The 57,671-nt window shown below is 43.4% G+C and carries 38 protein-coding genes and 1 pseudogene (1 of these 39 running past the window's edge); 14 read left to right on the forward strand and 25 right to left on the reverse strand.

The features are described 5' to 3' along the window. A pseudogene (locus tag ACYPWY_RS08235) lies at nt 1–279 on the reverse strand (hypothetical protein); the annotation flags it as partial. Nucleotides 280–390: 111 nt separating this feature from the next. Between ACYPWY_RS08235 and ACYPWY_RS08240 the strand changes: the two are divergent. Next, nucleotides 391–645, forward strand: a complete 255-nt coding sequence (locus ACYPWY_RS08240; RefSeq protein ID WP_459685022.1) for a hypothetical protein — start codon at nt 391–393, stop codon at nt 643–645. 131 nt (nt 646–776) lie between these two features. On the opposite strand, the gene ACYPWY_RS08245 is transcribed toward ACYPWY_RS08240, so the two are convergent. Next, a complete protein-coding gene (locus ACYPWY_RS08245; RefSeq protein WP_459685023.1) occupies nt 777–2,519 on the reverse strand; it encodes a hypothetical protein in 1,743 nt (580 codons plus the stop codon). A gap of 105 nt (nt 2,520–2,624) precedes the next feature. Here ACYPWY_RS08245 and ACYPWY_RS08250 point away from each other — a divergent pair, with 105 nt between their 5' ends. Then, nucleotides 2,625–4,184, forward strand: a complete 1,560-nt coding sequence (locus ACYPWY_RS08250; protein ID WP_459685024.1) for a glycosyltransferase family 39 protein — start codon at nt 2,625–2,627, stop codon at nt 4,182–4,184. A gap of 182 nt (nt 4,185–4,366) precedes the next feature. Here ACYPWY_RS08250 and ACYPWY_RS08255 read toward each other — a convergent pair whose 3' ends face one another. From ACYPWY_RS08255 to ACYPWY_RS08280, 6 genes are all read right to left on the reverse strand, one after another. Then, a complete protein-coding gene (locus tag ACYPWY_RS08255) occupies nt 4,367–5,716 on the reverse strand; it encodes a DUF5723 family protein (protein WP_459685025.1) in 1,350 nt (449 codons plus the stop codon). Nucleotides 5,717–5,822: 106 nt separating this feature from the next. Further along, a complete protein-coding gene (locus ACYPWY_RS08260) occupies nt 5,823–6,503 on the reverse strand; it encodes a hypothetical protein (RefSeq protein WP_459685026.1) in 681 nt (226 codons plus the stop codon). A 505-nt stretch (nt 6,504–7,008) separates the two neighbouring features. Next, nucleotides 7,009–7,650, reverse strand: a complete 642-nt coding sequence (locus ACYPWY_RS08265; protein WP_459685027.1) for a rhomboid family intramembrane serine protease — start codon at nt 7,648–7,650, stop codon at nt 7,009–7,011. A gap of 78 nt (nt 7,651–7,728) precedes the next feature. Further along, complete coding sequence (gene gldD, locus ACYPWY_RS08270; protein WP_459685029.1) at nt 7,729–8,295, reverse strand: gliding motility lipoprotein GldD; 567 nt, start codon at nt 8,293–8,295, stop codon at nt 7,729–7,731. A gap of 88 nt (nt 8,296–8,383) precedes the next feature. After that, nucleotides 8,384–8,860: a single-stranded DNA-binding protein gene (locus ACYPWY_RS08275; protein ID WP_459685031.1), complete on the reverse strand. Its 477-nt coding sequence runs from the start codon at nt 8,858–8,860 to the stop codon at nt 8,384–8,386. Between the two features lie 19 nt (nt 8,861–8,879). Further along, entirely contained in the window at nt 8,880–9,200 is a 321-nt protein-coding gene (locus tag ACYPWY_RS08280) for a hypothetical protein (RefSeq protein WP_459685032.1), read from the reverse strand. A gap of 122 nt (nt 9,201–9,322) precedes the next feature. On the opposite strand from ACYPWY_RS08280, the gene ACYPWY_RS08285 reads away from it, so the two are divergent. The 3 genes from ACYPWY_RS08285 to ACYPWY_RS08295 all read left to right on the forward strand — a co-directional run bounded on the left by ACYPWY_RS08285 (nt 9,323) and on the right by ACYPWY_RS08295 (nt 14,803). Further along, nucleotides 9,323–12,127, forward strand: coding sequence for a TonB-dependent receptor domain-containing protein (locus ACYPWY_RS08285; protein ID WP_459685034.1), 2,805 nt, complete (start codon nt 9,323–9,325; stop codon nt 12,125–12,127). Nucleotides 12,128–12,163: 36 nt separating this feature from the next. Then, nucleotides 12,164–13,777, forward strand: a complete 1,614-nt coding sequence (locus ACYPWY_RS08290) for an Ig-like domain-containing protein (RefSeq protein ID WP_459685035.1) — start codon at nt 12,164–12,166, stop codon at nt 13,775–13,777. A gap of 72 nt (nt 13,778–13,849) precedes the next feature. Next, nucleotides 13,850–14,803, forward strand: a complete 954-nt coding sequence (locus ACYPWY_RS08295; protein ID WP_459685037.1) for a metallophosphoesterase — start codon at nt 13,850–13,852, stop codon at nt 14,801–14,803. A gap of 223 nt (nt 14,804–15,026) precedes the next feature. On the opposite strand, the gene ACYPWY_RS08300 is transcribed toward ACYPWY_RS08295, so the two are convergent. The 5 genes from ACYPWY_RS08300 to hisD all read right to left on the reverse strand — a co-directional run bounded on the left by ACYPWY_RS08300 (nt 15,027) and on the right by hisD (nt 22,254). Then, a complete protein-coding gene (locus ACYPWY_RS08300; protein WP_459685038.1) occupies nt 15,027–16,223 on the reverse strand; it encodes a pyridoxal phosphate-dependent aminotransferase in 1,197 nt (398 codons plus the stop codon). Nucleotides 16,224–16,438: 215 nt separating this feature from the next. Beyond that, nucleotides 16,439–18,250 (reverse strand): 30S ribosomal protein S1, encoded by a 1,812-nt coding sequence (gene rpsA, locus ACYPWY_RS08305; RefSeq protein ID WP_459685040.1) that lies wholly within the window; start codon nt 18,248–18,250, stop codon nt 16,439–16,441. 351 nt (nt 18,251–18,601) lie between these two features. After that, on the reverse strand, nt 18,602–19,516 hold the full coding sequence (locus ACYPWY_RS08310; RefSeq protein WP_459685042.1) for a hypothetical protein: 915 nt from the start codon (nt 19,514–19,516) through the stop codon (nt 18,602–18,604). Nucleotides 19,517–19,521: 5 nt separating this feature from the next. Continuing rightward, nucleotides 19,522–20,958 carry an MBOAT family O-acyltransferase gene (locus ACYPWY_RS08315; RefSeq protein WP_459685044.1) on the reverse strand — a complete coding sequence of 479 codons (1,437 nt, stop codon included), beginning with the start codon at nt 20,956–20,958 and terminating at the stop codon, nt 19,522–19,524. 12 nt (nt 20,959–20,970) lie between these two features. Beyond that, nucleotides 20,971–22,254 (reverse strand): histidinol dehydrogenase, encoded by a 1,284-nt coding sequence (gene hisD, locus ACYPWY_RS08320; protein WP_459685112.1) that lies wholly within the window; start codon nt 22,252–22,254, stop codon nt 20,971–20,973. Nucleotides 22,255–22,464: 210 nt separating this feature from the next. Between hisD and ACYPWY_RS08325 the strand changes: the two genes are divergently transcribed. Together ACYPWY_RS08325 and ACYPWY_RS08330 are read left to right on the forward strand one after the other, a co-directional pair. Then, entirely contained in the window at nt 22,465–23,304 is an 840-nt protein-coding gene (locus ACYPWY_RS08325) for a sugar phosphate isomerase/epimerase family protein (RefSeq protein ID WP_459685046.1), read from the forward strand. A gap of 47 nt (nt 23,305–23,351) precedes the next feature. After that, nucleotides 23,352–23,480: a hypothetical protein gene (locus tag ACYPWY_RS08330; RefSeq protein WP_459685048.1), complete on the forward strand. Its 129-nt coding sequence runs from the start codon at nt 23,352–23,354 to the stop codon at nt 23,478–23,480. Between the two features lie 663 nt (nt 23,481–24,143). On the opposite strand, the gene ACYPWY_RS08335 is transcribed toward ACYPWY_RS08330, so the two are convergent. Together ACYPWY_RS08335 and ACYPWY_RS08340 are read right to left on the reverse strand one after the other, a co-directional pair. Continuing rightward, entirely contained in the window at nt 24,144–26,024 is a 1,881-nt protein-coding gene (locus tag ACYPWY_RS08335; protein ID WP_459685050.1) for a CotH family protein, read from the reverse strand. A 59-nt stretch (nt 26,025–26,083) separates the two neighbouring features. Next, a complete protein-coding gene (locus ACYPWY_RS08340; RefSeq protein WP_459685051.1) occupies nt 26,084–27,952 on the reverse strand; it encodes a CotH kinase family protein in 1,869 nt (622 codons plus the stop codon). Nucleotides 27,953–28,318: 366 nt separating this feature from the next. Here ACYPWY_RS08340 and mfd point away from each other — a divergent pair, with 366 nt between their 5' ends. From mfd to ACYPWY_RS08355, 3 genes are all read left to right on the forward strand, one after another. After that, the gene (gene mfd, locus ACYPWY_RS08345) at nt 28,319–31,648 is read left to right on the forward strand and encodes a transcription-repair coupling factor (protein ID WP_459685052.1); all 3,330 of its coding nucleotides are present in this window, start codon (nt 28,319–28,321) and stop codon (nt 31,646–31,648) included. A gap of 71 nt (nt 31,649–31,719) precedes the next feature. Beyond that, a complete protein-coding gene (locus ACYPWY_RS08350; RefSeq protein WP_459685053.1) occupies nt 31,720–32,067 on the forward strand; it encodes a YegP family protein in 348 nt (115 codons plus the stop codon). Between the two features lie 209 nt (nt 32,068–32,276). Next, complete coding sequence (locus tag ACYPWY_RS08355) at nt 32,277–33,956, forward strand: S1 family peptidase (protein ID WP_459685054.1); 1,680 nt, start codon at nt 32,277–32,279, stop codon at nt 33,954–33,956. Between the two features lie 120 nt (nt 33,957–34,076). Here ACYPWY_RS08355 and ACYPWY_RS08360 read toward each other — a convergent pair whose 3' ends face one another. From ACYPWY_RS08360 to gltB, 6 genes are all read right to left on the reverse strand, one after another. Continuing rightward, nucleotides 34,077–35,723, reverse strand: coding sequence for a diphosphate--fructose-6-phosphate 1-phosphotransferase (locus ACYPWY_RS08360; RefSeq protein ID WP_459685055.1), 1,647 nt, complete (start codon nt 35,721–35,723; stop codon nt 34,077–34,079). A 21-nt stretch (nt 35,724–35,744) separates the two neighbouring features. Continuing rightward, nucleotides 35,745–36,065 carry a type II toxin-antitoxin system RelE/ParE family toxin gene (locus tag ACYPWY_RS08365; protein WP_459685057.1) on the reverse strand — a complete coding sequence of 107 codons (321 nt, stop codon included), beginning with the start codon at nt 36,063–36,065 and terminating at the stop codon, nt 35,745–35,747. Then, the gene (locus ACYPWY_RS08370; protein WP_459685059.1) at nt 36,056–36,334 is read right to left on the reverse strand and encodes a hypothetical protein; all 279 of its coding nucleotides are present in this window, start codon (nt 36,332–36,334) and stop codon (nt 36,056–36,058) included. Before ACYPWY_RS08370 ends, ACYPWY_RS08365 begins: the two co-directional genes overlap by 10 nt. A 400-nt stretch (nt 36,335–36,734) precedes the next feature. Continuing rightward, nucleotides 36,735–40,442: a phosphoribosylformylglycinamidine synthase gene (gene purL, locus ACYPWY_RS08375; RefSeq protein WP_459685060.1), complete on the reverse strand. Its 3,708-nt coding sequence runs from the start codon at nt 40,440–40,442 to the stop codon at nt 36,735–36,737. 404 nt (nt 40,443–40,846) lie between these two features. Next, nucleotides 40,847–42,277, reverse strand: a complete 1,431-nt coding sequence (locus ACYPWY_RS08380) for a glutamate synthase subunit beta (RefSeq protein ID WP_459685062.1) — start codon at nt 42,275–42,277, stop codon at nt 40,847–40,849. 75 nt (nt 42,278–42,352) lie between these two features. Beyond that, entirely contained in the window at nt 42,353–46,858 is a 4,506-nt protein-coding gene (gltB, locus tag ACYPWY_RS08385) for a glutamate synthase large subunit (RefSeq protein ID WP_459685064.1), read from the reverse strand. A gap of 615 nt (nt 46,859–47,473) precedes the next feature. On the opposite strand from gltB, the gene asnB reads away from it, so the two are divergent. The 3 genes from asnB to ACYPWY_RS08400 all read left to right on the forward strand — a co-directional run bounded on the left by asnB (nt 47,474) and on the right by ACYPWY_RS08400 (nt 51,708). Beyond that, a complete protein-coding gene (asnB, locus tag ACYPWY_RS08390; protein ID WP_459685113.1) occupies nt 47,474–49,144 on the forward strand; it encodes an asparagine synthase B in 1,671 nt (556 codons plus the stop codon). Nucleotides 49,145–49,458: 314 nt separating this feature from the next. Further along, nucleotides 49,459–50,013: a helix-turn-helix domain-containing protein gene (locus ACYPWY_RS08395; protein ID WP_459685114.1), complete on the forward strand. Its 555-nt coding sequence runs from the start codon at nt 49,459–49,461 to the stop codon at nt 50,011–50,013. A 45-nt stretch (nt 50,014–50,058) separates the two neighbouring features. Beyond that, nucleotides 50,059–51,708 (forward strand): AMP-binding protein, encoded by a 1,650-nt coding sequence (locus ACYPWY_RS08400; protein ID WP_459685066.1) that lies wholly within the window; start codon nt 50,059–50,061, stop codon nt 51,706–51,708. Nucleotides 51,709–51,768: 60 nt separating this feature from the next. Here the strand turns inward: ACYPWY_RS08400 and ACYPWY_RS08405 are convergent, their stop codons facing one another. The 3 genes from ACYPWY_RS08405 to ACYPWY_RS08415 all read right to left on the reverse strand — a co-directional run bounded on the left by ACYPWY_RS08405 (nt 51,769) and on the right by ACYPWY_RS08415 (nt 56,417). Beyond that, on the reverse strand, nt 51,769–52,377 hold the full coding sequence (locus tag ACYPWY_RS08405) for a NanQ anomerase/TabA/YiaL family protein (RefSeq protein WP_459685067.1): 609 nt from the start codon (nt 52,375–52,377) through the stop codon (nt 51,769–51,771). Nucleotides 52,378–52,558: 181 nt separating this feature from the next. Continuing rightward, nucleotides 52,559–54,910: a sodium-translocating pyrophosphatase gene (locus tag ACYPWY_RS08410; protein ID WP_459685069.1), complete on the reverse strand. Its 2,352-nt coding sequence runs from the start codon at nt 54,908–54,910 to the stop codon at nt 52,559–52,561. A gap of 265 nt (nt 54,911–55,175) precedes the next feature. Next, complete coding sequence (locus tag ACYPWY_RS08415) at nt 55,176–56,417, reverse strand: type IX secretion system plug protein (RefSeq protein ID WP_459685070.1); 1,242 nt, start codon at nt 56,415–56,417, stop codon at nt 55,176–55,178. Between the two features lie 161 nt (nt 56,418–56,578). On the opposite strand from ACYPWY_RS08415, the gene ACYPWY_RS08420 reads away from it, so the two are divergent. After that, a complete protein-coding gene (locus ACYPWY_RS08420; RefSeq protein ID WP_459685072.1) occupies nt 56,579–56,794 on the forward strand; it encodes a hypothetical protein in 216 nt (71 codons plus the stop codon). 146 nt (nt 56,795–56,940) lie between these two features. On the opposite strand, the gene ACYPWY_RS08425 is transcribed toward ACYPWY_RS08420, so the two are convergent. Continuing rightward, nucleotides 56,941–57,671, reverse strand: partial view of an ABC-F family ATP-binding cassette domain-containing protein gene (locus ACYPWY_RS08425; RefSeq protein WP_459685073.1) — the 3' end only. 907 nt of this gene lie beyond the right edge of the window; the window shows 731 of its 1,638 coding nt (coding positions 908–1,638); its start codon lies beyond the right edge, outside the window; the stop codon is at nt 56,941–56,943.

Raw genomic sequence — 57,671 nt, forward strand, 5'->3', positions numbered from 1 at the left:
ACCATTATTCTTAAATACTATCGGATAACTATTTTGCATAACTGCTCCGCTAGAATCTATTTGCGCATATCCTTGCGTCCCATAAACATTGATTATCTTTGATCGAAGAGTTCCACTTACATCCAACGCTGTTTGCGGATTAGTAGTGCCAATACCGATTTTTCCTCCTACCGTCAAATTCCCCGTAGTTGAGTTATTTGCGGTGTTGTTCCATTGTGCGAATGTGCAAACACTCGTTGCATACGCAATTGCTAATAAAATAAACTTTCTTGTTTTCATAACGCCAAGTTTTAGAGATTAAAATGCCGAAATATACGAAGTATTTTCTAAATAAACAACTATTTTTGATATATTCTTTTACGAAATTCTATTTTATTTCAGGGCAAACGCATGAAAAAATTTAGTACTACTGTTACGGATGAGATTCCTCCCTTTGGTCGGAATGACTCGCCTGTTAGTGATTTAAGGGATGAGGAAGCGGCGGCTTCGCCGCCGCTTCCTCATAAAGGAGACCCCGTCATTTCGAAAAAGGAGACCGTCATTGGTAGCGTAGCGAGAAATCCCTGCTCATATCAGCAATTTTACCGAAAGGGCGCAAGCAATAATCGTCCTCAAAAGGCTCACGCCCTTTCAGGGCTTAACTAACCGATTTACAACTATATAGAGCGTGCCCTATGCTATTGCTAAAAGGCTTTCAGCCTTAGCCTTACGGCTATGACCTACGAGCAGGATCTAACTTTTTTCATGCGTTTGCCCTGGGTTAAATTTTGAGATTTTCAGTAATTTTTCCCATAAATATTAACTGGATTCCAAAAGAACCCTGGATAGTGAAAAACTGCAACGGGTTTCTTTTTCTGTGTTTGGTCTAAATTAGCCTGAATAAATATATAGTTGTATCCTTTAATTGAATCGGCGCCTATTAACTTATTCGTATCGCACATTAGCGTTATGTCGAATTGTTTTCTTGCCGCTTCAAACTTCAGATTCGGAACCATAAAAAATAGCTCGGTTCCTGTTCCTATGTAGTACGATTGTCCGTCTTCCAATATTGGGTCGATAAGTTCAGCAAATTCTCCCCCCTCCTTGTTAATAGATGTGGCATTTATTTTGTACTGGGCAAACAAGCCTGTTTGTATAAACAAAAGCGCTATAATCAACGATTTCACCGGTATTTTTTCGAGGTAGTTACGCAACGAAACAACGGCCAGAAACACGAACATAAAACCGTAATAGACAAAAGTCAGGGAGAAAGGCATCACAGCCTGTGCCAATATTACGATTAGCGGGCTGAGGCACAACAGCCACAAAAGGAGTATTTCCTTATCCTTTTTTAGCAGCGAGAAAACAATCAGGAGAGCAAAAAGAGGCAAAAGAATATAAGTCGATAATCCGAAAAGATTTTCAAGGGTCTCCGTTATAAACTCCGGCAACCTGTATTCCAAAATAATCCGGCGGGAAATCAATGCGCTAACAAACGGATTGTTTGTCAGGGATTCTAAACCCGTACCCAATAAAACAGGCATGTAGAGCAAATAGACAAGCACAACGATAATGATGCCATAAAACAGCTGTGTAAAGATTTTTCTATGCCTGAAGAGCAAGAATAAATTCAGCATCAGGGAAGGGTACAAAAATGTTGCCATGGTATAGAAACCCAATGCGTTAGCCATAACAAACACAATCCAGTATTTTGTATTGTCTTTTTCCCTGACAATGTAAAACACCGCATACAGGCAGACAACAAAAAAGAATAAAACCAGGCTATATCCCCTGATAAGAAAACTGTATTGAATGACCATCAGCCCCATCGAAGCTATTGCAGAGACAATCAATCCCATTTTTTCCGAATAAAACTTCTTTACAAAACAAAAAGAAATAATCCATGTGAAAATAGAAGTTAAAATAACAGAAATGCGCAACCGAAATAGCAGGTCGATAAAAGATAATTGTACAAAAAACCGTTCGATCAACGAAAATAAAATATGGTTGTTCGGAAGTGTGTATCCTGCGATTGTTTTCGTAAACGAGCAATTTATGTATTCATTAAAAGTTGTCGCTTCATCATGCGTTATGGGCTGTGTTGCCGCAAAGTATATATAAGAAATAAGGGGTATAAGCAGAAAATATTTGATATTGGAAGAATATGCCTCTTTAATAATCCGAACAGCAGATTGATACAACCAACTGAAAAACGATTTAGCGCCGGAAATGCATATCTTGCTCCAAGTAAAAATTGAAGCGTTTATCAGTATTGTTAAAAGCAGAGCTATCGAAAGAAAAACATCCTTTTGAAACAGCGTAGCAGTGTTGTCCTCGTAGCCAATAATATCGCCGGTAATATATTTTAAATATTTAATATTGAAGGATTCATAATTATCGACAATTAAAAGTGCAAGAATTAACGTCAAAAGCAGGACAAGTCCGCCACTGATAATTTTAACACCAATTTCTAATTTACGATATTCAAAATATAAAATTTTCCGTTTCTGCTTACTTGCCAGCTGCCTGTTGCCTGTCATAATACATATTTATATATTGCTGAACAAAATTAATAAAAATAATTCAGAATTAGCCTATTCATTATTTTTATACTAATTTTGCAGTCAACATAAAAAAACGCGACTATGAGTTTTGCCGATAAAATCGTGCTGTACAAAATACTATCCGAGAAAACGACTGTTCTGTTAGTTGTTGTTTATTGTTTTGTACTGTTGTTTTTTTGTTCTCAAATGTCGCCTCTCTACCCGCTGAACGGAGCCCCTGATGTGAATACATATTTCAATATCGGCAAATTGGTCTTTGAAGGCAGGACGCTATACACAGAGGCTTTCGACCATAAGGGGCCATTGATATTTTTTATATATGGTTTTGCCTGGCTGCTTTCATCCGATTCATTCACCGGACTGTTTTTTATCGAATTCTTTGCCTGGTCGGTTATGTTATTGGCCATTTATTTTATGGCCAGACTGTACCTGAACAAATCTTTTTCGTTTTTGGCCACTATCGCATTTCCTCTAATCCTGCTCAAGCATACCCTGACCGGAGGAACGGCTGAAGAGTTTATCGTGGTTTTAGCATCTGTAAGCCTCTACTTTTTTATACGCTATTTCAAGCAGCCGGAATCGGTAAAGCATAACACGAAGTATATGCTGGTGCACGGCATTATGGTAGCGGGCGCCCTGTTAATTAAAATCAACCTGACGATATTCTGGATTTTTCCATTGCTGTTGATTTTTTTAAGGCTTCTGTATTACAGGGAATTTAAAAACTTTCTTCGCAATATATTTGCCCTTTTCATCGGAATATTTACCCTTTCGCTGCCAATCGTTGTTTACTTTTGTTGGAATAACGCTTTAGCAGAAGCTTTTGATGTATATATAGTTCTGAATAGCCGATATGCCAGTGTGCCTCCGGGTTTACAAGATATAATTTCGCTGATAATAGCTCATGTGTTGGGGCTGATAAATGATGCTCCGGTGGGAATATTGCTAAGCACAATCGGCGTATTTCTTTTCCCGTTATTATTCTTGAAGAACAAAACCGGGAAACTGGCTATTATACTGGGCGCTGCATCATCCTACCTGCTGATAACATTCACTTATGTTTTTCTGCCGTATTATTGTTTACCCTTATTTATATTCAGCGCTTTAGGGATTATTGCTATTTGTTCTTTTTTACAAAAGTTCGTTTCCAAAAGCTGTACCAAGGTGTTATTGCCGGTATTGACATGCCTCCTTTTGATATATGGAATCAGTATCAAATCGTTTTTTTATTTTAGCAAACAGGAATTGTGGGGAAGAGAAAGGGAAAACAATGTAATTTACCAATTTGCAAAAATTGTTCAAAAAGAAAAAGAACCTACTCTTTTAACCCTTGGCAACGATTTCGGGAATGCTATATTCACCAAATGCAACATTATACCAAACGTAAAGTATTTTATAAGTCCCAACCTCAATTACAAACAATATCCCGAAATGAGGGATGAACAGGAAGAATATATAAAATATAAAACTGTGCGGTTTGTTATAGTAACGAATGAAATACACAATAACTCTTTCTATTTCAATAATCTTCCGGCCTTCCACGCAAATTATGCATTGCTCGATAGCTGCATTGATTATAGCAATCCTTATCCCTACGCGCCCCAAGGGTTTAAGGTGTATTATTTGTACAGGAGTAAATAGTAGAATGTATTTAGCTAATTCAATATAGCAATTAATGTAAAGCCTAAACATAGAAAGGTTTTACTGGTGAGCCTATTTTTCCACCCTTAAAAATAACAGATTCGCTCCGGTAAAAAAACAATTCCCCCGATTCTAAGAGTTTCTCTCAAAATCGGGGGAAGTATATTCATGCACAAAAAATCCTACATCGGAATACTTAATCCGAATTGAAGATTCAGGGCTTTACTGGTTGAGGGTACAAATTGGGGCGAAACATTATAGATGATGTAATCGCCTGCAACAAACAGGTTGAAGACTTTCAACGGGGTGAGGTAAATAGCTCCGCCAAAGGTATTGAAATTGCTGTGCAGAAAAGAATAGCTCAACGAAGCGGCCACCCAGTTTTTTGGCCGGTAGTTACCCGAAAGGGTTAGCTCCTGCATGTTGAAATAATTACCAAACCGGTTGGAATACAACAATCCTGCCGATAATGTGTTATTAAGAAAAGCATATTCCAAGCCCACATTCATGGTTGTTCTCAACGAAGTAGAACGTCCGCCGACTTTGTCTTCCTTCAAGTCAATGGCTTGCTCCAGGTCATCTGTTACATCGTCGAAAATATCTTCCAAAGAGGTCGTTCCATTGGTATGAATGTTGTAATCGTTGGGCGATATTTCAATATCGCCGTCGGGCGATGCCAAATGAACGGAATTGGCTTTCGACCACGAAATAAAGCCAATGTCGGTAAAAGATAGCGATGCTTTAAGATTATTGAAAACAGGGGGCAAGGCAGCCAAATCTTTAAAATCGTAAACGGCTCCTATGTCAAAACCAAGTCCGTAGCCCGACAGGCCGCTCCAGTTACCGATATCAAAACCGTCCAGTTTTTCTTGTGTTTCTCCGTTTTCTTTTTCCTTTTCTTTGTATTTAGGCTTTAAACCGGGCGCCGATGCAGCTAATGTTACCCTCGATTGGGCGATCCATCTATCGGGACCGGCCTCTATACTTAACTTTTTGGCTTCCAAATCGAAGTTAGCGATACCGCCCAACAGTTTAAGCTTTGTTCCCACTATCAGGTTGTTGTTGAGGAAAGGGCGGGAATAGGATACGCCCAATTCAACGTAGGAATTGGCTGTGGCATTAATACCTTTCAAATCGTACGAAGTCGGAATATTCTGGTCGAAGCCTTCCTTTAGCAAACTGAAGAATCCTTTCGGCAGGTTTATATCGGTATGCGTTTTAACTCCCAGATTAATATTCCAGAAAGCATCATTTTTGTAAAAACCTACAGCCAGCACATCGTAAGAAAAATCGGTTGACAGGTAATTATCGTCCGAAATATTCGACAAAAAATCGGAGGCGCTTACAGCCGAATTCATAAACGTTACGCGTTCATTTCCTATCTTTCGTGTGAAATTGTCCAAATTAAACGTGTTGGTTTTATACTCGGCTCCCATTCCGGTTAAAAGAGGAAAGCCAATGTAACTGCTATTAGGCCTGAGCGCCGGATTCAGGGCCGTTCTGTTGTACGCCGATTCAATAAAATAGCTCACCTGTGGGGTTTGAGCATATATCGTATTTACCGTTAACAAACAAATAAAAACGAAAGCAAATAAAAAATTTGTATGTTGAGATTTCATTGTGTTACAGTATTAAAGATTAAAATGTAAAGTGTAATCCTCCCGATTTAAGAACAATCTTTCTTATAAAGATATAGTCCTCCTTATCGTCATCTTTTGTGATTATATTAAGCAAATCCTGAGCTGTTGCCCTTATGATAAACACAAACCTCAGGCCCGAGGCATCTTTCATGTATCCGAATTGCTGGTGAGGAAAACGTATTTTAAAGGGCTGGTTATCTTTTGAAACCAACTTGTCCGGCATTGGAATCCGAAATTCATTGATTACCTGACCTCTGCTGTCCGTAATTTCTAATACGGCATCAATTGCTATATTTTCATTGGCGGCATTGTTGACCCCTCGCAATACATGAACATCGGCCACCGCTTCCAATATCACATCACTTGTCGCACTTTCGTGAAAAAACTGATCAATAATATCTTTTGAAAAAATATTATCAATAATTTGTTCCTTGGCTATTGTATCGGGTTCCGACAAATAGGGATTGTCGATTATGGGTGGTAATTCTACCCAGTCGGGAATATCCACTCCAAGCAATCCTTGTACAAAAAATGTGTCGATACTGCCAAACGGCACAGGAGGGACATTGAATAGCGCATCTTTATTCAGATCGTCAATGTCATACTCTTTCTCTACACACGACGGCATAAACAGCGCCAGCGCCATCAAACCGAAAGCATACTTTAACACTCTTAGCATAATTAGTTAAGTTTAAAATAATTACTACAGTATAATAAAATTACAAGCCAGGTTCCCGGAACCAAAACACAAAAATTGTTTCCAACTTTATACAAAGTAATCACAAACTTTATTAATATTAGTAGAACAAGCTTTCTATTTTTCAACAGTTAGTGTTTTTTAACTAGCTAGTTTGATTTAAACACGGAGTTTATTTCACGGAGGAAAATCTTTAACGCAAAGACAACACAATTCTATGTTTCTCAAAGTCCCCCTGCGGGCAGAGCTGTCAAGTTCTATTGGATTATTATAAACGCTCTTTTTTGTGCCATCAGGCACAATATGTTGGTAGAAATATTGTTCTCTTCCTTTTTTCGTGCCGTAGGTACGAAATGTGCATATTGCGTACCTAACGGCACACTGTTATGCTTGGGAATCGGTTTTCTACCAACATCGAATCCCTAACGGGATTTAGAACTTAATTGGGGGAGGCTAAGAAGTCCCCCTAGGGGGATTTAGGGGGCTACTACTTTTCCCGATAAATATAGTAGCCAAGCGCAATAAGCGGTACTACCATTATTCCTATATACAAGCCGTTCGCTTGAAGAACCTGGGGCATAAACACAACCGCCAGCGCCATGCCGATAATTGCGCCGCCCAAATGTGCCGCATGACCAATATTCCCCAGTTGCGATTTCATTCCGTAAACCGAATATGCCAAGTACAGAATACCAAAAATCCAGCCGTCAATGGGTATCGGTACCGGAAAAATAATGAGTTTGGAGAATGGTTCGATAGCAATGGCCGCAAACAAAATTCCCGAAACACCGCCCGAAGCGCCTATGGCCGTATAATACAAATTGTGCCGGTAGATCCACAAACTCAATAAACCGCCACCGATAATCGCCCCGAAATAGATTATAAGGTAGTCCCCCACCCCCAGGTATTCGATAATCACATCCGAGAAAAAGTACAAGGTGAACATATTGAAGAAGAGGTGCAGGAAACCGGCATGTAAAAAAGCCGATGAAATCAGCCTGTCCCACTGCCGCCCGTTAAGTATGGCGTCCACATTAAACTTTCCCCGGTCGAAAAAATCGCCATTGTTGAAGCCTATAAAACTCGTAATGCATGTCAGGGCTATGATAATAACAACAATTGTATCCATTATTTATCTGTTTTAAGCGCAAAAATACTATTTTTATCCCTTTTCACCGGATATTTTTTGTTTTCATTAGTAGAATTCCTACCTTTTCACCGAATATTCCCATCTGAAGGATTCCAGCATTTTAACTATATCGGTACGAATAAGCTCCGTAACGGGCGAAACCGAATCCTGATTGACCTGTGCATCGTAATAAAACGAGGCGCGAAAGAAGTTGGACAGGCTATCCGTCAAAAAAAACTGGATGGGCGTTGCTACATTTCCGTCAATATCGAAAATAATACCCGATACACGGTTCTCCTTGTTTGTATAAAGCGTTTGCCGTATGCCGTCGGCCATCAGCACATGCCCATAAGCCAACCGGTGGCTATCTTCCATGGCTTTCTTCAGTTCGGGTTGAGTAACAGAAAAATACGAACAATAGATGCGCGCCTTGTAATCGGGGTAAACAATATTCAGCCACAAACCGGTGGCATCGCTGCTCTTACCGGCGCTAAGCGTATCAATACAGGCCAAATCGGAATAAAGGAACGAAAAGTTCGTATTATCATACGTCTTATACGCCGGTTCTTTTATATCTATCCGATTATATCCCAGCGGCTTGGGCGTATATTCGGTACACGCCAACAGGAAAAATGAGGCTAACAAAAACAAGATTTTATATCCGCCCCCTCCAAGCTCCCCCGAAGGAGGAGGCTTTAAGCCCCCCCTCCTTCGGAGGGCTTGGGGGAGGCTGTTAAAACGGTAAATCGTCCGCTTCATCTGTCGATGCAAAAGGCGCTGCCGATGGTTGTTGCTGTGGTTGCGCTTGCTGTGGTTGTTGAACAGCTTGAGGCGCTGCCTGATAAGCCGGAGCGTTGTCTGCTCCCTGCTCTCCGCCTCTTCGTCCCAGAAGTTCGAAATTATCCACAAATATTTCGTAAACGTATCTTTTTATGCCGTTCTGGTCATCGTAGGTACGCGAGCGGATTTTTCCTTCTATATACATCTGACTTCCTTTTTTCACAAATTGCTCGGCTACTTTTGCCAAACCTTTCCAGCATACAATGTTATGCCATTCGGTTTTATCGGGAATTTGAGTGCCGTTGGCCGCTGTATATCCTCTTTCGGTGGTAGCTAATGTAAAATTCGCTACTGCACTGCCATTATCAAAATACCTGACATCGGGGTCTTTCCCCACATTTCCTATTAAAATTACTTTATTCACCGACATAGTTACTTATTTTTTTTGATTAGTACATCATGCCGACAAAAGTAGTGTTTTTTATGGAAATGCCAATGTTTGAAGTGAAAATTGTAGGGGGCAAACCATGAAAAATTTTACGGCTTATGCCTTTCAGTAAAGTTGCCGATATGAGCAGGAGATTCCTCCCTTTGGTCGGAATGACAGTCTCCTCTCCCCTTAAACCACCAACAGGCAAGTCATTCCGACCAAAGGGAGGAATCTCATCCGTAACAGTGGCGCTAACATTTTTTAAGGTTTGCTCTGGTGTGGGGAGAGACTGTTTTCTATTGATATGTAAGCCCGGTGGGCTATGATTTAGAGATTTCAACCCTTAATTCGCATAATTCGGGAAGTTTAAACATTAAACGTTACTTATTTTTTTCGTAACCGTTGTGTAATATATTGCGAGGAACTTTGCAACATAAAACAACGAGGAATAAATTGATGAAAATGAAAAAAATAATTGTGTTTGTTATACTGGTTTTAAGCACACTGCCGACAAATGCGGAAAATCTAAGCGCTATTTCCATAAAAGGATTTATTCAGGATGCCGAAACCGGTGAAAATTTAGTCGGCGCACCTGTTTATTTAAAAGAAGAACCCTCAAAAGGAACCATGTCGGGGTTGGATGGAAGCTTTACAATCACCTCATCAGATAATTCATGCACATTAGTCTGTAGATACGTTGGCTATAAAACGGCAGAATATTCCGTCAAAAACAACGAAACCGGCATTAGAATCGTTATGCAGCCTGCATCTCATGAGATTGAAACTGCAATAGTGTATGGGCATACCGCCAACAATACGGACATTGGCGTCCGCAATATCGAAAAAATGTCGATGAACGTAATGAATGCGGTAAGTGCAAGAGCCATAGAAATGTCTCCCGACATGACAGTCGCGAATGTTGTACAGCGAATTTCCGGTGTTACGGTTGAACGCAACAGCAGTGGCGACGGACAATATGCTATCTTGCGCGGAATGGACAAGCGCTATAACTACACTTTGGTGAACGGCGTCAAAATTCCGAGTCCCGATAATAAAAACAGGTTTGTTCCATTGGATATTTTCCCCTCGGAATTATTAGACCGTCTGGAAGTAACCAAAGCATTGACCGCCGACATGGAAAGCGACGCGGTGGGTGGTGCGGTGAATCTTGTAATGAAAGATGCGCCAAACAACCGGCAACTGACGGCTAATTTATCCACCGGATACAATGCATTGTTTTGGAATAGGGATTTTTATTCGTTCGATGCCAAAACGGTTGCCAAACAATCACCCTACGAAATTTACGGTGAAGATTACCCTGCTAAAACGCGCGATTTCAACGAAAAAGTAATAAAATTGCAATCGGGCAGCGCGCCGGTCAATTTTTTCGGCGGCTTTTCGTACGGCGACCGCCTGTTTAGCGGTAAATTGGGAATTATGCTTGCCGGAAGTTTCCAAAACAGTTATCGCGGCAGCAATAGCGTGTATTTCGGCAATGCAACCGCTACGAGCGATGCATCCAATTTGCCTGTTTTGACGAGTAAAAACGACCGTACATACTCCGAACAGCAAACGCGTTACGGATTTCACGCAAAATTGGATTACCGTTTTTCAACGCAGCACAAACTACAATGGTACAATGCCTACATGGATTTTTCGAATGTGCAGGTGCGCGACAATACAAAAACAGAATTGAATATCGGCTACGACCCCGAACGCGGCGATTACAATTTGGGATTCGATACACGCTTCCGTCTTACTCACCAGCAAATTATGAACAGCACATTAAATGGAACGCATTATTTTTTATCGAACGATGCCCTGAAAATAGACTGGTCGGCGGTTTACTCCAAAGCATTCAACGAAATCCCCGACAACAGCTCGGTTTATACCAGCGCAAAAGTCAGGGATGAGAAAATAAACTCCATATCCGTCGTAACTACTCCATACGGCGCAGAACGCCGCTGGGAACATAACGATGACAGGGATTTGTCGGGATACTTCAATTTGCTATACGCCGCTTCGCTCAACGGAACAAAAGTCGATTTTTCGGCAGGAGGAATGTACCGCGACAAGCAACGCAGCAATTTTTACAATAATTATCTATTCCTGCCTTACGATGAGGACAAGCCATCCATGAACAATAACTTAATTAAAGGGACGGATTGGAACGAATACAGCGAAATCAAATTCCGTGTGCATAATCCGCATGGCTCGACAGGAAATCAGTTAAATTACAATGCTTCGGAAAAAATTACCGCCGGTTACGGACAAGCTAAACTGCAACTGAACCGGTTGCAGGTGATTTTCGGGTTACGCATCGAAACTACCGACCAAGGTTACCATTTGAAACATCCGATTGATGGCGTAAAGAACGAAGGCAGCCAGCAATATACGGATTATTTGCCGAGCCTGCACCTCAAATATTCACCTTGGGAAAACAATAATATCCGTACTTCATATTACAAATCGCTCAATCGCCCCGGATTTTTTGAAATTGTTCCGTATCAGATTCTGAATGAAGAATATACGGAAAGAGGTAATCCCGAATTAAAACACACGATTGCTCATAATATAGATTTCCGCTACGAATATTTTCCGCAGCCTTCAGAACAATTCATGGTCGGATTGTTTTACAAACGCTTGCAAAATCCCATCGAATACGGCATTTTGGCCGAGGGGCAAGGCACATTTTATTCACCTACCAATTTTGGCGATGCCGACAACTATGGCGTGGAAATTGATTTGACAAAATATTTTCATTCGTTTGGAATTAAGGGCAATTACACATTCACACAATCGCAGATAACGACCAGCAAGTTGTTCAATTACGATAATTCCGACCCTGCTTCGTCCGAGAAAATACTGGTGAAAAATGTAGATCAAACCCGCCCATTGAACGGACAGGCGAAACATGTAGCTAATCTTTCGCTGCTGTATAAGGACGCAAAAAACGGATGGGACGGACAGTTGGCGTTTTCTTATACCGGCGACCGCCTGTACGCCGTTTCCCGCTATTTGGACAACGACATCTGGCAAGGGAGCTATCTGCAAATGGATGCTTCGATCGAAAAGAAATTCAAAACAGGAATCGTTTTTTTTGCGAAAGCTGCCAATTTGTTGAATACGCCGATGGTTCTTTATTTGAAAAAACAAAATCCGGCTAACGACAAAATAAAAAATTATAAAAACTACCGTAGCGGAACGCTGGTTCGCCGCGATTATTACGGACAAAATCTGCAAATCGGATTACGATATAAATTCTAAGATTAAAACATCATACAAATTTTAAATTAAAACAAAATGAAAAGAAATCCTATTGTATCAGGCTTGTTTTTATTACTTGCAAGCTGTTTTGTACTTACAAGTTGTGAAGAAAAGGACGAAAACCTTTCGGTAAAAGCGATTACCGTATCGCCCAGCTCATTAATGCTCAAACCAGGTGAATCGAAAGCGCTTACAGCAACAATTTTTCCCGAAAACGCTGCAAACAAAAAAGTTCACTGGACAACTTCCGATACTGAAATCGCAAGCGTTAGTGAAGCCGGAGAAGTAACCGGCGTCAAGCTGGGCAATGCCACCATTACAGCTACAACCGAAGACGGCGGCGAAAAAGCGACTGTTGCTGTAACTGTAACGGCTAACGACCCTGTAACCGTTGGTGCAAAAGGCGCTCCGGCAAGCGCCGTAGAAGGCGTTTGGCGTAAATATACGACTGTGAGTGTGAATGGCCAGATTTACGTTCCTGCGGGAAAATCCCTGACTATCGAAGAAGGCGTTGATATTATCATAAACGCAGATGCGCAGGACGCGAGCAACACAAAAATCGAATTAATCGTGGAAGGTAGCTTGTATTGCTATGGTACGGCAGAATCTCCCATTACCTTTACCGTTCCTGCCTCAAATCGCGACAAACAAACATCGGGACGTTACTGGGGCGGTATTATCGGAAGTACGACTTGCGACCAGGTTGTGCTCAACCATGTATTGATTGAATATACCGGTGCAATCACAACAACGGCTTCTCCTTCCGTAACCAAAGGACTCTTCAAAGCCGGAGGCGGAGAAGGCATGGTGGCTTTTAACACCAACAACCCGCAAGGAAAATATGTGATTACCAATTCAACTTTCCGCTATACGGGCGAAGATGCGATTTATCTGCAAGGCGGTGAATGTATTTTTAGCTATAATTTATTCTATGCCGTAGGTAACGAAGGCGGCGAGGCCATCAACGTGAAAGCCGGCTGCAAGGTGGACGCCGCTTTCAATGTAATGTACAGTCCCAACAGCAATGCGTTCAAGTTGTCGAACTCAGGCGTAGGCGGCAACCGTTTCCAAGCGCAAATCAATGCTTACAACAACACTATTATCAATGCCGGCTGGCGCCGCGACCCGGGCAAGCCCAAAGGCGGATCGGTGTGGGCCGAAGGCGGTTTGGTAAATATATTCAACAATCTGATTGTAAACAGCATGTTCGGGGCAAAAGCGCCTAATTTCGGAAAAGGCGGCGAGGAAGGTGTTGTACTCGAAAGCGTGATTGATTATAACTTCTATGCTTCGGGAACAAGCGAAAGCAATGTTCCGCAACATCAGGAAAACGGTACGAAAACGGCTTTTGACGGTTTCAAGCCCGGTGTGAAAGATGTTATCTACGGCGAACATGATATTCGTGGAAATGCCGCAGGCGCTAACGACCCGAAATTTGCAAATTTCCCATTCCTGACCAATCCGCCGTTGGATTTCAACTACAACGAAACATGGAATCTCCATTTGCAAGCCGGTTCTCCAGCATTGGATGCAAGCAAGGTAAGAACCGGATTCACTCCGTATTTCAGTGCAAGCGGTCTTACATTGGATAATAAAACCTATAAATCGCCGGTTCCGGCCAGCTATTTTGGTGCACTTGGGCAAAATTAATCACTTTATATTATAAACATAACCAAACAGGTTTTTGAAACCTGTTTGGTTTTACATATAAATATCAAAAACATGAAACGAATTATTTTTTTAATACTTGTCGTATTTGGCGTAACCCTTTCGTATGCGCAAAACAATGTTTCCACAGCGCTTCCCGAAATATCCGAATCGGCTGTTAATTTCATTGTTGCCAACGATTTGGGGCGTAATGGCTACTACGAACAAAAACCGATTGCACAGCTTATGGGACATGCAGCCGAAAACATGAGCATCGAAATGGTTGCCGCTGCCGGCGATATACATCATTTCGGAGGAGTAGCGAGCGTTAATGACCCTTTATGGATGACAAATTACGAATTGATTTACGACCATCCGGAATTAATGATAGACTGGTATGCGGTTTGCGGAAATCATGAGTACAGGGGCAATACGCAGGCCGTTCTGGATTACTCGCATGTCAGTCGTCGCTGGAACGCTCCCGCAAAATATTACACAAAAGTCATTCAATCGAAAGATGGAGGTACATGCCGGCTGGTTTTTATCGACACAACCCCGATGATGAATAAATACCGCAACGATTCGCTCAGCTATCCCGATGCTTGCAAGCAGGATGTTGCGGTGCAGCTACATTGGATTGATTCGGTACTGGTTCATTCAACAGAAAAATGGAAAATCGTCATCGGCCATCATCCGGTGTATGCCGAAACCAAAAAAGAAAAAGAAGAGCGCGCCGATATGCAAGCGCATCTGGCGCCGATTCTGGAAAAAAACAAGGTGGATGTTTATTTCTGCGGACATATTCATAACTTCCAGCATATCCGTCCAAATTCGTCGAAAGTGAATTACGTAGTCAATTCGGCCGGTTCGTTATCGCGTCCGGTAAAAGCTATTGATGGAACGCTGTTTTGCAGTCCCGACCCGGGTTTCACGATTTGCTCGGCGGATAATCAAACATTCAAATTCTTCTTTGTTAATCACAAAGGGAAAATTATTTACGATTATACGGTTCACAAAAATCTTAAATAACCCAGTCGGGTCAGGGAGTCATATCTATCGTTCTTTTCCTTAAAACGTATGTAGCACAAATCTTTCGATTTGTGCTACATTGTTCTCTCATCGTCCAGGGCAAACCATGAAAATCTCTGTTATTAAAGGCTTTCAGCCTTAGCCTATTCGGATTTCTTCATGCGCTTGCCTTGTAGGGCAGCCCCTATTAATCTCCCAAAACGACAGTCCCCCTACGGGGGATTCAGGGGGCTGTATTATAAGCCTCTAAAGCCTTTTCCAGTACCGTTAATGCTTTCGCCAAGTCTTCCTTATTCAGGACATAAGCTATACGCACTTCGTTTTTCCCCAAACCGGGGGTGGTGTAAAAACCCGAAGCCGGCGCCATAAAAATAGTTTGCCCTTCGTATTCAAAGTCCGAAAGGCACCATTCGCAAAACTTATCGGCATCGTCCACCGGCAGACGGGCAACCGTATAAAATGCCCCCATCGGTATCGGCGAATACACGCCCGGAATACGATTCAGCCTGTCAATCAGGAATTTTCTGCGCTCCACATATTCTTCATACACATCGCGCAGATATTCGGGGTTGGCATTCAACGAGGCTTCCGCAATAATTTGTCCGATAAGCGGCGGGCTCAGACGTGCCTGGCAAAACTTCATCAGTGTTTTGCGCAGCTCCTTGTTTTTAGTGATGATAGCGCCGATTCTTATTCCGCACTCGCTATATCTTTTTGATACAGAGTCGATTAAAACCACATTTTCCTCAATGCCAACCAAGTGGCAAGCCGAAATATACGGAGAACCCGTGTATATAAACTCCCTGTAAACCTCGTCCGAAAACAAATAGAGGTTGTATTTCTGAACCAAGTGTTTAATCTGGTTCATCTCGGCGCGCGAATACAAGTAGCCTGTCGGATTGTTCGGATTGCATATCATGATGCCTTTTGTCCGCTCGGTGATAAGGGCTTCAAATTTCTCCACCGGAGGCAGCGAAAAGCCTTCCTCGATGGACGACGACACCGTTTTGATAACTGCACCCGCCGAAACGGCAAAGGCCATGTAGTTTGCATAAGCCGGTTCGGGCACTATTATTTCATCACCCGGGTTCAAACAGGCCAAAAAAGCGAATAGCACGGCTTCCGAACCACCCGTCGTGATAATTATGTCATCCGCCGAAACATTGATATTGTATTTGGCATAATATCCCACCAGTTTCTCGCGGTAGGAGCGGTAACCATCGCTCGGACTGTATTCGAGTATCGTCCGGCTAATGTTATGAAGCGCATCAAGCCCCTCTTTGGGCGTAGGCAAATCGGGTTGTCCTATGTTCAAATGATAAACTGTAAGGCCTCTGGCTTTAGCAGAGTCCGACAAAGGCGCCAGTTTCCGTATAGGGGAATTCGGCATTTCTATTCCGCGTACTGAGATTTCGGGCATAATTTCTCCTTAAATTATAGACGTACAAAAGTAGTAAAAAAACTGATAATTATCCTGAGGCTACATAAAAAAGCTGGGTAAACGCATGAAAGAAGTCCGAATAGGCTAAGGCTAAAAGCAGGGCTCTGACATTCTTCATGCGTTTACCCCAGATAAAAAAGAAAGCGCCTCCGAGGAAGCGCTTTCTGTAAATAATATAAAGCTTTTTTGAATGCTTATTTTTCTTCGCCCGAAAGTTTTTCTTTCAGCGCTGCAAGTCCTTCAATGTCGCCAAGCGTTGTTTTTTCGGCAGGTGTAGAGGTTACCTGAGCAACTTCTTCTTTGTCTTTCTTCGCTTTTCGCGCCGATTTCTTTTCGGTGGCAACCGCTTTTGTATCTACGGCTTTTTCATCTTCGTAAACTTTGCTGTGAGAAACAATAATACGCTTCGATTCTTTATTGAATTCTATTACCTTAAATTGAAGTTTTTCGTCAATTTGAGTTTGCGCACCATCTTCTTTTACCAAATGTTTTGGAGTTGCAAAACCTTCAACACCGTAAGGAAGTGAAATCACAGCGCCTTTGTCAACTAGTTCAACAACTGTTCCTTCGTGGATTGAACCAAGGGTGAAGATGGTTTCAAATACATCCCAGGGATTTTCTTCCAATTGTTTGTGGCCAAGGCTTAAACGGCGATTTTCCTTATCAATTTCAAGTACCTGAACTTCGATGTCGGCGCCTATTTGAGTAATTTCGCTAGGATGTTTGATTTTCTTCGTCCACGAAAGGTCGGAGATGTGAATCAATCCGTCAACGCCTTCTTCTATTTCGGCAAATACGCCAAAGTTTGTGAAGTTGCGTACTTTAGCGGTATGTTTGCTTCCAACAGGATATTTTTCTTCGATGTTGTCCCATGGATCCGGTTTCAATTGCTTGATACCCAACGACATTTTGCGTTCGTCCCTGTCCAGTGTAAGCACAACAGCTTCCACATCGTCTCCCACTTTCATAAAGTCCTGAGCGCTGCGCAAATGCTGTGTCCAGCTCATTTCCGAAACATGGATAAGTCCTTCTACACCCGAAGCTATTTCGATAAATGCACCGTAATCGGCCATTACAACTACTTTTCCGGTTACTTTGTCGCCCACTTTCAGGTCTGCGCTCAAAGCATCCCATGGATGAGGAGTTAATTGTTTCAAGCCAAGAGCGATACGTTTTTTGTCATCGTCGAAGTCAAGGATAACCACGTTGATTTTTTCATCCAGTTTAACCACTTCTTCGGGATGTTGTACACGTCCCCAAGAAAGGTCGGTAATATGGATAAGGCCGTCCACGCCGCCAAGGTCGATAAATACCCCGTAAGAAGTGATGTTCTTAACTGTACCTTCAAGCACTTGTCCTTTTTCCAGTTTCGAGATAATATCTTTCTTTTGTTGCTCGAGTTCGGCTTCGATAAGCGCTTTGTGCGATACAACAACATTTTTGAATTCGTGGTTGATTTTCACCACCTTGAATTCCATTGTTTTTCCTACAAATACATCGTAATCACGGATAGGTTTAACGTCGATTTGAGAACCCGGCAAGAATGCTTCGATTCCGAATACGTCAACAATCATACCGCCTTTCGTGCGACATTTGATGTAACCTTTAATAATTTCGTCGCCTTCAAGAGCTTCGTTAACACGATCCCAAGAGCGGGAAACGCGCGCTTTTTTGTGAGAAAGGATAAGCTGTCCTTTTTTGTCTTCCTGGCTTTCGATGTAAACCTCTACTTCGTCGCCAATTTTCAGGTCGGGATTGTAGCGAAATTCGTTCATCGAAACAACGCCATCCGATTTGTAACCGATGTTAACAACAACCTCGCGCTTGTTCATTGCGGTTACTTTTCCCATTACCACTTCCCTGTCATTGATTTTACTCAGCGACTGGTCGTAAGTGTTTATCAAATCCTCTTTGCTTACGTCGGTTAAGGTATCACCTTTTTCGTAGGCATCCCAATTGAAATCATCAATTGGCTGTACATTTTTTAATTTTTCCGATTCAATCATTTGTTTTGTTTTTTGATCTTGGATCAATAAATTAATAAGTTAGACATTATTTTGTTGAAAAACTGCGCAAAGGTATTCTTTTTCAATTAAGAAAGCAATTTATTCGTGTGTTTTTTTAGGGCAAACGCATGAAAAAGTTTAGTGCTACTGTTACGAATGAGATTCCTCCCCAAGCCCCCCCACCCCCCGTAGGGGGGGATTTCAAAAGCCTCCCCTACGGGGAGGTTTGGAGGGGCTTCGCCGCCGCTTCCTCATCCCCTCTCCCAAAAAGGAGCCCGTCATTCCGACCAAAGGGAGGAATCTCCTGCTCATATCAGCAACTTTACCGAAAGGTATAAGCTATAAAATTTTTCATGCGTTTGCCCTATGCGTTTTTTTGAGACCTGACATGCGTTTTTTTACTAATTTGCTAAATACTTCGGCTCCTTTGTAATTCAGGTGGTGGGTATCGGCATAACAGGAGTCCGGTAAAGCCAAATCGGAGTAATCCCACAATTGTATATAACTATATTTTTCTTTGTAGAAAGCATAATATTCTTCCACTCCATATTGGTATCCTAAATACACAGGTGTATTCACAAATATCAGTTTTACATTGTGTTGAGTACAATATTCTACTATTTTATGTAAGTATATGTATTGAGTGGATGACGGATTGTAATCATCGCCGGTTAGCTGTTTTTCCTTATAGGATGCACCATATAAATCAATATCATGTTGCAGATCATCTTGATCGTGGTATAAGTATCCACCCATTTTCAAATTAGTATAATTGTTTTTATTACCAAGCATTTTATTAATGGGCAGACCTCTGTATATATAAGGAAATCTCAATAAACTTTTGTAGTAATACACAGTTTTAGAGAACAACATTCGTTCTTCGCCGTTAAAAAAGCGGCAATAACGATCCATGTTTTGTTCGCTATTTTTATCATGTAACCACAATTCCGATTCGGTTAAAAGGCTCCGGTAATTAAACGAGAGCAACACCGTATCAATATGCGGATTGGCTTCCAAAAACAATTTCAATTTTGTACAGGTGAAAATGTAGGCTTCGCCGCTATGAGCAAGATTTACGGCATTATCCACTATCAAATCATTTAAAGCACATTCGAGATGGGAATCCCCTACAATCAACACATTTTTAGATTCGGGAATCTTAAATGCCGTATCATCCAAAGATTTGTCTGTAATAATAAACAAAAGCATATCCGAAACCAAAAAGAATCCGGCAAATAAAAACAGATATATGACTAATTTTTTCATCAACTTCAAAATTGAAAATAGATAAACGTTTGTTCCTCACCACTTAACCAAAGCACAGCATACAAAATCAACAGGTATATACCCCATCTCAGCCACCTGTAAGCTACATTATCTAACTGCAAAGCATGTTGTTTGTCCCGTTGCAGCCATTCGGCAACAAACATTACTATGATGCTCAAAATGGTTGCTTTTTTTAGTTCATAGCTAAGGGGCGCCGAAAAGAATGGGAACGAGAATATGCGCTTTATATAATCGAAAGCAATGGTTATATTTTCCGCTCTAAAAAAAATCCATGCAAAACATACGAGCGAAAAAGTAAGTATCATTTGAAATAACTCTTTAATATTCGGAAATATACGTCCTTCGGCAACAATATCAAGATGATGCCTGTTCTTTTTTACAAGAAGCAATGGAATAAAAAACAAAACATGAATGAATCCCCACGAAATAAACGTCCAATTGGCTCCATGCCAAAACCCGCTGACTAAAAAAATAACAAATGTGTTTCGGATGGTTTGCCATTTGCCACCCCTGCTCCCGCCAAGAGGGATGTAAAGGTAATCGCGGAACCAAGTGGTGAGCGAGATATGCCAACGCCGCCAAAACTCGGCTATATCCCTCGAAAAATAAGGAAGTGCGAAATTTCGTAATAATTTTATACCAAATAATTTCGCTACACCTATCGCTATATCAGAATAACCCGAAAAATCGGCATATATTTGAATAGCAAATAAAACAGCTCCCAAAACAAGCGTACTTCCCTGCTTTATTTCATAATTGGAAAAAATATAATCGGTGTAACCGGCGCAATTATCGGCGATGACCAGCTTTTTGAAAAAGCCCCAAAGTATTTGCCTGCACCCGTCAACCGACATGGAATAGTTAAATTTCCGTTTCTTTTCGAGTTGCGGCAACAAATGGGTTGCCCGCTCAATAGGCCCTGCAACAAGCAAGGGGAAGAAACTCACAAACAAGGCATAGTCTATCAAGCTTTTGGTTACTTTTGTTTTTCCATTGTACACATCAAACAAATACGATAATCCGTGAAAAGTGTAGAAAGATATACCAAGAGGCAACAGGATACTTAATGTCGTAACATTTGCCTGCAAACCACAAACGCTCAAAAATGAAGCAAAGGATTCAATAAAAAAATTAAAATATTTGAAATAAATCAGGGACGAAAGATTCAGGGAGACGAGCGCTATCAACCATTTTTTTTTATTTTTTGTTCCGGGATTCGATAGTTTCAATCCGCCCCAATAACATAACAAAATAGAAGCCGCCAACAGGAAACAAAAACGGTAATCCAAATAGCCGTAAAAAATAAAACTGGCTACCAGCAAAAACAAATTCTGTGTCTTGCGCCGTTCAGTTCCAATTATCCAATACAGGATAAAAACAATGGGTAGAAATACAAAAAAAGCAATCGAAACAAAATTCATGGGATTTTTAGTCTATTTTTTCTTGTTTATACGCAAACTAACCGCATTTTTATGGGCATCCAGGCATTCGCTTCCAGCCATAATTTCTACTGTTTTTCCCAGGTTGTTGATTCCCTGTTCTGTAATTTCCTGAAAGGTGATTTTTTTGACAAAGCTATCCAGATTCACCCCGCTATATGCTTTGGCATAACCATTTGTTGGCAAGGTGTGATTGGTTCCCGAAGCATAATCTCCCGCGCTTTCAGGGGTGTAATGCCCCAGAAAAACCGAACCGGCATTGGTTATCTGCTCCGCCAGTTCCCGGTAATTGCTTGTTTCTATAATCAGGTGCTCGGGAGCATATTCGTTTGTTAGCTCAACTATTTCGGCGTTGTTTTTGAGCACAATCATTTTGCTGTTGTCCAATGCTTTCTGCGCTATATCTTTGCGTGGAAGCGCCGATAATTGCTTTTCGATTTCGGCAAGTACAGCGGGTAAAACAGATTCAGTGGCCGTAATCAGAATCACTTGGCTATCAGCTCCATGTTCGGCCTGAGACAGCAAATCGGCGGCGATAAATGCCGGATTTGCCGTTTCATCGGCTATCACTTCCACTTCCGAAGGGCCTGCGGGCATGTCGATTGCTACATCGCGCAGGCTAACCAACTGCTTGGCTGCCATCACGTACTGGTTTCCCGGCCCAAATATCTTATAGACTTTCGGCACCGATTCGGAGCCATAAGCCATTGCGCCAATGGCTTGTACGCCTCCTGTCTTGAATATCTTATCTACGCCGGCTTCTTTTGCGGCAAACAATATGGCTGGATGAACCTTCCCCCCGGCATTGGGTGGCGAACAAAGCACTATTTCCTTGCAACCCGCTATTTTAGCCGGAATAGCCAGCATCAACACAGTCGAAAACAGCGGAGCCGTTCCTCCGGGTACATACAAGCCGACCTTTTCGATGCCGACTGCCTTTTGCCAGCAGGTAACACCCGGCGCCGTTTCTATTTTGTTTGTTACGAACTTCTGCGCCAAATGAAAAGTTTCGATATTGCGTTTGGCGACCCTTATCGCTTCCTTCAAATCGTCCGGTACCAATTGTTCCGAAGCCGCTATTTCCTGGGGCGAAACGGCTAAACTATCGAGCTTTACTTTATCGAACTTTAATTCGTATTTTAATATGGCCTCATCGCCTCCGTTTTTTACTTCCTCCAAAATGTTTTTTACTGTTTCGTTGAGCGAAGTTGTATCAAACACAGGCCGTTTCAGTATGTTAGACCATTCCGGTTTTTCCGGATATGTAATAATTTGTATCATAAGATTTATATTCTGAGATAGAATTTCGGGGCAAAGATACTAAAAAATCAGTATTCGGAATCCGTTTAAATCTTTAGAGCGATGATTTTAAGAGATAAAAATACTTCTTCGCACAAAAATTAAACAAACTTTAATATAGTGGTAACACTTTATCGCGTATATTTGTGATTTACATATTAATTCTAATCATTTATTACAGCTAAAATTATGAGAACAATCCTTATTTCGTTATCCATGATGCTGATGTCCTTAATTACCCTGTCAGCACAAGGGCAAACTCGCCCGGGTCCTCAACCGGCGGCAGATACCTACGAAAAATTTAAAGTAGGAATGGCCGGTTACTCTTTTCTTAAATTCGACATCGACAAAACGCTGGAAATCATGCAGAAAATAGATGTACATTACCTGTGTATCAAAGATTTTCATCTTCCGCTGAAAAGTACCGACGAAGAAATTGCCGCATTTAAAGAAAAACTGAAAGCGAAAGGCGTAACAGGTTATGCCGTTGGCCCTATATACATGAAAACCGAGAAAGAAGTTGATAATGCCTTTGAATATGCCAGGCGTGTGGGTGTAAAAACCATTGTCGGCGTACCCAGCATCGAAATGCTGCCCTATGTAGATAAAAAAGTGAAGGAATACAATTTCTATTACGCCATCCACCTGCACGGCCCCGATTTGGGTATATTCCCCGATGCCGAAGATGTATGGAACCACACCAAAGACCTCGACCCGCGCATTGGAATGTGCCTCGACATCGGCCACGACCTGCGCAACGGAAAAAACCCTGTTGCCGACCTGATAAAGTACCACACGCGCGTATTCGATATTCATCTTAAAGATGTAACCGGAAACACCAAGCAAGGATATTCGGTAGAAGTTGGTCGCGGAATAATTGATTTCCCCGCGCTGGTAAAAGCCCTGCGAAAAGTAGGATACACAGGCGTTCTCAGCCTGGAACACGAAAAAGAAATGACCGACCCATTTCTGGGCATAGCCGAATCAATCGGTTATTTCAGAGGGGTGATAAAGGCTACGAAGAAATAAAAGTTCAAAGTTTCAGGTAGGGGCAGGGTTCGCCTTAGGGCAAACGCATGAAAAAATTTAGTGCCACTATTACGAATGAGATTCCTCCCTTTGGTCGGAATGACGGTCTCCTTTTTGGGAGAGGGGATGAGGAAGTGGCGGCAAAGCCGCCACTTCCTCATCCCTTAAACCACTGATAGGCGAGTCATTCCGACCAAAGGGAGGAATCTCCTGCTCATATCAGCAACTTTAGCCCTAGGGTTCATCTGCCCTTTCTTTGATATGTAGAAGGCTGTGTCAAAAGTCTTTTTCTGAGGTTGTCAGGAGATTGCGGGTCGGAGCCCGCAAAGAACAGTATTGTAGAGACGTGGTGTGCCACGTCTGTATTCGATATGTAGGGGGTTGTGTCAAAAGTCTTTTTCTGAGGTTGTCATTGCGGGATCCGACCCGCAATCTCCTGAGTAAACGTGCAGTAATTTGAAGCATACCGGAAAAACGGGTGTAAATAGTCCGAACACCAGAAGAATGCAAAATCATGTGTTTAGTCCCGCAGGGACGGCGCTTTATTAACCGTATGCTTCAGCTTACGGATAAAGAATCGTCTCATCTAAGCAAGTCCCGCATGGGACGACACTTGGACACGCTATCAAGTGTCGCCCCATGCGGGGCTTAGGCTACCGTATTGTCTGTCAAGCCGTAAGCTGAAGCATACGGTTAATAAAGTGTCGTCCCTGCGGGACTAAACACTGCGTATTATTTGCGATAATTTGCGTAATCTGCGTAATTTGCGTTCAAAAATACTTTCGAGACAGCCCCCTACATTATTCACATTATTCACATTAGTCTGATTATTCTAACTGTCAAAGAATAATCTTTTTCGACACAGTTTCCGAGCCTGCAACATACTTCACAATGTACATTCCTTTTGATACATCCGACAGATTCAGTTCGTGGCGGTTGAAGCCGGAGACTATATTGTAGTTGGCCTGTTTCACAAGGGCGCCTCGCATATCGTACAGATACACAGCCAGATTCGATGACTTTTCGGAAGAATAGTTGATATGGAAAACGTTGCCTACAAGGTAGGAACTGATAAGCGCATTGTCCTTTACTGCCGGTTGAATGGCCAATTCGAGCTCAAGCTCATCTTTCTTCCCGCGCTGAACAACCTTCGACGGCAAACTGATACAGCCATGTTCGTCGATTATCTGCACATAATGTTCCTTGCTATCGTTGATGAAATAAGTTACATTAGCCGTATTGGTTTTGCCGTCCCACCGGTACATGTATCCGGGCATCACTCTTGTGTAAGACGACACGCCTTTTTCAAAACCTTCTGGATTCATGATTCGGATGACCGGCCGCGATTTTTTAAGGCGCTCGCAATTTTCGTCCTGAGTAAAGCCGATGTTGTTACTCACCCACACCCTGCGAGACTCGAACCATTCTCTAAACCATCTCACATGCCCTCTAACGGTAGTTGGCGTAATGTATGCTTCCCTGTCTTTGTATTCTTCCTGCAATTTCGGGAATTTAGTCCTGTCCCTGTCGATGCTGCCGGATGTTTCCAACTGCCTGTAATTTGTTTCCAGTATTTCGGGCACCTTATCCAGTAGCGGGGCCAACTCGTCGAAGCGGTTAATTACTTTCCGGGCAAAAGCCTCGTCTTTATACAACTGCGCAAACCAATGCGTTTTTTTCGTCCACACCCCATCTTCGTAATAGCAGTCGCCGCCATGGTTCCCGAACGAAATATCGAAATCCCAGGGAGCGCTCATGTTTAGTTTTCCGTTCCGGTCTTTATGTATAAACACACTGCAATGGAATAAATTGTCAACACCTTTCGACAAATCGTGGAGAATACTCCAGTCGATAAAGCTGTTTTCGTTGATGTACTTCGGATAGCCAATAAGCGGGTCTTTGTAGTTAGAGCCATATATAGCCTCCTCAAATTCATCGAGATACGATTTCATCCACTGCACTTGGGTATCGGTCGCGTTTTTGGGTTTCGGATACTTGAAAACGAAGGTAATCCCTCTCCGGTTTGTCTTGAGTTCCGTATTTCGCTCATTATCCTGTATCCTGCCTGTAGGTATCGCCTCCAGAATATACCCTCCCGACATGCGGGGAAGTACCTGATCTGCCGCATCGGCAGTCAGTTTGGAGACATTGATCCGTTCCTTGTCCCTGCCTATTTTTTCGACCAGGCTATACAATCCCCTGTATTCGTCATTCACATACAGTTCAACGTAACGGGTTCGGGGTGCATATTCAAGTCCCAGCATCTGACGACCCAGGTAATAAGCCAACAGGTTACGCATATAACTCCGGTCGTTCCAATGGGCGAGCAATACCCACTCTTCATGGGCTGGCATTCCCAGCAAAGGCGAGGGATTATCCTCTTCTCCGTTATAGTTTGTCAAGTCGAGGCTATACGATTTTTTCGCCCTGCCCCAGGAGGTATTGCCACGACCCTTGATTTTAATTGAGCCATAATATAATTCCTCGTCGGTATAAGATGATGTTTCCGAATTTATTAGCATCATTGAACCTGCCAGCTTTTCTGCCGTTACATGTTCCTCATCTCTTTGTATATCACCTATCTTTTTATCGTTGTACAATTGGATATGCACTTCGGCCACCCCTTTCGGCGAAAAGAGGTAAGCAGGATCCAATTTTGCCTGAAGAGCAGGCGCCGAAAGCGCTAAAATAAGGATAATAAGGGTCAATCGCTGTTTCATATTGGTATAGGATAATGATTTCAGGCGCCATATAAGAAAGCCGAAATCCGGTTATTTTTTTAGTTAGAAATAATAATTTTGCTGTTTACAATCTCGGAACCGGCTATGCACTTCACTACATACATTCCGCTGCCAAGTTCCGAAAGGCTTGTTTCGTGCTGATTGAATCCCGGCGCCGACTGGTAGCGCGCTTTTTTCAGCAAGCGTCCCTGCATGTTATATACGCATACCTGCATCTCCGGTTCCTTGCCCGAAGTGTAATTGGTGAACAACACCTTCCCCACAAGGAAGGTATTGATTGACTGATTGTTCGTCCTGTTTTGTTCGATGGCGGTATCATCATTTCCCCGTTTAATTGTAGCTACCAACGTGGAGCAACCGTGCACGTCGAACAGTTGTACCGTATGTTCCTTGTTATCGGTAATCCGGTAAACGTTTACGCCACTATATCCATCCCACCGGGGTCTGTAGCCGGGCATTACCCTGATTCTGTACGGACTTCCATCCTCAAAATTTTCGGGTTCAATAACCCGTACAACCGGTCTGATTTTTTTAAAGCGTTCGCAGCGTTCGGCCTGATTTATGCCCAAATTGCTGTAAATCCATGCCCTGCGGGATTCAGTCCATTCTCTAAGCCATCTCACATGACCTCTTACGGTTGTGGGAGAAGTTTTTTCTTCTGCATCTTTAAAATTATTCAGCATCGCCGGATATTTTTCATGATCACGGTCCAAACAGCCCGATTCTTCCAGTTGTATCAGGTTGGTTTCCAGTATTTCGGGAATCTCGTCAAAAAGAGCTTCCAGTTCATCATTCCGCTCGATGTATTTTCGGAGAAAGCGTGTATCCAAAAAGAGACGGCTAAACCAATGCGTTGTTTTTTCCCGCAACACATCTTCCGTATAGCAAGTACTGCCATGGTTTCCGAACGAAATATCGAAATCCCAGGGAGCGCTCATATTCAATTTCCCGTTCCGGTCTTTATGAACAAACACGCTGCAATGGAACAAATTATCTACCCCTTTCGACAATTCGTGCAGAATACACCAGTCAATAAAGTTATCTTCGTTGATGTATTTCAGGTAGCCATTAACGGGGTCCTTGTAATTATCGCCATAGATAACATTCTCAAATTCATCCAGATACGATTTTATCCACGCCACTTCCTTTGTGGTTGCATTTTGGGGTTTCGGATACTTGAAAACGAAATTAACTCCCCTTTTAGTTGTCTTAAATTCTGTATTTTTTTCTTTCAACTTAACCCTGCCGGTAGGAATCGATTCCAGAAGATATCCACCCGAAAGGCGTGGCAACAGCTGATCAGCGGCATCTGTAGTTAATTTGGATATATCAACACGGTCTTTGCTTCGTTTTATTTTCTCAACCAAACTATAAACGCCTCTGTATTCATCGTTTACATATAATTCAATGTATCTTGTTCGGGGGGAATAAGCTATTCCGCTCATCCTCCCGCCCAAGTAATATGCCATGGGATTACGCATATAACTACGGTCGTTCCAGTGTGCGAGCAATGTCCACTCTTCGTCAGCGGGCATACCCAGCAAAGGGGCAGGATTATCTCCGCCATTGCTGTCTATCAAATCAATCGAATACGACCTTTTAGGGTTTCCCCACGAGGTGTTTCCATGTCCGATAATCTCAACATGGGAATTATACAAGCCCGATATAGAGTAAGTTGATGTAGCCGAATTTTTAACTACCATCGATCCTTTCAACTTATCTATCGTAGCTGCCGGAGCCGGTTCATTCCGTTTTATATCACCGATTTTTTTACCGTCATCCAATGTAATATGGATTTCAGCAACTCCTTTTGGAGAGAAAAGATATGCGTCATTGACAGCCTTGAGGAAAAAAGGCTGCATCGAAAAAATAAAAACAAACAAGAAGAAATAAAATCTTCGCTTCATGATTGGTCAATTATAGATTTTTATTAGCTAGTAGCAAAGATAATAAATTATTCATAGTCAAGCATAATTATTAAAAAAAAGCGAGCTGTTTTTGTACTTTTAAAATACACACGACATTTTTTGGCATAAAAAAATAACATAACATATAATGTGATTTGCAAAATTATTATGTATATTTGAGCGTTTTTTGAGAAAACCGATTTCTATACCTGTATCACAAACTTAATGTCAGCAACCAAAATGGGAGCTAAAACGTTATAAATTACAGTAAGACGGGGCAAAGCGCTATGCTATGGCACATTAATGCTGAATTGAATATTGGTTTCAAAAAAATCAAGTGATTACTTTTTTAACTAGAACAGAACTTTGGACATTTCGGTTTTACAACAATTGTTTGATTCTCACAAGAATATACCGGTATCTTATCAGTTACTCAATAAGTACGATACGATACTGGTGAAGGGACTGCAAGGCTCTGCAACGGCCATGTATGCTGCTTCGCTATTCAAAAAAGGGAACAATTGCTTTTTCTACATCCTGGACGACGCCGAAGCCGCCGGTTATTTTTACCACGACCTGACCCAACTTCTGGGTACCGATAACATCCTGTTCTTCCCGTCATCGTACAAAAGGGCAATCAAATACGGACAGATAGACCAGGCCAACGAAATTCTCCGGACGGAAGCGCTGAGCAAAATACAAACAGACGACACCCACCTTATTATTGTCAGCTACCCCGAAGCGGTTGCCGAAAAGGTGGTTTCAAAAGAAACACTGGAAAAAAATACGCTCCATATTAGCCTGAACGAAAAAGTTGACAGCTCTTTTGTGTCAGAAGTCCTTGATTCGTACGGCTTTGAATATACCGATTATGTATATGAACCCGGCCAGTATGCCATCAGGGGAAGTATTATAGATGTATTCTCTTTTTCGTGCGAATATCCTTACCGCATTGATTTCTTTGGCGACGAAGTGGAATCTATACGCAGCTTTGACGTTGAAAACCAGTTATCAAAAGAAAAACTGAATGCCATCCGGATAATCCCCGAAATGCGGAAAAGCGGCATACAAAACGTATCCCTCTTCGAGATGCTGCCCAGGAACACTATCATAGGCGTAAACGATTATTCGTGGCTACAAGGACGGTTAATCTCGGTTTACAACGATACGCCCATACTGGATAACCCTGAATATGAATTCGATATACAAAGCAAATTAATTGACGAAGAAACGTTTAGCAAACAACTTTTCGGTTTCAAATTAATTCAGTTTGGTACAAAAGCGTTTGGCGTCCCTCCATCTACTTTGGAATTTGAGACCGGCACACAACCCTTGTACCATAAAAACTTCGATTTGGTCAGTGAATCCTTCCATAAATTTTTGGAAGACGGCTACACTGTTTATATTTTGAGCGATAGCCAAAAACAAAACGACCGCATAAAGGCCATCTTTGAAGATACAAACGATAATATTCCATTTATACCCATTAGTAGAACACTACACGAAGGGTTTTATGATAAAACGCTGAAAATAGCCTGCTTCACCGATCACCAGATATTCGACCGGTTCCACAAATACAACCTGAAATCGGAGAAAGCCCGCTCGGGAAAACTCACTTTATCGCTGAAAGAACTTCAACAATTCCAGAATGGTGATTATGTGGTACACATCGATCATGGAGTGGGACGCTTCGGCGGATTGGTGCGCTCCGACATCAATGGGAACATACAGGAATTTATCAAAATCACCTACTCCAACAACGACGCCATTTTCGTGTCCATCCATTCCCTTCACAAAATATCGAAGTATAGAGGGAAAGACGGTGAACCGCCTCGAATCAACAAGTTAGGAAGCGGCTCTTGGGAACGGATGAAGGAAAAAACCAAATCGAAGATAAAAGATATTGCCCGCGATTTAATTCTTTTGTACTCCAAGCGTAAACAGGAAAAAGGATTCAAATTTTCGCCCGATTCGTTCATGCAAAACGAACTGGAAGCCTCTTTCATCTACGAAGATACGCCCGACCAGCTGAAAGCGACCATCGACGTTAAAAACGACATGGAAAACGAAAAGCCAATGGACCGGCTTATCTGCGGCGATGTAGGGTTCGGCAAAACGGAAGTGGCCATACGCGCAGCTTTCAAAGCCGTGGCCGATAACAAGCAAGTGGCCGTATTAGTCCCCACAACCGTATTGGCTATTCAGCATTACCACACATTCAAGGAAAGGCTCAAAGATTTTCCGTGCAACATCGACTACATAAGCCGTGCCCGAAAAGCATCGGACGTGAAAGAGCTTCTCCCCAATCTTCAAAACCGAAAAATCGACATACTTATTGGTACACACCGCATTGTGAGCAAAGATATTCGGTTTGCCGACCTGGGGCTGCTGGTTATTGACGAAGAACAGAAATTCGGCGTGGCAGTGAAGGAAAAATTGAAGCAGATGAAAAGCAATGTCGATACGCTGACCATGACTGCAACACCCATTCCGCGAACCTTGCAATTTTCGTTGATGGGCGCGCGCGACCTTTCCGTAATCACCACTCCCCCACCCAACCGCTACCCCATTCAGACTGAAGTACATAGCTTTGACACCGGAATTATACGGGAGGCCATCAATTTTGAGATGAGCCGGAACGGGCAGATTTTCTTCATAAATAACCGTATCAGCAACATCGCCGAACTCGAAAAACTGGTACGAAAAGAAGTCCCCGATGCCCGGATTGCTATCGGACACGGACAAATAGATCCGGCCAAGCTGGAAGAAATTATCACCGATTTTATCGACTACGAATACGATGTGCTGATAGCTACATCCATCATCGAATCGGGCATAGATATACCAAATGCCAATACTATAATTATAAACAACGCCCAGAATTTTGGGCTGAGCGACCTGCATCAATTGAGAGGGCGCGTAGGTAGAAGCAACAAAAAGGCATTTTGCTATTTGTTATCGCCAGCTTTGCACACCCTTAACCCCGATGCCAGACGAAAATTGCAGGCTATCGAAAACTTTTCGGAACTGGGTAGCGGCATCCATATTGCCATGCAAGACTTGGATATTCGTGGCGCAGGCAACTTGCTGGGCGCCGAACAAAGCGGTTTTATCGCCGATTTGGGATACGAAACCTACCAAAAAATATTGAGTGAAGCCGTAACCGAACTCAAAAACGAAGAGTTCGCCGGTTTATACCACGAAGTAGCCGAAGGAGAAAAGTTGACAGGAGAAAATTTTGTGGATGATGTACTTATTGACAGCGACATGGAACTGCTGTTCCCGGCAAGCTATATTCCAAATGATTCGGAGCGCATTTCCCTTTACCGCGAATTGGACAATATGGACAACGAACTCGAAATAAGGAAGTTTACCGAACGCATGGAAGACCGTTTCGGCAAAATTCCTCAGGAAGGGAAAGAACTTATCCGGGTGGTACGGCTCCGAAGTTTGGCCAAATCGTTGGGAATGGAAAAAATTACACTTAAAAACGGCAGAATGAACGTGTTTTTTGTATCAAATGATAACTCTCCGTACTATCAGTCGCAGGCATTTGACAAATTATTATCTTATATTCAGCAATATCCGCGACAATGTGAGTTAAAAGAAAAAAGCGGGAAGCGTTCTATTGTTATAAAACATGTAGAAAACATCGAAACAGCCTGTCATATATTAGAAGAAATAAAAAACGGGTAACGAATCTTATTTTATTGAACTTTATTAGAGTATTAAACGTTTAATTATAAATATATTAAATATCAAGTTGTATGGCAATATTTGAAATTTCAAAAAGAGAAAACGGAGTTTTTCAGTTTGTCTTAAAAGCAAGTAATGGAGAAATAATCCTTTCCAGTGAAAGTTACACAACAAAAGCCAATTGTCAAAATGGTGTTAGATCGGTTAAAAAGAATGGCATCGCCGACAATTATTATATCAAATTAGTATCTGACAACAACAAATACTACTTTGATTTGAAAGCGGCAAACGGACAAATCATCGGTACCAGCAGAATGTACGAAACCGAGCAAGACAGGTACAACGAAATCAGTTCGTTGAAAAGAAATGTTCCTGACGCAGTAACAATTGATTTAACGAGGAAAAGGGTACGGCAATAACGCTTATTCCCCCTGATTTGTTATCTCGTGATTGACATGGGATGCTTTCGGCATGTCGTTTTTATTATCAGGAAATTGCAGGTCGGTAATACTCCCTTTTCGAGGGCAAACCTTGAGTTTGCCCTGTATTCAAATTGTTTTTAGCTTTTGAACAATTATTTTTGTGTATCTTTGTACCTCTAGTGTACATAAATTTAAGATACAGAAAAATGATTAGAAAAAGACTTTATGTTTTGGCCATTTTTACAATGGCCTGCGTGCTGAATGCGTCAACACAAGTTGTTCTCAGGGAGAATGTTTCCATTGTTAAACCAACTTACTCTCCCAGTTCCGTCAAATTTATCAAAGACCTGAGTAAAACTATTCGCAAGAATGGGTACAAAACTGCGGCCGATATTTTAGATTCATATACCGGGGGCGGTTTTGGCAGCGGTTTTATTTACACAAACCCACAAACAGGGAAATCGTACATTATAACCAATCGACATGTTGTATCTCAAGCCGATTCGGTAACTGTTGAGTTTCAGTATGCAAACAAAGCAAATACGGAATTCAAAAGTTGTCCGATAGCCGCTGTGGATGAGCAGGTGGACTTGGCCTTAATCGAATTGCCTGCCAATGCCGATACGCCCAAAGGATTGAAAATCAGAAGCGATTTGCCGGACGAAGGAGCGGAGGTTTTCTCCGTTGGCTTTCCGGGCCTGAGAGGTAAGCCTTCGTGGCAATTGGGACAAGGCATCATCAGTAACAGCGCCGTATTCGATAAATTGCTAATCGGCAACAGTCCGATAGGGGCCATACAACACACGGCACAGGTGGATGCCGGAAGTTCGGGCGGCCCGTTATTGGTTAAAACGACTACCGGAGAATACGAAATCATCGGCGTAAATACCTGGAAAATAAAATCGCGGGAAAGCGCCAACTTCTCCATATCGGGTAAATCCCTGACACAATTTTTGGAGAAGTATGCCGACAATAAAAAGAAAAATACAGCCGCTGAACTAAGAGCAAGGGCAACCGAATTTGAGGCAGCTCTCAAAAAAGGCTATATGGAAATATTGCCCTACATATCCTCCGAATACATATCCAATGTGTCGGTCGATCATTTTTATGAGTTGGTGAATGCCGTACCCGATAGCGTCAGCGACCAGATGGCTTCGTGCTTCGATAACGGACTTCCGATTGATGGGGTGCGCATCAGCCTCGCCTATATCATGTATAAAAATATTGCCAATAATAATTTGGTATATAATTCGCAAGGAAGCGTTGCCGGTAAACACGTAGATGTTATATTCACATCCGATAAAAAAGCCTTCCCCACAACATGGGTTTTTGAACAGGGAGAATGGCGATTGCAACGGTTGCCCGATCTTAAACTGACCGACCTCGAAACTAAAGGGGTATCGAAGCGTTATGGCTACAAAAATTCGCTTAAAGTAGGCATGGAAACGGCATTGAGCGAAAGTAAAATTTGGGGCGCGCACTACCGTGTAACCTACGAATACACCATGTGGACATTTATAACAGGCTCCTTGTCTTTGGGTTCGGGAACCTTTTCGTGCAACCCCAAAGAAGGATGGGCCGACGATGAAGGGAAATGGGAGAGCCAGAATTTCTATTCGTTCGATATAGCCTTGGGCGGACAGGCGCCTATTAAATTGTCGTCCGTGTATTTTATCCCCAACCTCAAATTTTTCATCGAAACAAATTCAAATGATGTGGACTCAAATCTTGGCTATGTTGGTGGTATAGAGCTCGCTTATAAGCTAAAAAAGAGCGCCTACCTGCTGGCCGGCCTGTCGTACAAACACCGCGCATTCAATACCCTCGACGAACAGATGTTTAAGGATTACAACACATTGGGTGTTCATGTGGGTATCACGTGGTAAGGGGTAAAATGTAGGGGCAGACCTGTGTGTCTGCCCTTGATTATGAGGGCAGACACACAGGTCTGCCCCTACATTTTTAATGCTGTATTGGGGTAACCGCAAGGGTTACCTCTACTTTTTTTACTTTCCTTGTTCCAACTTCAAAGTAACAGTTGGCTGGTCGCATACTTCTGTCGGCCCGAAGTATTGAATGGGACCCGGATACACGTATTCGGTATTCACCGCCCAGTTGGCACGGTTAGCGGCAAAGAATTTGAACGGTGCGCCATCCAATTTAACCAAGGCTTTCTGAATAACCGGTTTTAGTTCACCATGACGGCGTTCCATGTTCATCATCATTGTTACAGGTACACCTCCCGCAATCCACTGATCGGCAGGGGCTGTCGTGTTACGCACCGACGACATATAACCTGTTTTTCCGGCGCTGATAAGTGCGGAAGCGGTATATCCCAACGAATAGCAGTAATCGGCATCGTAGTTGGACGGAGCGGCGCAACGGCCTTCGTATCCAAAGAAATGCACTTGCGAGGCAAATTTGCCGGTGTATTTTCCTTCTTTTTTCAGTTCGGCCAAACGATTGCCAACCATTTCGGCCAACAATTTTTCGGTCTCGATAAGCGATACCTGTACGTTTCCGTGAGGGTCGCGGTCTAAGGTCAACTGGCGGGCAACGCCTTCGGGCAAACTCGCATACATTTTAGAATTTACAGGCGATAACTTGCTGATTATAAACTGGCGTTGTTGATCTTTCGGCACCCCGTTAAACTCTTCCTGATGATGAGCCAGAAAATCGTTCAACTCGGCAATCAAGGCTTTCACCGCCGGAATAAATTCGATTAATCCTTCGGGAATAAGCACTGTTCCAAAATTGTTGCCGGCTTCGGCGCGTTTTACCACAGCTGCGGTAATATCGTTCACAATGTCGTCCAACGATTGTTCCTTAGCCTCCACTTCTTCCGAAATCAAGCAGAAGTTGGGTTGAGTTTGCAAGGCACATTCAAGCGCGATATGAGAAGCCGAACGCCCCATCAACTTGATGAAATGCCAATATTTACGAGCCGAATTACAGTCGCGTTCGATATTCCCAATCACTTCGGAATACACCTTACATGCCGTATCGAAACCAAAGGATGTTTCTATCATTTCATTTTTCAAATCGCCGTCGATTGTCTTGGGGCAGCCAATTACCTGCACGCCCGCATTAATCGCCTTATAATATTCGGCAAGCACGCAAGCATTTGTATTTGAGTCGTCTCCACCGATAATAACCAAGGCTTTGATACCCAGTTTTTTCAATATTTCGAGACCCTTATCAAACTGTTCTTTTGTTTCGAGCTTGGTACGTCCCGAACCGATAATGTCGAAACCTCCGGTATTGCGGTATTCATCAATAATATCGGCTGTAAGTTCCTGATACTTATGGTCAATCAAACCACCGGGACCCATCAGGAAGCCGTAAAGTTTATTGTCCTTATTCAGGCTTTTTATACCATCGAACAAACCGGCAATTACGTTGTGTCCGCCGGGAGCTTGTCCACCCGAAAGAATAACCCCTACATTCGTTGCAGGCAAGTTTAGTTTTTCGGTCGATTCCACAAACTTAATAATAGGCATTCCATAAGTATTGGGGAAAAGTTCTTTCACTTCGGCTTGGTTTGCAACCGATTCGGTCGCAGCGCCTTCTTCCACTTTTACCGTTCCGTATAATACTTTTGGCATTTTGGGCTTATATGCAGCCCTGGCAATTTGTAAAGCACTCTTTGTCATTGTTTTCTTTAGCTTAGTTGTTTATTTATTATTTAGTTCTGTCTTTAGTTTATCCGGATTTTGGCGACAATCAAATACTGAAACGACTACAATTTTATCATTCGGTTCGTCAATATAATAAACAACTTTGAAAAGATGAAACACCACCAACGAACGAAATGTTTCTTCACATTCTACGAGCAAGGGTTCTTTAGCTGCTATCTCAGGAAATAAAGCGATTCGTTCAACGGAGGTATTTATGTCTGCAAGTATTTTGTTTGCTACTTCTTCATTTTTAGACAAATAGAAAATATAAATTTTCCTTACATTTCCAATTGCCTCCGGCAACCATTCTATTTCCATGTTTCCTGTTCTTTCAGAAATTCCACATGAGAAATACCTTTCCCTTGCCGGTATTGTTCCATACCTCGCGTAACAGACAGTATGATTTCTTTGGCAGTTCGCGGTAAACCGGGAATTTCCCTTGGAAGTCCGACTTCCGGTTGAAGAGTACTATAGCTGCCTGTTAATTCTTTGTAACGCAGATAGTCAATAACATCTTGTATATATTCTATATTTGACGTTATCGGAACCCTGATTACATATTCATTCGATGTTCTTTCTATTACCATGATTGTTATTACAATAGTATAATTTCCTCTGATAACCTGATGCAAAGATACTGAATCTTTCCGAATATTAAAACTTCAATCAGGGCAAACCTTAAAAATTTTACTGCTTATGCCTCTCGGTAAAGTTGCTGATATGAACAGGAGATTCCTCCCTTTGGTCGGAATGACTCGCCTATTAGTGGTTTAAGGGAGTAGGAAGTGGCGGCGAAGCCCCTCCAAACCTCCCCGTAGGGGAGGCTTTTGAAATCCCCCCTACGGGGGGTGGGGGGGCTTAGGGAGGAATCTCATTCGTAATAGTGGTTCTAAATTTTTCTATGCGTTTGCCCTACGCTTCAATATAGATTAACCCTAACTTCTAAAAAAACTTTTGAAGCCCCCTAAATCCCCCGCAGGGGGAAGTTCAAAAGCCTCCCCCAGGGGAGGTTTGGAGGGGCTTAATCCACTCCCTGGCATTCACAAATGCTTCAATCCAAGGAGTTACATCATTTTTCTGGCCTTCGTACGGATAATGCGCACATTGCCAAGGGAAAATAGACCGCTCAAGATGAGGCATAATAGCCAGATGCCGACCATCATCCGAACATACGGCGGCGGCATTGTAGTCCGAACCGTTGGGATTACCCGGATATTCGTCGTAAATATATTTGCCAACAATGTTGTACGCCGATTCTTCCTGAGGCAAAACAAACCGGCCTTCGCCATGGGCAACCCATATACCCAGTTGCGAACCGGATAATGAGCCGAACATAACCGATTTATTTTCAGGTATTTCCACACTTACAAAAGTCGATTCAAATTTGTGGCTCGTGTTGTGCGCCATGATTGGTTTTTCTTTGTGATCGGGATAAATAAGTCCCAATTCCATCAGCAACTGACAACCGTTACATACCCCTAAACTCAAGGTATCGGGGCGAGCATAGAAATTTTTCAGGCTCGTCTTTGCTTTTTCGTTGTACATAAAACTTCCGGCCCAGCCTTTTGCCGAACCCAGTACATCGGAATTGGAGAATCCGCCGCAAAAAACAATCAGGTTGATGTCTTCCAGCGTTTCCCTGCCCGATACTAAATCGGTCATGTGCACATCTTTCACATCAAAACCGGCCAGATAGAGCGAATAAGCCATTTCCCGTTCGCCATTCGTTCCTTTCTCGCGTATGATAGCAGCCTTTATTCCCGACTGCCCTTCGCGGTAAGGCGTAATGCCGTATTGTGCAAAACGGCCTGTGAACGAGGGCGTGAAATTGAATTTCAAAGGCTGGTTTTTGTAGTTATCGAAGCGCGCTTTCGCGTGATCCTCACCGCTTTGTCTTCTGTCGAGCAGGTAAGACGATTCAAACCAAATGTCCCTCATTTTGTCTATATCGAACTCGTGCGAAAAGGCATCTTTGGTTATCACCAATTTGCGCTCTTCGATAGGACGGGCAACGATGGCAAAGCCAAGCCCATAATCGTTCAGTATTTTTTCGACCAAATGATGGTGTTTTACCTGAATAATCACGCCGGGGTTTTCGGAGAAAAGTATCTTGATAATGTCGGTATAATGCAATTTATCGAAACGGACATCCAAGCCGCCTTGCCGGTTGCCAAAGCACATTTCGAGCAGGGTTGTAATCATTCCGCCTGCCGATATATCGTGCCCTGCAATAATCAATCGCCTCTCAATCAGTTCCTGAACAGCATTGAATGCATTTTTGAAATATTCGGTATCCGTTACCGTAGGCGCTTCTTCGCCCAGTTTGCCCATCGTTTGGAACAAGGCCGAACCACCCAACTTGAAAGTGTCGAACGAAAAGTCGATATAGTACAAGTAGGTTCCTTTGATATAGGCCAGTACGGGCGATATTATTTTGTGTATATTTTTTACCTCTCCGGCAGCCGAAATAATAACTGTGCCCGGAGAATAGACCTTTTCATCGCCGTATTTTTGGGTCATCGACAACGAATCCTTTCCGGTCGGGATATTGATTCCCAGCTCGCAGGCAAAATCGGAACAGGCTTCAACGGCACGATACAAGCGTGCATCTTCGCCCTGATTCCGGCAGGGCCACATCCAGTTGGCGCTCAACGACACACTTTTCAGTCCTTCGCTCATCGGCGCAAAAACAAGATTGGTTAAGGCTTCGGCAATTGCCATCACCGAACCGGCCTCCGAGTCAATCATCGCCACCTGCGGAGCGTGCCCGATGGAGGTAGCAATACCGGCCTTTCCGTGATAATCCAGCGCCACCGCGCCCAAGTCGCTCAATGGCAATTGAATTTCGCCCTGTGTTTGCTGGCGCGCCACTTTACCGGTTACCGAACGGTCAACTTTGTTTGTCAACCAATCCTTGCAAGCCACCGATTCGAGTTGCAACACGTTTTTCAGGTATTCCTCTATTTTCGATAAATCGTAGTCCGCATTCGCGTATGTTTCATCTACCGTTTCATCCTTCATCACCGTTTGGGGCGCTTTTCCGAAGAAATCTTCCAGGGCCAAATCAATGGGGCGTTTGCCATCGGCCTGTTCAAACACAAACTTCATATCGCCGGTAGTTTCGCCGATAAGGTACATTGGCGAACGCTCGCGGGAAGCAATCGCCTGCATTTTTTCGGCAGCTTGCTCCGGTATCACCAAGCCCATGCGTTCCTGACTTTCGTTTCCGATAATTTCTTTGGAAGACAATGTCGGATCGCCCACCGGCAGTTTGGATATATCAATTTTGCCGCCTGTCAGTTCTACCAATTCGGATAAGCAATTCAAGTGCCCTCCTGCGCCGTGGTCGTGGATGGAGACAATGGGGTTATCGTCCGATTCGGCCATGGTGCGGATGACATTCGCCACCCGTTTTTGCATTTCGGGATTGGAACGCTGAACCGCATTCAACTCAATACCGCTCGAAAATTGTCCGGTATCGACAGACGACACGGCGCCGCCACCCATACCAATGCGGTAGTTATCGCCACCAAGCAACACCACTTTTTCACCGGCCACAGGGTCGCTTTTCAAGGCATCGCGCTTATTGGCAAAACCAACGCCTCCGGCCATCATAATCACCTTATCGTAGGCAAATTTCTTTTGATTTTCCTGATGCTCGAACGTCAACAGCGAACCACAAATAAGCGGTTGACCAAATTTATTTCCGAAATCGGAAGCGCCATTCGAGGCTTTTATCAATATTTCTTCCGGCGTTTGGTACAGCCAGTTTCTTTCGGGCATAACGCTCTCCCACTCCCGGCCTTCTTTTGTGCGTGGATAGGAAGTCATATAAACCGCCGTTCCGGCAATGGGCAAGGATGCTTTTCCACCGCCCAGGCGGTCGCGAATCTCGCCACCCGAGCCGGTTGCGGCTCCATTGAATGGTTCTACGGTGGTGGGGAAATTATGTGTTTCGGCTTTCAGGGAGATAACCGATTTTATTTCTTTGGTTCGGTAATAGTCCGGTTTATCGCCGCTGGCCGGTGCAAATTGCTCAATCACAGGGCCATCGTTGAAGGCCACATTGTCTTTGTAGGCCGATACCAATTTGTTGGGGTTGAGCTGCGCTGTTTTTTTGATGAGCTTAAACAGGGAGCTTTCTTTTTCCTCGCCGTCGATAATAAACAGGCCATTAAATATTTTGTGGCGACAATGTTCGGAATTTACTTGCGAAAAACCGAATATCTCGCTATCGGTCAGTTTGCGTCCCAATTTTTTGCTGATGATTTCCAGGTAGTCTATTTCTTCGGGACTGAGCGCCAAGCCTTCTTTTTTGTTGTAGGAAGCAATATCGTCGATCTCGATAATCGGGTCGGGTTGCTTGTCCACGGTAAAAATGTGCTGATTCAAGCCATCGTATATCCGTTGCAGCATGGGGTCGTGCTTCGCCTCCTTGCCATTCACCGAAAAATACTCCTCGATACGAAGAATATCCGAAATGCCCATATTCTGGGTAATTTCCACCGCGTTCGTACTCCAGGGCGTAATCATTTCGCAACGAGGGCCGACAAAGAAACCCGCTATGTCCTTTTTATCGACATATCCGGCTCCACTAAAAAGCCATGTTAAACGTTGAATATCTTCCGAGCTTAAAGAATTAGCTGTCTGAACAGCTAAAATGTTGTTTGAGGTAGTCTGAAAAAAAGAAATCATAATCTAATTGGCTATTACCTGATTCTAATGAGAGCACAAAGTTAGTGAAAAATTTAAACAGAGTAAAATGTTTAATTAGCTAATTCAGGGGCAAAGGCAGGAAAAATAGAAAACCTGATTTCCACAATACAAAACACACGAAAAAATGAGGTAATGAGATTACACCATTCGTTGTAACACATTGCTACTGAGATAGTTTTGTAAATAGAATTAGGTGTGAATGAGGTTCTAAAATACATGCGCCAGCCACAGATTTACTCTGTGAAAATTACTCTGTGCAACTCCGTGGTTAATAAATCCGGCTAAGAGATTGCGGGTCAGGCTTGCAATGACAGATTTTTTAATAAAACAAAACGTCCGCCCCCAAAAAAGGACAGACGTTTCGGTTATGATAAAGAAAATGATTATTTTCTTAAAAATTCGTCGATGTGTTGTGCTGTTTTACGGCCTGAGGCAATGCTTGTTACAACCAAGGATTGTCCGCTTACGCAGTCGCCTGCGGCAAAAACTTTATCCACATTTGTTGCCCGGTTTTCGCCTGTGGCTATGTTGTGGCGAATATCGTCCACTTTCAGGCCAAGTTCTTTCAATAATCCTTCCTGGATGGGGTGAACAAAACCCAAGGCCAGAAATGCGTAGTCTATTTTCAATATTTCGGGTTTTCCGATTTCTTTCAGGGTCATTTTGCCTGCTGCATCTTTTACCCATTCTATTTCAACCAGTTCTACGCCTGTAAGAACTCCGTTTTCGCCAATGAAACGTTTTGTGTTCACCGACCAACGGCGTTCGCAACCTTCCAAGTGAGAAGAGGAGGTTTTCAGCACAACCGGAAACGGTACAGGCCAAATGTCTTCTGTTTTCAGGTCGCTCATTACCGGAGGTTTGGGCATGATTTCTATTTGCAGAATGTTTGCCGCACCCTGGCGGTTAGCCGTCCCGATACAGTCCGATCCGGTATCGCCACCACCGATAACCAATACATTTTTACCTTTTGTATTGATTAGCTGTCCGGCCGGAATTTCTTCATGGGCAACCAGCTTGTTCTGTGCCGACAGGTATTCCATGGCAAAATAAACACCTTTCAGGCTTCTGCCTTCAACGGGCAAATCGCGCGGCACCTGCGAGCCAATAGCCACACACACCGCATCGTTCTCTTTTACAATGTCTTTGCCTTTGATGCTAACGCCTATTTCGGCATTTGCCACAAACTTCACCCCTTCGGCTTCCATGATAGCAACACGTCTGTCAATCACATTCTTGGGCAGCTTGAAATCGGGAATACCAAACCGCAGCAATCCGCCTACCTGCGTATTCTTTTCATATACAGTTACTTCGTGGCCTTTCCTGTTCAGCTGGTTGGCCACAGCCAATCCCGAAGGACCCGAACCAATTACGGCGACTTTCTTTCCTGTGCGCGTTTTAGGCGCTTTAGGCGTCATAAGACCTTCCCTGTAAGCATGTTCCAAAGTGGATACTTCATTTTCGCGGATGGTAACCGGACTGCGATGCAAAGAAAGGACACAGGTCTTTTCGCAGGGAGCGGGACAAACACGTCCGGTAAATTCCGGAAAATCATTTGTTATCATCAGCACCTCTGCCGCTTGTTTCCACTTTCCCTTATACACATAATCCTGCCATTCGGGCATCTTATTTCCTAGCGGGCAACCCCACTGGCAAAACGGTATGCCGCAATCCATGCAGCGCGATGCCTGCTGCCTTCTATCTTCCGAGTTCAGGGTCTGTTCTACTTCCCCGAAGTCTAATCTGCGTTCTTCAACAGGACGGTAACCTGCTTCTTTTCTATTTATTGTTAAAAATGCTTTCGGATTTCCCATAATTATCTTCTCAGTTACGAGTTACAAGTTACCAGTTACAAGATACTTACCCGTAACCCGTAACTACTCTATAATTTAATAATCAAATTCAACTTGTGCTATTTTTTTCTTGATAGCCTCCAATTTTTCATCTTGCAATACTTTCTTGTATTCGATAGGCATTACTTTGATGAACTTACCGCTTTCTTCCGCCCAATTGTCGAGAATACCTTTAGCCAAAGGACTTTTTGTAAACTCGTAGTGGTTGGTGATAAGTTGTTTCAACTCGCGAGTATCGGCAGCATCTTCAATCAACGAAAGTTCTACCATCTCCATATTACAGAAGAAATCGAAATCGCCGTCAGCATCATATACATAAGCAATACCGCCACTCATACCGGCGGCAAAATTGCGTCCGGTTTTACCAAGAACCACCGTACGACCGCCTGTCATGTATTCGCAACAATGATCGCCCACTCCTTCAACCACGGCTATCGCGCCACTGTTTCTTACGCAGAAGCGTTCGCCAACCTGTCCGTTGATATATACTTCGCCCAGCGTAGCGCCATACAACAAGGTGTTGCCGGCTATGATATTTTGCTCGGGTTTGTATGTCGCTGTGGTCGGCGGTACCAGAATTATCCTTCCTCCCGACAGGCCTTTGCCCAGATAGTCGTTGGAATCGCCTTCCAATTTAAAGGTTACCCCTTTGGCTAGGAACGCGCCAAAACTTTGTCCGGCAGAGCCTTTGAATGAGCAGAAGATGGTGTTTTCGGGCAAGCCTTTGTTGCCATAGCGTTTCGCTATTTCACCCGATAACATGCCACCAACCGTACGGTCGGTATTTTTGATATTTCTCGACAACTCAACAGGCATTGCTTTCTCAATCGCCGGACGCGACATTTTGATAAGCTCAACATCCAGCACTTCGGTCAGCTTATGGTTTTGGGTTTTCGTATGCAAAATCGGGTTCACTTTTGCTTCTTCGGGGAAGTAGAGCAAGCGCGACAAATCCAGCTTTTTCAGTTTGTCGTTCGACTCATCTTTCACATATTTCAGTAAATCGGCGCGTCCGACAATGTCGTCCAGTTTTTTCACGCCCAACGCAGCCAAATGCTCCCGGATATTTTCGGCCAGGAAATTGAAGTAGTTGATCAGGTATTCGCTGCGTCCTACAAATTTCTTACGGAGTTCCTCGTTTTGGGTAGCAACACCAACAGGACAGGTATTGACATGGCACTTGCGCATCATAACGCAACCCAGCACAATAAGCGCGCTTGTGGCAAAACCGTATTCTTCGGCGCCCATCATGGCGGCAACAACTATGTCGTGTCCGGTCTTCAACTGACCATCGGTCTGCAAGCGAATCTGTCCGCGCAAATTATTCAATACCAGTGTTTGTTGAACTTCGGCTAACCCTATTTCGAGCGGCAAACCGGCATGTTTGATAGAACTCATTGGGCTGGCGCCTGTTCCACCTTCGCATCCGCTTATCAGGATGAGGTCGGCTTTGGCTTTGGCCACACCGGCAGCAATAGTCCCTACCCCGCTTTCCGATACCAGTTTCACACTGACAATAGCGGCCGGATTTACATTTTTCAGGTCGAATATCAACTGAGCCAAGTCCTCGATAGAATAAATATCGTGGTGAGGAGGAGGCGAAATCAGGGATATACCGGGTATCGAATGACGGGTTTGAGCGATGATTTTATCCACTTTAAAGCCGGGTAACTGTCCACCTTCTCCGGGTTTGGCTCCCTGTGCAATTTTAATCTGAATTTCATCGGCATTCACCAGGTATTCGGTTGTAACGCCAAAACGTCCCGATGCCACTTGCTTGATGGAAGAACGGGCATTTGTTGCAAAACGTTCGGGCAACTCGCCGCCTTCGCCCGTGTTACTCTTACCACCGATGGCATTCATGGCAACAGCCATTGCCTCGTGGGCTTCGCGGCTGATTGACCCGAATGACATGGCGCCTGTAACAAAGCGTTTCATGATTTCGGAGGCCGGTTCAACTTCCGATATGTCAATCGGGGTCGTACTTGGCGTGTAATCAATGAAATCGCGTAAAAATATCTTTTCGGTTTTTTTATCTACCGTATCAACGTATTCCTTAAACTTCTTGTAGCTGCCGAGGCGTGTTGCCAACTGAAGCTTGGTGATTGTCTCGGGATTCCAGGCATGAAACTCGCCTTGCTTCCTCCAGGCATAAACACCCTGATTTATCAATGTAGGATCGGCAAAGTCTTCGTAAAATGCTTCATGATAAGGAATAATTGTTTCGTAAACAATGTCCTCCAAATCTATTCCTTCTATTTTTGAAGTAGTGCCCTTAAAATATTTGCTTATAACTGCCGTACTAATTCCGACTGCCTCAAATATTTGAGCGCCACGATAGCTTCTTAGCGTAGAAATACCCATCTTCGAGAGCGTTTTCAGCAATCCCTTGTGGATAGCTTTCATGTAATTCTTTTCCGAAGTATGGAAATCGAGCTGTATATCGCCTTTTTTCACCAAATCGTCGAGTATGGCAAACGCCAGATAGGGGTTAACCGCATTGGCTCCGTACCCGAACAACAAAGCAAAATGCATTACTTCGCGCGGTTCGGCCGATTCTACAACGAGGTCTATCTGCATACGTTTACGCCGGTCGATGAGGTAATGATGGACGGCTGATACCGCCAACAAGGATGGTATGGGCGCATGTTCCGCATCAACACCTCTGTCGCTCAATATAATATAGCTATTTCCGGCATCAACGGCTTTTTCGGCTTTCAGGCACAAGTCTTCGATGGCCTTTTCCAGTCCTTTTGCACCCGCTTTCGGGTCGAACAGCATGGGTAGCGCCGTATTTTTAAAACCCTTGTATTCAAGGTGGATCAGCAGGTCGAGCTCGGTATTTGTAAGAATTGGGTTCGATATTCTGACCATCTTACAATGTTCGGGCATCGGCTCAAGCAAATTCTTGTGAAGCGAGCCAATATAACCCGCCAGAGACATGACAAGTTCTTCGCGAATAGGGTCGATAGGCGGATTGGTTACCTGGGCAAACAACTGCCTGAAATAGGTAAACAACCGGTATTGCCTGCTCGAAAGAGCGGCGATAGGCGCATCGTTACCCATAGACGCAGTAGGTTCTTTTCCCTCCAATGCCATTGGAACAACCACCCGTTCAATATCTTCCTTGAAATAACCGAATGCTTTTAAAAATTTCGAATAATTGTCGAGCGAATATTTGATGCTTCTACCCGAAGAAATATTGTCGAGCGATATACGGTTTTTATCCAGCCATTTTTTGTATGGAAAGGCTTTAGCCAAGTTTTCTTTCAATTCGGCATCGTAATGAATTGTACCGGCTTCGGTATCAATCATCAACATTTTACCGGGTTTCAAGCGTCCGCGTTCTTTAATTTCCGATGGTTCGAAAGGCAGTACGCCTGTTTCGGAAGCAACCACCATCACATCGTTATGTGTAATCAGGTAGCGGGCCGGGCGCAATCCGTTTCTATCGAGCAATCCGCCGGCATAACGACCGTCAGAGAACAAAATAGTGGCCGGACCATCCCAAGGCTCCATAAATAAGCTGTGGTATTCGTAAAAAGCTTTCAGGTCGGACGAAATGGGGTTTTTTTGATTCCACGATTCGGGAATCATCATCGCCAAAGCGTGCGGAAGAGATTTGCCCGACATAACCAAAAATTCGAGTACATTGTCGAAAGAGGCGCTGTCGCTCATAGCATACTGAACAATCGGCCAGATGTCGTCCATATTGCCTAACGCTTCCGATTTCACAACGCTTTCGCGCGCTTCCATCCAAAGCCTGTTCCCGCTGATGGTATTAATTTCGCCGTTATGGCCAAGCAACCGGAATGGTTGCGCCAAATCCCAGGTGGGGAATGTATTTGTGCTGAACCGCGAGTGAACAAGCGCAATACCGCTCGTAAAGTTCGGATTCAGCAAGTCGGGGAAATAATTCCTGAGTTGAAGGGAAGTCAACATCCCTTTATATATAATACGTTTGGTGGACAAGCTAACAATATAAGAATTGCGTTTGTCTTTCATTGTCGAATTAAGCACTGCTTTTTCTACCTTTTTGCGAAGGAGATACAGTTTCAATTCCAGCTGTTCGGGAGTCAAATCGTCTCCGACAATGAATATTTGCTTAATCTGAGGTTCGTTTGCTCTCGAAATTTCGCCCAGAATATCGCTATTAACCGGCACTTCGCGAACAGCCAACAGTTTCAACCCGTCTTTCTCGACTAAATCGGAAAGGGTAAGCATGTATATATCCGCCTCCGATTTGTCTTTAGGCAAAAACACGAGACCGGTACCATAATGTCCTTTTTCCGGCACAGGGATTCCCTGCAATAATATGAACTCATGAGGTATCTGTAACATAATACCGGCTCCATCACCGGTCTTATTATCGGCGCTTTCCGCTCCGCGGTGGTCCATATTTTCCAATACCTGCAATCCATTCTCTACAATGGCATGTGATTTCGCGCCCTTCAAATGAAGGATCAACCCAACACCACAAGCATCGTGCTCATAAATGGGATCGTACAATCCCCGCTGTTCACCTAATGTTTGATCTTGCATATTCAATATTCAATATTCTTAGTTGATGTTAAATCTTGTTATATAAACTTCTCCCTAAAGTTTCAGGATGCAAAGATAATAACTTCTTACAAAAATAGAATAACAAGCAAGTCAAAAGTTTATTTTTTGATTTTTTAAATGCTAAATGAATAAAAAACTAGCATTTTTATCTAAAAGATAGATGTCAGATTCCTTTTTTCTATGGATGCAATAGCTAAAAAAGCATTTTATTATTCAATTCTAAATCTGTCATTATGCAGGGCAAACATGAAAAAATTTAGCGCCACTATTACGAATGAGATTCCTCCCTTTGGTCGGAATGACTTGCTTATTAGTAGTTTAAAGGAGTAGGAAGTGGCGGCTTCGCCGCCACTTCCTACTCCCCTCTCCCCAAAAGGAGAGTGTCATTCCGACCAAAGGGAGGAATCTCCTGCTCATATCGGCAACTTTACTGAAAGGCACAAGCAGTAAAATTTTTCATGCGTTTGCTCTATGTCATTATGATTATTATTAATGCACTTGTAAAATAATTTATCGTAATTATCTTTGAAAACGAAAATAAATGGCATAACTTTGTACGACTTTTATAAAAATACAACGAAGATAAATAATAATATGTGTGGATTTGTAGGTGCATTTGAATTATGTGATGATATAAAGGACTTGCGTTCCAAGGTCTTGAAGATGGCAAAAAGAATACGCCACAGAGGGCCCGACTGGTCGGGTATATATGTTGGCAATAAAGCTATCCTCGCCCACGAACGCCTTTCCATCGTAGGTGTCGATTCGGGAAAACAACCTTTATACAATAAGGAGGGAACTTTAGCCTTGGCAGTAAATGGCGAAATATACAACCATTTGGAAATAAGAAACAGGCTGCAAGACAAGTACGAATTTCAATCTCATTCCGACTGCGAAGTGATACTGGCGCTGTATCAGGAAAAGGGAATCGACCTTTTTGAAGACCTGAACGGTATTTTTGCCTTTGCGCTTTACGATGCAGAGAAAGATGTTTATTTGTTCGGGCGCGATCATATTGGTATAATACCGCTGTATATAGGACGCGACAAGTCGAATCAGCTATACGTTGCCAGCGAGCTGAAAGCGCTGGAAGGCGTTTGCCCCAGTATCGAAGCATTTCCGGCAGGACATTACTATTATAGCAAAGACGGCGAAGCAAAGCAGTGGTACACACGCGACTGGATGGACTACAACAATGTGAAAGACAAGGTAACCGATGCCGGTGAATTGAAACAAAGCCTCGAAGACGCTGTTAAACGCCAGTTGATGTCCGATGTTCCTTATGGCGTATTGCTATCGGGCGGACTCGATTCGTCCATTATATCAGCCGTAGCAAAAAAATATGCCGCAAACCGGATCGAAGATAATAACGAAACCAAAGCCTGGTGGCCGCAATTGCACTCATTCGCGGTAGGCCTCAAGGGAGCGCCCGATTTGGAAGCATCGCGCAAAGTGGCCGACTACATCGGTACGGTTCATCACGAAATAAATTTTACAGTAGAAGAGGCTTTAGATGCGCTGAGCGATGTTATATACCACATCGAAACATACGATGTAACAACCGTCCGCGCCTCTACGCCCATGTATTTACTCGCCCGTTACATCAAATCGATGGGTGTAAAAATGGTTCTTTCGGGCGAAGGAGCCGACGAAGTATTCGGTGGTTACTTATATTTCCATAAAGCCCCCGATGCAAAAGCATTTCACGAAGAAACAGTCCGCAAACTGGACAAGCTCCATCAATACGACTGCCTGCGAGCAAACAAATCGCTGGCCGCCTGGGGGGTGGAAGGACGTGTGCCTTTCCTCGACAAAGATTTTCTGGATGTAGCCATGTGCATCAATCCCAAAGATAAAATGTGTGGAAACGGAAAAATGGAAAAATACATCCTCCGCAAAGCATTTGAAGATTACCTGCCCGAAAGCGTAGCCTGGCGACAGAAAGAACAATTCTCGGATGGAGTTGGCTATAACTGGATCGACACATTGCGGGAAGTGGCCAATGCCAAAGTTTCGGACAAGCAAATGGAAGAAGTAGCCGAAAGGTTCCCCATCAATCCGCCCATGTCGAAAGAAGAATACTGGTACCGGACAATATTTGAAGAACATTTCCCATCCGACTCGGCTGCCCGAACCGTACCATCGGTGCCATCGGTAGCATGTAGCTCGGCAGTCGCCCTCGAATGGGACGCCTCGTTCAAAAACAGGATAGACCCATCGGGAAGAGCGGTGAAATCGGTACATACCGAGGCTTACGACAAATAAAATGAGAATAAATGTGCCGGTTGGCGCAAAATAAAAATGTAGGGGTCTAGTCCCGCATGGGACTGCACTTTATTAACCGTATGCTTCAGCTTACGGATGGACAATCGCCTCCTGCAACCAAGTCCCGCATGGGACGACACTTGGACACGCTATCAAGCGCCGTCCCATGCGGGACTAAATACGGGGTGTTATCGGTGAACCCTTTTTCATGCATTTGCCCCTGGAATCGCCCCTACGAAACTTTGAACTTTGAACTTATTTATTTAACTTTGCCCCACATATCAAAAGAATCGAAACCAAAAAGCTATACAATCATGGGAAATGAATTAAAGCAAATAGGCCTAAGACTCAAAGGATTAAGAGATTCCTTGGATCTAAGTCCCGAAGAATTTGCCCAGTCGTGCGATATATCGGTCGAAGAACTTCGGAAATACGAAGACGGTAAAAAAGAACTCTCGGTCGGTTTACTTCAACGTATTGCAAAAAAATACAATATTGACATCACAACGCTGATGTTCGACGACGAACCCCACATGAACAGCTACTTTATCACCCGAAAAAACAAGGGAGCTGCCATAAAAAGGGTCGAAGAATATAAATACGAAGCGCTGGCCGCCGGATTTAACGGACGCAAAGCCGATATTTTTGTCGTAACAGTGGAGCCAAAGCCCGAAACTACGCCCCTCCACCTGAGTGTGCATAACGGACAAGAATTTAACCTTATCCTCGAAGGAAAAATGCTGGTGCAAATCAACGGAAAAGACATTATCCTGGAAGAAGGGGACAGCCTCTATTTCGATTCGTCCCAAAAGCACGGAATGAAAGCCCTGGATGATAAACGGGTAAAATTTCTGGTTATAATTTTGTAGTTCATAGGGTAAACACCATCTGAGTAAGAATAAAATAACAGTAAAATGTTAGAAAGATTTATAAAAAAGACAAAGTTCGCATCAACAGAAGATTTCAAAGAAAATTTTCGAGTAACGATTCCCGAAAACTTCAATTTCGGATACGACGTTGTGGATGAATGGGCAAAAATAGCCCCACAAAAGCGCGCCATGTGCTGGACAAACGACAAAGACGAGCACATCGACTTCACGTTTCGGGACATGAAAGAAGGAAGCGACAAAGCCGCATCGTTTTTCCAGTCGCTCGGCATCGGCAAAGGCGACAAGGTTATGCTGATACTGAAAAGGCGTTACCAGTTTTGGTTTGCCCTCCTTGGTCTGCACAAAATAGGCGCCATAGCCATTCCGGCAACGCACCTGTTGACGAAAAAAGACATTGTTTACCGCAACAATGCCGCCGATATAAATGGCATCCTCTCCACAGACGATGCGATTGTTATCGACCATGTTAACGAAGCGATGGCCGATTCGCCAACCATCAAAGTCAGGATTTCCTGTGGAAAAAATACACCCGAAGGCTGGGTCGATTTTCAAAAAGGATTGGACGAAGCCAAGCCTTTTGTGCGACCGGAGCATGTCAATACAAACGAGGATCTTTCTTTGTTGTATTTCACTTCCGGCACCACCGGAGAGCCTAAAATGGTTACCCACAATTTTGCCTATCCCCTGGGGCATATTGTAACGGCCTCTTACTGGCACAACCTGCACGAAAACAGCGTGCACATAACGGTTGCCGATACCGGTTGGGCAAAAGCTGTATGGGGCAAACTCTACGGACAATGGATTGCAGGCGCCTGTGTGTTTGTAAACGACCATGAGAAATTTACGCCCGAATTGATGCTCCGTTTAATTGAAAAATACAGGATAACATCATTCTGCGCACCTCCCACAGTATTTCGTTTCATGATAAAGGAAGATCTGAAGAAGTACGACCTGTCGTCGCTGGAATACTGCACAACTGCCGGCGAAGCGCTTAACCCCTCGGTATTTGAAACATTCCTCAAAGAAACAGGCATCAAGATGATGGAGGCTTTCGGGCAAACCGAAACAACGGCCACCATTATTACATTCCCCTGGCTGGAACCCAAACCCGGGTCGATGGGCGTACCCAATCCGGCATACGATATTGACCTGCTGACATTTGACGGACGTTCGGCAGAGGATGGCGAACAAGGCGAAATCATCATAAAAACCGATAGCTGGAAACCCCTTGGCTTGTTTAGCGGATATTACAGAGACGAAGAGCTCACCAAATCGGTCTATTCGGACAATATTTATCACACCGGCGATGTGGCATGTCGAGACGAAGACGGTTACTATTGGTTTATCGGGCGAATGGATGACGTAATCAAAAGTTCGGGCTACCGCATAGGCCCATTCGAGGTCGAAAGCGCCTTAATGACCCATCCGGCAGTAGTTGAATGCGCCGTTACAGGCGTTCCGGACGAAACCAGAGGACAGGTAGTAAAAGCCACCGTAGTGCTGGCAAAAGAATACAAGGACAAAGGCGATAACAACCTGAAAAACGAAATACAAGACCACGTAAAGAAAGTTACCGCCCCCTACAAATACCCGCGCATCATTGAATTTGTAGCCGAATTGCCAAAAACAATCAGCGGCAAAATAAGGCGTGCAGAGATTAGAGGGGAGAAATAAAAGCCCCCTGCCCCCCGTAGGGGGGGATCAAAAAGTCCCCCTACGGGGGATTTAGGGGGCTTAGTACTTCACCTTAAATACCACTTTCCTGACAGGGGCTTTTTCGCCAAACTGAAAGTTGGTGGCGTGAATATCATCGGGGAAGAAGATGAAAAAATATTCGTTGGTGGCCTGGTAATAGGGTGTGATATTTTTTGTTTTGTAGAAACCCACATCGCGCGTTTCGTTGTAGGGAATCTGCACTTCGTATCCGGATGGTTTAACAGTACCCATAAATTCGCTTCCCGACACTACGCATTGCACATCAATGTTTTTATGGTGTTGTTCGAGCCGTTGATCGCCAAAATCTTTGGTAGTGTATTCCTGTACATTGACGAGCACATTTTCGTTCAATTCAATTTTTCCGAGTGGAAGCGTTGCAAAGTCGTTGTTCTTCATAAAATCGAATACAGCCTTCCAGCGGTCGGGATACTTGGCATAATGCCTGGCAAAAGTCAGCTTATCCACCGATACTGCCGGCTTTGCTTTCACATCCTTGTGCCACTCGCCCTTATCGAACCATTCAAGCAATTTCTTCTCCGATTCAGAAAGCGCTTTACCCTGCGCCTCAGCCCTCTGAGCGAACAGAGAAACTGCAAACACAGCCACAATAAAAATAGTTTTTTTCATTTTTTTGATTAGTTTTTTTTAGATATAGTTTTTTTTCAAGAGAATATTTAAACTTGTCATTGCGGACTCCGACCCGCAATCCCCTGAGTAAAAGTGCAATGATTTTCAGGAGATTGCAGGTCTGAACCCGCAATGACAGACTTATTAGACAGCCTTCTACATATAATTCCTTATCTCAACTCTACTGTTTTATCCGCATAGAATAAAACGAGCGATAGATAAATACCAGGGCTGTTATCAGGAATACGCCGCCAATCCAGAAACTGTAGTCGGGTATTTCGATGGCGATTTCTACAGCCAACAGTCCGAAGAGTGTTGAGAATTTGATAATGGGGTTCAGCGCTACCGACGAGGTATCTTTATAGGGGTCGCCTACTGTGTCGCCTACTACCGTGGCTTCGTGCAAGGCGGTGTTGCGTTCTTTCAGTTCCACTTCCACAATTTTCTTTGCATTGTCCCATGCGCCACCGGCATTCGCCATAAAGATAGCTTGAAACAAACCAAACACTGCAATGGATATGAGGTAGGCCACAAAGAAATTCGGGTCGATAAAGGCAAAAGCCAATGTGATGAACAGAAGCGCCAGAAAAATATTCCACATACCGGCTTGCGCATATTTGGTACATATCTTCACTACTTCTTTCGAGTCTTCGATGTCAGCTTCATCCTTGTGCAGCTTGATGTTTTGCTTGATGTATTCAACCGCCCTGTATGCGCCGGTAGCTACCGCTTGCATGGATGCGCCCGAGAACCAGTAAATGACCGCTCCACCACAGATAAAGCCCAATAAAACAGGCGCATCAGTCAAACTGATTTGCAACACGCCAAGCGCTTTCAAGACCAATATAATGGAGAATATCATGGTTGTTGCACCGATTACCGCCGTACCGATAAGCACCGGTTTTGCCGTTGCCTTGAAAGTATTTCCGGCTGAGTCGTTTTCTTCGAGGTATTCCTTTCCCTTTTCAAAATCGGGTGAAAAGCCAAAGTCTTTTTCTATTTCTCCGGCTATATCGGGAATAGATTCGATGCGCGAAAGTTCAAAAACCGATTGCGCATTGTCTGTTACCGGCCCGTAGCTATCCACCGCAATGGTTACCGGCCCCATGCCCAAAAATCCGAAAGCCACCAGTCCGAAAGCAAATATGGAGGGATAGGACATGAAGGCATCCAAGCCAAAGCCCGATATGTAATAGGCAACGCCCATCAAACCGGCGATAGTCAAGCCTTTCCAAAAAGCGCTAAAGTTTCCGGCAATCAGTCCCGACAGAATATTGAGCGATGCCCCACCCTCGCGCGAAGCAATTACTACCTCTTTCACATGGCGCGATTTTGAACTGGTGAACGCTTTTGTCAGTTCGGGAATCAAGGCTGCAGCCAATGTTCCGCAACTGATAATGCTACCCAGTTTCCACCACAAGCCCTCTCCTAAATCATTGATCAGGAAATAGCTGGCAATGTAGGTAGCGACAATAGATACGATGGACGTAATCCAAACCAGGGAAGTCAACGGGCTTTCAAAATCGAAGGCCGCCTTGTTTTTGTAGCGTGCCGAAGCGATAACATTGTTCAGATAATAAGAGAATATGGATGTAAACAACATCATCAGGCGCATCACAAAAATCCAGACAATAAACTGCGCCTGTATTTCGGTTCCGGTTACAGCCAATATTATGAACGATATGAGCGCCACGCCGGTAACGCCGTAGGTTTCAAATCCGTCAGCTGTGGGGCCTACGCTGTCGCCGGCATTGTCGCCCGTACAATCGGCTATAACGCCCGGATTGCGCGGGTCATCTTCCTTGATGTTGAAAACTATCTTCATCAGGTCGGCGCCTATATCGGCAATTTTCGTGAAAATACCGCCCGCAATACGCAAAGCCGAAGCGCCCAGGGATTCGCCGATAGCAAAACCAACCAAACAAGCGCCAGCCATATCGCCGGGTACAAACAACAGGATGGTGAGCATCAGGATAAGTTCGACGGTTATCAGAATAACGCCAACGCTCATCCCTGCTTTCAGGGGGATATTTACCACATCCCAGGGACGCTTGCGCAAAGACGCAAAAGCGGTGCGGGAATTGGCAAATGTATTGATACGGATGCCATACCATGCCACGCCATACGAACCGAGGATACCCAATACCGTCCAAAACAATACACAAATCAAAAACGTAGGCCTGCCGATAATCCCGCTTTCAACAATCTGGGGACTGGCTAAAAAGCCGAAGTAAATAATTAAAACAACGGAAATTATTGCCAGTAAATAAATCAGGAATTTCCCTTGTTGTATCAAATACGTTTTGCATGTTTCGTATATAATTTTTGAAATATTGTGCATCGACTTATGCACAGGCAGGTTTTTTATATTGGTATATTGTAAGAGCCCGAATGCAACGCCGAACAATAATACAATCAGCCCCCAAAGTAGCAAGTTATAACCACTTCCCAACTCGGGAACTTTTAAGTCGGCTTCGCTGGCCATGGCAACCGCCGGAAAACAGAGTAACGATAAGAACAAGAATTTTTTCATGCGTTCAATAATTTAAAGTTTGTCAAATATTTCTTTCCTTGATTTGAATCCAAGTTTCCCTTATCTACTTAATCGAAAGCAAACGAGAAACTGAATCAGTAATTTAAAATAAATTGGATTTATGGTACTAAATAATACAAAAAATGGCTTAGTTTAATCGGTTAATACTTCATTTCGCATAGTTAACATGAGTAAATATATAATAAAAAAACAGCATTCTGACACATTGGTTCTAAAATTCTGCGTTTTTAATTTTTTTTCACATTCATCGGCCTATGAAAAGGTAGCCGATTAAGCTGTCATAACGCTGTCCCATAGGACGATAGTAAACCAGTACCTGATATTCGTTTTCTGTTTCGTAATAATTTCCTTCGATAGGCGATGTGGAATACCGGTTCCCTTGTTTTACCAGATATTGGTAGTTGTAGGCGCCCTGTTTCAAGAAGAGCGAAATATAATATTCTCCTCTATCCGAATCGTATTGCATCAGGTAATTATCGTCAAACGTGTTATTCGTAAAACGCCCGTTTATATACACATTTCCCAACACCGGTTCTTCCGATTTCAAGCTAAATTGCACATAAAAATAATCGGCCTCCGTAGAACTCTCATTCACTTCCGCATTGTGGATATAAAACCCGCCATCCTGGTCTTCGTCATACACATAGCGTTTATTCGCCCGAATCAAATCGGGATATACATACGCGTAATAGAATGGACGTCTATATTCTGTACCCTCCACCCGAAGCCCGTTATACCGGTGGCTGACCGTCTCGAAGCGGCGATATTCGTTACCCGCTTCAAAAATCAGGTTCCTGTTCTGCTCATAAATCAACCGGCCTACCTGAATAATGGAGGGTTTCAGCATACTTTTCTGGTTATCGAGCCGTCCGTTTTGCTGTACATACACTTTCAAGTCGTTGTACGGGTCATTGATATTCACATCTTTATGGTTTATGGCAAACGATAGCTGCTGATGCTCGCGGTTGTTATCAATCAAGGTATTGGAGGTCATATTGCCTGAAATGGCTACCCGGGAATCGAGCACGGAAAAACAAGCGCTTAACAGCACATTGCCGGGATTATCTTCCTCATAAACCAAAACAACGTAATTCCCCGACAATCTCAACCGTAAATCATTGTTCGGTATTTGCAGTTGAAAATTGGTGTATTCGATTGTGGTGTTTACCGAGGGCGCATAATCTTCGATAAGATTGTTGTTGAAGCCATCAATGTAATCAATCTCCGAAACCGGCGAAGGCGTCCAATCGGCATTGCAATGCACAATTCTGTAGCGCAACCTGTCCATCGAGTTATCGGATATGCGGTCGAAAGACAGCAGAACCGGTTCGGCTTTCCAAAGGTTTATAACAGGAAAAGCCAAGGAATTGCCCCCTTTATACACCTGAATACTATGTATCTCATCCGAAAACGGTTCGGTTTTGTATGTTTGCCCTTGAATGCAGGGGAAAAACAGAAACGCCAACAAGAATAAAAAACCTCTCATACTTTGTATATATTACCAATTTGGGTTTGCAATGTAGTGAAATTATTGGCAAAAAGAAAAATAATTTTCTAATGCAAGGCAATTCCTGGTGATTTACTTGTTGATTTCGAATAAAATCAGTATCTTCATGTCATTCTATTAATATAAAAAACCATTTTATAATGGAAACAGTAATCGTTCAAATTAGTGATAATAAGGCTTATAAGCTTTTGGAAGACTTGGAGGAATTACAGATACTAAAAGTATTAAAGAAAGTAGTACAGCCATCGCAAAAGCTTTCCGAAAAGTATGCAGGCAAACTGACTTCCAATGTTGCAGACGAACTTCAGAATTATGTAACACAAAGTCGTAGCAAATGTAGCTTAAATTTTGTGTAAAATAAATGAGGTGATGTGTCATTTCTAGCTATCCATCTGCTACTACTGAGGTTGTTTTGTTAAACAAAATTAGGTGAAAATAAGGTTTTCCTTTTTCATGGTTTGTCCTGCTAAATCCTCCGCAAGGGCGGGTTTAAAACCCGCCCCTACAAAACCTCCCCTCCGGGCAGGTTGGAGGGGCTATTCTTCTTCGCCAAAAATTCTTTCACCCCGCCAATATGCTCCCTGAGCTTTTTATCCGAAAACTCAAACACTTTTGTTACCAATCCATCGAGAAAATCACGGTCGTGCGATACCAGTATTACTGTACCGTCATAATCGAGAAGGGCGTTTTTTAGCACTTCCTTTGTTTTAAGGTCTAAATGGTTAGTCGGTTCGTCAAGTATCAGCAGATTGACCGGTTCGAGCAGTAGTTTTATCATCGCCAAACGGGTTTTCTCGCCGCCCGAAAGTACTCTTACTTTTTTGTCGGAATCGTTTCGGTTAAACATAAATGCGCCCAATATACTCCTTATCTGGGTACGAATATCCCCTTCGGCAACGCGGTCTATCGTTTCAAACACCGTTAAATCCTCATCCAGCAATTCGGCCTGGTTTTGTGCAAAATAGCCTATCTGCACGTTGTGTCCGAGCATGATAGACCCTTCGTATGGCGTTTCGCCCATCACACACTTTACAAAGGTCGATTTTCCTTCGCCATTTTTACCGGCCAAAGCCACTTTCTCGCCTCTCGAAATCATCAGGTTCGCATTCTCGAAAACCAGGTAATCATCGTACTTTTTCGTTAGCGAATCCACCGTTAGCGGATAATTTCCCGAACGGGTGGCCGGTTGAAAACGGATTCGCACCGAAGAGCGGTCTTCCTCGTCAATCTCCA

The organism is Viscerimonas tarda, assembly GCF_054601255.1.

Bases quoted from the DNA above. Each gene is read 5' to 3' on its own strand.
- ACYPWY_RS08335 (WP_459685050.1), bottom strand. From the start codon at position 26,024: ATGAAACAGCGATTGACCCTTATTATCCTTATTTTAGCGCTTTCGGCG.
- ACYPWY_RS08350 (WP_459685053.1), top strand. From the start codon at position 31,720: ATGGCAATATTTGAAATTTCAAAAAGAGAAAACGGAGTTTTTCAGTTT.
- ACYPWY_RS08290 (WP_459685035.1), top strand. From the start codon at position 12,164: ATGAAAAGAAATCCTATTGTATCAGGCTTGTTTTTATTACTTGCAAGC.
- ACYPWY_RS08395 (WP_459685114.1), top strand. From the start codon at position 49,459: ATGGGAAATGAATTAAAGCAAATAGGCCTAAGACTCAAAGGATTAAGA.
- ACYPWY_RS08285 (WP_459685034.1), top strand. From the start codon at position 9,323: ATGAAAAAAATAATTGTGTTTGTTATACTGGTTTTAAGCACACTGCCG.
- ACYPWY_RS08265 (WP_459685027.1), bottom strand. From the start codon at position 7,650: ATGGATACAATTGTTGTTATTATCATAGCCCTGACATGCATTACGAGT.
- rpsA (WP_459685040.1), bottom strand. From the start codon at position 18,250: ATGATTGAATCGGAAAAATTAAAAAATGTACAGCCAATTGATGATTTC.
- ACYPWY_RS08355 (WP_459685054.1), top strand. From the start codon at position 32,277: ATGATTAGAAAAAGACTTTATGTTTTGGCCATTTTTACAATGGCCTGC.
- ACYPWY_RS08245 (WP_459685023.1), bottom strand. From the start codon at position 2,519: ATGACAGGCAACAGGCAGCTGGCAAGTAAGCAGAAACGGAAAATTTTA.
- ACYPWY_RS08370 (WP_459685059.1), bottom strand. From the start codon at position 36,334: ATGGTAATAGAAAGAACATCGAATGAATATGTAATCAGGGTTCCGATA.
- asnB (WP_459685113.1), top strand. From the start codon at position 47,474: ATGTGTGGATTTGTAGGTGCATTTGAATTATGTGATGATATAAAGGAC.
- ACYPWY_RS08310 (WP_459685042.1), bottom strand. From the start codon at position 19,516: ATGAAAAAATTAGTCATATATCTGTTTTTATTTGCCGGATTCTTTTTG.
- purL (WP_459685060.1), bottom strand. From the start codon at position 40,442: ATGATTTCTTTTTTTCAGACTACCTCAAACAACATTTTAGCTGTTCAG.
- ACYPWY_RS08405 (WP_459685067.1), bottom strand. From the start codon at position 52,377: ATGAAAAAAACTATTTTTATTGTGGCTGTGTTTGCAGTTTCTCTGTTC.
- ACYPWY_RS08275 (WP_459685031.1), bottom strand. From the start codon at position 8,860: ATGTCGGTGAATAAAGTAATTTTAATAGGAAATGTGGGGAAAGACCCC.
- ACYPWY_RS08420 (WP_459685072.1), top strand. From the start codon at position 56,579: ATGGAAACAGTAATCGTTCAAATTAGTGATAATAAGGCTTATAAGCTT.
- gltB (WP_459685064.1), bottom strand. From the start codon at position 46,858: ATGCAAGATCAAACATTAGGTGAACAGCGGGGATTGTACGATCCCATT.
- ACYPWY_RS08400 (WP_459685066.1), top strand. From the start codon at position 50,059: ATGTTAGAAAGATTTATAAAAAAGACAAAGTTCGCATCAACAGAAGAT.
- ACYPWY_RS08260 (WP_459685026.1), bottom strand. From the start codon at position 6,503: ATGCTAAGAGTGTTAAAGTATGCTTTCGGTTTGATGGCGCTGGCGCTG.
- ACYPWY_RS08325 (WP_459685046.1), top strand. From the start codon at position 22,465: ATGAGAACAATCCTTATTTCGTTATCCATGATGCTGATGTCCTTAATT.
- ACYPWY_RS08250 (WP_459685024.1), top strand. From the start codon at position 2,625: ATGAGTTTTGCCGATAAAATCGTGCTGTACAAAATACTATCCGAGAAA.
- ACYPWY_RS08340 (WP_459685051.1), bottom strand. From the start codon at position 27,952: ATGAAGCGAAGATTTTATTTCTTCTTGTTTGTTTTTATTTTTTCGATG.
- ACYPWY_RS08295 (WP_459685037.1), top strand. From the start codon at position 13,850: ATGAAACGAATTATTTTTTTAATACTTGTCGTATTTGGCGTAACCCTT.
- ACYPWY_RS08380 (WP_459685062.1), bottom strand. From the start codon at position 42,277: ATGGGAAATCCGAAAGCATTTTTAACAATAAATAGAAAAGAAGCAGGT.
- ACYPWY_RS08300 (WP_459685038.1), bottom strand. From the start codon at position 16,223: ATGCCCGAAATCTCAGTACGCGGAATAGAAATGCCGAATTCCCCTATA.
- ACYPWY_RS08410 (WP_459685069.1), bottom strand. From the start codon at position 54,910: ATGAAAAAATTCTTGTTCTTATCGTTACTCTGTTTTCCGGCGGTTGCC.
- ACYPWY_RS08415 (WP_459685070.1), bottom strand. From the start codon at position 56,417: ATGAGAGGTTTTTTATTCTTGTTGGCGTTTCTGTTTTTCCCCTGCATT.
- ACYPWY_RS08365 (WP_459685057.1), bottom strand. From the start codon at position 36,065: ATGGAAATAGAATGGTTGCCGGAGGCAATTGGAAATGTAAGGAAAATT.
- ACYPWY_RS08240 (WP_459685022.1), top strand. From the start codon at position 391: ATGAAAAAATTTAGTACTACTGTTACGGATGAGATTCCTCCCTTTGGT.
- ACYPWY_RS08330 (WP_459685048.1), top strand. From the start codon at position 23,352: ATGAAAAAATTTAGTGCCACTATTACGAATGAGATTCCTCCCTTTGGT.
- ACYPWY_RS08360 (WP_459685055.1), bottom strand. From the start codon at position 35,723: ATGACAAAGAGTGCTTTACAAATTGCCAGGGCTGCATATAAGCCCAAA.
- ACYPWY_RS08315 (WP_459685044.1), bottom strand. From the start codon at position 20,958: ATGAATTTTGTTTCGATTGCTTTTTTTGTATTTCTACCCATTGTTTTT.